Source organism: Dehalococcoidia bacterium (assembly GCA_021295915.1).
Taxonomy (GTDB): Bacteria; Chloroflexota; Dehalococcoidia; order Lucifugimonadales; family UBA1123; genus VXRN01.
Window position 1 is genome coordinate 1 of record JAGWBK010000010.1, and the last position, 57,671, is coordinate 57,671.

Sequence of the window (57,671 nt, forward strand, 5' to 3'; positions counted from 1 at the left end):
AATCGTCAGACAGATAACGAGTCAGACCGGCAAAAGTAGTTGGCGCTAAACCGGCAAGAATAGTTGACGTTGATCAGGTACCGGGCAGCGTTGGACAGCAGATTGATCATGACCTGGACTATGCGTCGCCTGTCTGCCATGACCGGAGGCAGGTCCGATGGAAGCTCAATCCGAAAGTCGTTGCCTCCGCCCGAAGTCCGAAATGTGCCTCTGGCTTCATCGATCAACACTGCTACTTCAGATGGAACTGGCGAGATCGACAGGCTTCCCGCTTCGATACGGGCTACATCGAGCAGGTCGGTAATCAGGCTGCTCATGCGGTCAGCCTCCTGCTCTATGATCCGGAAGAACAGATCAAGCTCGGCAGGATCGAGTGAGGCCCACGACCCTGCCAGGGTTGCTGCCGAGCCCTTGATGGAGCTAAGTGGGGCGCGCAACTCATGGCTAACTGTGCCGAGGAACTCAGCTTTTAGACGCTCCACTTCCTGCAGCGGGGTCATGTCCTGGAGTGTTACGACATATGACTCGACCTCGCCATCTTGCGAACGTATCGGGGTAGCGTTAACGAGAGTTGTGACACTCTCGCCGTCCGGCACGCTGATGACGATCTCTTCTGCCCGTACCATCTCAGCGTCCCTAAGCATCGTCGTCAGCGGCAACTCCTTAAAGGCATCATCTTCGCTGCCCGCACGCCGAATTGTCAGGATCCGGAGAACCTCTTCGGGAGTGAACTCGGGGGAGGCAAGCTTGGAGCTAATCCTTCTCGTCTCGCGATTAACGTAGGTTGGGATGCCCGTCTGAGACTCAAATACCAGCACACCGACTGGGACGGTGTCGACCAATGCTTCCAGATCGCTGCGGGCTCGCTGTTCGTCTCGGTAGAGTCGGGCGTTTTCTATTACAAGGGCCGACTGGGAGGCGAACATCACGATGGTCTCCTCGTCCTCAGAAGTAAACCCCTCGCCTGATGCCTTGTCGCCTAGGTAAATGACGCCGGTTAGGTTCCCCAAGTATGTGATAGGGGCAATCAGGAAGGGGAAGGGCGTACTCTACTGCACGGTCGACTGGAACACAGGCAAGCCCAGTTCCCTTATGAAGGTCTGGAAGTCCCGAACTCTCACGGCATGAGAGAGTCCACTAATTCGCTGGAAGAGCCTCTTGCCGTCCTCCATCTCCCACAACTGCGCTGCCTGTTCAGATGTCAATCCGGAAGCCAGGCAGTCCTGGACCTGCTGCTCTTCATCCAGGAGCAGAATAACGCCATAGACGGCTCCGGTCAGAGCGCAGGCGCTATCCAGGACACCCTGGAGGACTCGGTCAAGGTTGAGGCTTTCGTTGATCCGAAGGCTGGCCTCGCTAAGCCGCGAAAGGCGCTCTCTCAGCGCCTCGATTTCCACGTCACGTTCGTCGGCAATCGGCATTTTCCCACCTCATTGGACAAGGACTCAAAGGTCCCCCAAGGATTGGTACTATTGCGATTCCAGCGAGTCTCAGGCCAACTATACCACAAAAGACACTAAATTATACAGATTTCGTTACATTAACTCGCATTTCTTAAACGTTATTTATACGAAATCGGTGATAGCATTCTTCGCGTTGTGAGCCAACTCGTCACATCTACAAGCCCGATTGCATGAGTCGCCTGTGCGAAGGACTTCTTCACTCCTGACTTTCATGGTGGAGCCTTCGCACGCCCCTCGGAGGAACGTGCACGTTGCAGAGCCATCGTCCATTCAGCAGCAGTGAATCCTATGTAGTCCCCGATAACTTTCCTCTACGTTTAGAGCAGTTCAAAGAGGCATCTGGCCTTTCATGGGCGGAAATGAATCGCCGCGTTGGGACCCATCCACAGACCATGAGACGCTGGAGGAAGAGTCAGACGCACCCCAGCACTCGTCACATGTTTGCGCTCTTGGATCTCGCCGACAGTCTGGGACTGGCGTACCTGTTCACCGACTGATACGGTGGCCATTCAAGTTGGCAAGTTGGCTCGACTGTTGCTCACTCTCGAATTGTTTGCAGATATCTGTGGACGAGTTCAGAAATAGCGAAAATTTCTCGCTAAATTGCATTCACAATCTCGCGGCTTTATGATGCCTTCCAATTTCAACAATTGGGAGTAGTTTAGTGCCAACATTTGAAATAGTACCTCTGAATGAAGCCCAACTGGAGCTTACGCTTTCTGGCAAACGCGGCGTGGTTCTGCGCGAATACGTCGATATTCTGAGAAAACTTGAGCCTGGTCAAGCAGGCAAAGTGACGGCAAACGAAGGTGAAACTACGGCAGGAATTCGCAGAAGACTGGCAACCGCTGCGGGCCTGCTGGGCAAGACTTTGGAACTTAACCGGCAGGACAATGTCGTCTATTTCTGGGAAGAGGGCGACGGTGCAGCTCCGATTCGCAGGCGCAGGAGATCGAGTTCTGAGGCAAGTGAATAGCAAGAATAGAGTACAATTGCGTCTTACTATTAACATTTGTCTGGAGGAATTCCCTCAATGCGCGCTATCGATATGCACGTCCATGTACCCAGGCAGCCCGGCCTGCCGGACATGGTCATAGAAGAGAGCTTGAGAAGCTTTTTTGGACTTACTGACCCACCGCGCAAAGCCGAGGAATTGGCTGATAGGTACAGAGAGTGGGACATATTTGGAGTTGTGTTTTCAGTTGATGCACAGACTTCGACAGGTGATCAACCTGACACGAATGACTACGTTGCTGCACTTGTTAAGGGGCATCCAGAGCAGTTCGTGGGTTTTGCCACAGTAGATCCTTGGAAGGACCGTTGGGCAGTTAACGAGCTGGAGCGTGCAGTTAAGGAACTCGGGCTTAAGGGTCTCAAGCTCCATCCCATCCACCAGGCATTCTTCCCAGGCGACTCTCGCTTTTACCCGCTATACGAGAAGTGCGAAGAGCTAGGGGTGCCACTTCTGCTTCACTCTGGATTCGCCGCGGCGGGCGTAGGAATGCCCGGCGGCGGGGGTATGAAGCTCAAGTACGCTGCGCCAATCCCGCACGTCGACGACATCGCCGCAGACTTCCCCGGTCTGACGATCATAATGGCGCACCCTGCCTGGCCTTGGGTAGAGGAGCAGATTGCTGTCGCGCTTCACAAGCCGAACGTGTATCTCGATCTTTCAGGATGGGCACCGAGATACATCCCGCAAGCACTGATCGACGAAACAAACACCCGTCTTCAAGATAAGGTGCTGTTCGGTTCGGACTTCCCCTATCTGCCTCCAGACAGATGGCTCTCAGGCTTCGACCAGTTGGACATACGGGACGAAGTACGACGAAAGGTACTTCTTGACAACGCGAAGAAAGTACTCAACCTATAGGAATTGGCGTTAGGGGCCACGGAGTGGGCAGAGTTACCCTGACAGCAGTTCCGCCAGTATCGCCTTTTGTGCATGCAGTCGGTTTTCGGCTTGATGGAAGACTATTGACTGGGGATGGTCCAGCATATGGACGTCGATTTCCTCACCCCTGTGTGCCGGCATGTCGTGCATGAAGACTGCCGACTTGTCGGCTCGCTCCATGAGGTCGCCAGTCACACGATAGGTAGAGAACACTTCCCGCCTTTCATCGGCTTCCGCCTCGTCACCCATGCTGATCCATACGTCGGTATAGACGACGTCGGCTCCCTCGACTGCAGCCTCCGGCGACTCTGTCCACTGCAAAATGGTCTCAACCTCAGCAGAGCGCCGTTCCGCAATGCTCCAAGCGACCTCCGGAACTTTGTACTCCGGGGGAGAGGCAACGGTGAAATTGGCCCCGACTGACGCACAGGCTATTGCGAGACTAGAGGCAATGTTGTTCCCATCACCTACGTAGGCAACGTTCAATCCGGAGAGGTCACCCTTGTGCTCAGTCATGCTCAGCAGGTCGCCAACAGCCTGGCAGGGGTGGGCAAGGTCCGACAATGCATTCACGACAGGTATAGACGAGTATTCAGCAAGAATCTCCAGGTGTCGATGCGAAAACACCCTGGCAATTATCACGTCCACCAGTCTGTCGAGTACGCGCGCAACATCCTCTGCAGGCTCTCGCGTACCCATTCCCACGTCGGCGCCGCTCAAGTAGATGCAGGTACCACCCATCTGCTTGACGCCAACCTCGAAGCTAACTCTAGTCCTCAGCGAGGGCTTTTCGAATAAGAGCACGGCAACTTTTCCGTCCATTGCGCGAGGAGTCCCGCCCTCTTTCATCTCGCGAGCCTTGCGGACCATCTGCCCGACCTCTTCGGACTCCAAGTCTGCCAGCCAGAGAAAGTCCTTTCCTCTCATATGCATACCTCTCAGGTTGATGGGGGATTATAGCGCAGCCAACGAATTGGATACTAACCGAACGGCCTGAAACAGGCTTCAAAAGGACGCATTTTGCCTGTTCTACGCGCGGCGTAGGGCTTGTAGATATAGCTTGTCATCCTCGGAAAGATGATCTGGACCAAGTTGCTCCAATAGGTCGGGTCTGCGTTCATAGGTACGCCTGAGAGCTTCCCGTCGCTGCCATCGGGCTACTTCGGCGTGGTGGCCGGAGAGTAGAACTTCGGGGACGTCCATGCTCCGAAAACTTGCCGGCCTCGTGTACAACGGGTGTTGCAACAGCCCTGTAGTGAACGAGTCGTTGGCGGGGGACTCCGGCGACCCTACGACTCCGGGTACCAACCGTGACACTGCTTCGATCACGACCATCGCTGCAACCTCCCCACCAGCTAGAACGTAGTCTCCGATGCTCAGCTCATCGGTTGCCAGGTGCTGCCGCACTCGCTCGTCAAAACCCTCGTAACGTCCGCAGATAAGCAGGATGTCGTCCTGTTCCGCAAGTTCTTCGGCAGCCAACTGATTGAAGACTCTCCCCTGTGGTGTGAGCAGGATTACCGGTGCCGCATCACTGATGCCCTTGGACTCTCTGACCTTCTCTACCGCCTCGAACAGGGGCTCAGGTTTCATGACCATCCCAGGACCACCACTATATGGGTAGTCGTCAACTGTTGAATGGCGGTCGTGAGTAAAGTCCCTAATGTTGTGCAGCCCCACGGAGAGGATTTCCCGATCTATGGCGCGGGACAGTATGCCGTAGCTCAGAGCCCCTTCGAACATCTCGGGGAATAGGGTGAGGACGTGGAAACGCATCATGGAAGATTTATGGATCAGCGTGCGTACGCCATCCCCTGATCATTTCGAGTGCGTGAGGTATTGACGTTAAGGCGACTTCTAGGGTCTCGCGCACGCCGGTAGGACTGCCAGGTAGATTCACGATCAGGCAGCCGTTGCGAACGCCCACAACCCCGCGACTTAGCATCGCGAAGGGAGTGTTCTTTAACGTCTCCATGCGCATCGCCTCTGCTATTCCTGGTGCCTCGATGTCGATAACTTCTCGTGTCGCCTCTGGAGTGACATCCCTTGGGCCGAGTCCAGTTCCGCCGGTCGTAACCACCACATCCGCATCGGCTGAGTCGCACCATTCGCTTAGGCGTGCACTTATCTGGTCGACCTCGTCGGGAACAATGGTGCGGCGGACCTGCGAAAATCCAGCTTCAGTCATCAGCTCGACTATTACGTCGCCGCTCGAGTCTTCGCGCTCACCCTTGGAACCGGCGTCGCTGATTGTCAATACGGCGAATTTGAACGAATTCTCTGACATTTTCGGTACTCATTTCAAAGAACACTATAATAGTCCCCAATAGGCCTTGCGCATCCGTTGGAATCGATAGGAAACTGATCGTGTCACTTGAAGAGAGCCGTTCAATAGGTGCGGCGCTTCAAGTCTGAGAGTTACGAATCCGATGCTATGTTAACATGGTGGAGGATAAGGTTTCGTGCTCTCTTTAGGCGGGGCAGCGTGGAGAGGATGAGGCATTCCGGCGCGTGTAGTCTGTCCCGCGTAAATTGGCCGACTTAATTGCCGGTAAAACGGGTAGGGAACTAGCACACTCGCGGACACACCAATCCGCAGGACCAAAGTGACATGGCCGGTCTTGCAGCCGAAACGGATACTCCTTCGACCCACTTGCCAGTAATGGTGCCTGAGGTCATGATGGCTCTTCCTCCCACACCAGGAGGGTCATTCATTGACTGCAACCTTGGCGACGGTGGACACGCAGAAGCAATTCTCAGATCAATTCCCGGAGCCCAGCTCCTGGGTATCGACTTGGACCTTGATGCGCTCAAGAGAGCCAACGAACGACTGAGAATGTGGTCTGACAGACTTACTATTGTCCATGGGAACTTTGCCGAGGTCGCAGAAATTGGGGAAAAGAAATTCCCCAAAGGCTGCTCCGGCATTCTATTCGACTTGGGAGTTTCTTCGGCCCAGCTCGATACAGCAGAACGGGGCTTCAGCTTCAGGTTCGACGCTGAACTTGACATGAGATTCGACCCTGCCAGCGAGTTGACTGCGTATCACATTGTTAACAACTGGCCTCAGGTGCAGTTGGAGCAAATCATCAGCTCCCTCGGTGAAGAACCTCGGGCCCGAAGAGTGGCACGTGGGATAGTAGCCAATCGTCGGATTGAGAGCACCCTGGAACTGGCCGACATTGTTACGAAGTCACTTCACTGGCCCGTTGAAAGTCGAAACCACCCTGCCACACGCACCTTTCAGGCCCTGCGAATGGCGGTCAACTCTGAAATGAAGAACCTGGAAATGGGTCTCGCAGGGGCCGTCAAGGCATTGAGTCGAGGTGGAAGGCTCGCAGTAATCAGCTATCACTCGGTGGAAGATCGTTTAGTCAAGAACTTTCTTCGCGACGCTGCTTCCTCGTGCAAGTGCCCACCACTCTTGCCAGAGTGCCAGTGTGACAGCACCCCTATTCTCAGAGCGGTCAACACACGGGTGATAAAACCGAGTATCACTGAGGTTCGCAGCAATCCTCGCGCGCGAAGCGCCCGGATGCGCGTCGCACAGAAGATCTAGGGCAGGGGGAAGAGTGCTTATTTCCTGGTGGGGCGAGCACGTAATGCAAGTCAGTTGGGGAACTTTCTGGAGAACACGGCATGACGCAAGACCCTAATGTTTTGGTGGCGGTCGATGTGGGCACAACGAAAGTGTGCACCATCGTCGCTCGCCGGGTTGGCGACGAGCAGTTCCATGTGGTCTCTTTCAGCGTCGTTCCATCGCGTGGTCTCGCCAGGGGAGTCGTCACTGACATGCCCGACGCAGCTGAGGCGGTTCGCGCATGCATCCAAGACGCTGCACGACAGGCTGCTTTGACTGTCAGAACGGCATACGTTGGCGTTACTGGTTCGCATGTTTCATTCGACAGCCGTTCGGACCTGATCGGCTGGGCTGCGTCGAAAGGGGTAATCACGCGAGACGACCTTGACAGGGTCCCGTTCGCAGTCGCGAAAGCAGGAGCCAGGCCCGGCCGGCAGATAATTCATGCCCTCCCGAGAAACTACACTTTAGATGGTCAGAGCGGAATCAAGGACCCTCTCGGCATGCACACGCGTAAGCTCGAAGTTGAGAGTCACGTGGTGTCAGCTGAGGTATCCTTGGTACAGAGCCTGACAGGCGCCGTAGAGAGGTCGGGACTTGAGGTAGAGGCGCTGGTCCTCGAACCGGTCGCGAGTGCCGAGGCCGTCTTGACAGAACGCGAGCGTTACCAGGGAGTGGTCCTGGTTGATATTGGTGGTGGAACGTCGGACCTGATCGTCTTCGACAGAGGCGCCATTGAGTTAACTGCGATTCTTCCCGTGGGTGGATTCCAGTTCACGAACGACATCTGCGTCACCTATGGGACAGATTACGCGGCGGCCGAGGCAGCCAAGCTGGAGCATGGCCACACCGATACGTCAATCTTCGGTGCCGCCGATGAGATCATCCTGCCAGTACCTGGTCGTGTCAGGCAGCGCAGAGTAGCGCTACAAGAGCTTTCCCAACTCATGCGAGAGCGGGCAGTTGAGCTCGCAAGGATGATTCGATTGAAGATGACGGAGGCTGGAATACAGGATCCGGGCTCTGCTAATGTCGTACTTACTGGAGGTAGCTCCCAGCTGCCAGGAATCGACGATTTGTTCAAGCGCCAACTCACTCCGAAACTACGCATTGGCGGCGCCAATTCCAGCCTGGATGTACCTGAGGCTCTGCGAGCCCCCGAGTTCGCGACAAGCGTCGGGTTATTGCGCTGGGCGCTGAGGCAGCCGAGCGGCAAAGTGGGCGTGGAGGACGAACCAACTGAACGTAGGAATGAAGTTCCCGAGCGGACCTTCAGTTCAAGGCTACGCAAGTGGCTTTCACCAAGGTAATGACCATTAGCACACCAGATATGGGGGGAACAGAATGACATCCTTTCGGGGCGAGCAAGAGAATATTGCCCGCATTAAGGTTGTGGGTGTAGGCGGCGGTGGATCCAATGCTGTCTCGAGAATGTTCAGGGAGCGGATCCCAGGCGTTGACTACATGGTGGTCAACACCGACTCCCAGGCACTCGTCCGCAGTGACGTTCCGATGAAAGTCAGAATTGGCGATCAGCTCACTCAGGGTAAGGGTGTCGGAGGTATGCCTGAGCTTGGAGCCAAGTCTGCAGAGGAGAGCCGGGAAGACCTCTACGAGGTCATACGCGACTCCGATATGGTCTTCATTGCCGCTGGAATGGGTGGAGGCACCGGTACCGGCGCCGCTCCGACCCTCGCTCAGATAGCGAAGGAGACGGGCGCACTTACAGTCGCGGTCGTCACCAAGCCCTTCGAATTCGAGGGCCTGCGCCGGATGAAAGTGGCTGATGAAGGCATTGGAAGACTTGCAGATTACGTTGATACGCTGCTGGTGATTCCCAACGAGCGTCTTCACGTGATCGCCGAGGACGAGATTACTGCCGAGAACGCCTTTAAGATGGCAGACGACGTTCTCAGAATGGGCGTACAGTCAATCGCCGAACTCGTAACAGTTGCCGGCGACATCAACGTGGACTTTGCTGACGTCAACGCCATTATGCGGGACGCTGGTCCAGCGTGGATGTCCATCGGCTGGGGTATGGGCGAGCACCGTGCACGAGAGGCGGCTCAGCACGCCATAACCAACCCGCTGCTCGACGTCTCGATAGAAGGCGCTCGCGGCATCCTCTTCAACATCACCGGTGGCAGCGATCTCAAGCTGAACGAGCTGCATGAGGCGGCCGAAGTGATCAAGCGCGTGGTCGATCCCGACGCGAATATCATCTTCGGCATGGTCACCGATCTCAAGATGGAGAATGAGATCAAGCTAACGATCATCGCCACCGGGTTCCCGACTGAGAACACCATCGATGAACGCGAGGCACAGATAGATCGGATGCTGTCGGAAGCCTTGGAGAGCGGTGGCGAGCGCGATCTCGACCTCCCGCCATTCCTGCGAAGGTACTCGCGAGCACGCAACAGCGGACTCTAAACGACTCAACAGTAACTGCAATTGAGGCCGGGAGCATGCGGGCAGCGCTCCCGGCCTCTACTTTTTTGGGACCTGCTGACCATGAAGTCCGGCAATCCCCCCATTCTTGTTTCTACAAGATAGAACGGGAGGGATTCATGGCCCTGGTGGAGGGAACGGCCCGCGTGACCAGCTCCGCAGGCGCCATCACGCTCCGATTGCCTCTCCGTGTCGCGGTAAATCGGGCTTTTCGCACTGCCCTGCACTCCAGATAGCGGGTATCTTAATCGCCCTCAAAGTGTGGGAAAAGTCATTTGACAAACCCCACATATAGTGTAAACTTACACACCTAACCCAATAAGTTGTGGTTTTCTGTACTTTTCCTAGAATTGTATAAGAAAGAGAAAAGGCGATGCGCTGCCCCTATTGCGGCCATTCAGATTCCAGGGTGATTGATTCTCGTGATGCTGGCGACGGGATACGGCGCCGACGTGAATGCGTGGAATGCGAGAGGCGTTATACCACGTATGAATACATACAGATGCGATCAATCATGGTTGCCAAGAGAGATGGTCGCAGGGAGGAATTCCAGCGCGAAAAGCTCTTCTCCAGTTTGAGTAAGGCCTGTGCCAAAAGACCTCTGCCAGTCGGCAGCATAGATAAGCTCGTGGACGAAATCGAGCGACAACTCACGGAGTCTGGACGCGCCGAATTCTCTTCTCGCGCCATCGGGGAGGCAGTCATGACAAAGCTTGCTGAACTGGACCGTGTGGCGTGGGTCAGGTTCGCCAGTGTCTATAGGGACTTCAGAGATATTGAGTCCTTCAAAGAGGCGATCGATGCCCTGCTGGAACCTGAAACAACAGACTACAAGGATCATCCAGGCCAATTCAGCCTGATCGACGAGGATTCTATCCCACCCCTGCGAAACGGGCGACGCACGAGGCGTACCCAACGTCCAGTAGTTGGTTCCCAGTAGGGAACAGACGGCGACAAAAGCGAACTCTATCCCGCTTGCCTCAGAATAAATGTTCGTTCTATTATGTTCTTGTGAGCTACGCGTTACATCAGAATGAAATCCATATCCCACAGAGTCAATCCATAGAAATTCTTATCAGGAGACACGGCAATGTACGTGGACCAAGAGAAGAGCGGGTCAAAGCACGAAGAGCCTCGCGTGGATCTCGTCAGCGAAGTAGAGAGACTACTTGAAGGAGTGTCCGGCGAACTACGAAGCCGGATAGTCCAATCGCTCGCTGAGCAATCGAATTCCGAGACGCATGCACCAGCGGCGCAGGACGGGCTTGCACTTTCTGAGAATGCGCGCGTCATCCTCGAACAGCGCTACCTTCGGAAGGACGAGGATGGTAACCCGACCGAAACCGCCGCCGAGCTATTCCGACGGGTCGCGCTGGCCGTCTCTCAGGGCGAGAATGAGCCAGTGCAGACCATCTGGGAAAACAGGTTCTTTGACCTGCTCGCTTCTCTGAAGTTCCTGCCGAACTCACCAACGCTTGTTAACGCAGGTACGGGAAGAGGCTGCCTCTCTGCGTGTTTCGTGGTCACGCCAGAAGACAACATGGAATCGATCATGGACGTTGCGCACGACGCCGCAATGATCGAGAAGTGGGGAGGAGGAATCGGCTTTGGCTTCTCCAAGCTCCGTCCCCGCAACGACATGATTAAGACTACTCACGGCCACGCATGTGGACCAATCGCAGTCATGAAGTTGTACTCGTCGGTTGGCGCGACGTTGACACAGGGGGCCTTCAGGCTCGGCGCGCATATGGGACAGCTCCGTGACTCCCACCCAGATATTCGGGAGTTCATTACCTGCAAGGACGACGACGACACGCTGCAGAACTTCAACATCTCGGTGCAGATAACAGACGCATTCATGCAGGCAGTCAGAGATGACGCCGAGTGGGATCTAGTTAACCCCAGAGACGAGGGCAGTGGTCCCACTGATGTAGTAGTAGAGACCATCCGTGCCCGCGACCTGTGGGATGAGATTTCGCAGTCGGCCTGGAAGACTGGTGACCCCGGCGTGGTCTTCATGGACCGCGTCTGGGAAACGGCTCCGAATCCCCAGATGGGAAGGATCGAGACCTCCAATCCATGTGGTGAAGAGTTCCTGGAAAACTACGGCAACTGCTGTCTTGGCTCCATAAACCTGGACGGGCATGTGGTTGATGGACACTTCGACTGGAAGTTGCTAGAGGATACGGTCAGGACCTCCGTTCGATTCCTAGACGACGTCATCAATGTGAACACGTTCCCGCTTCCCAAGCTGCGGGAAGTCAATCTGGCCACCCGCCGGATTGGCCTTGGGGTGATGGGTTGGGCCGATGCCCTGGTCAGGATGAACATTCCATACGATTCACAGGAGGGGCTTGACCTCGCCGACGAACTGGGCGGCTTCATCCAAAAAATAGCCTGGGACGAGTCTGCTAATTTGGCGCGCGAGCGAGGACCTTTCCCCGAATACGAAAGGTCTGCGCTTAAGGACAGGGGTCTTCCTCCGGTTCGGAACTCCAGCATCGTTACAATTGCCCCGACTGGGACCATCAGCCGGCTCGCAGGCTGCTCGAGCGGGATAGAGCCCCACTTCGCCTTGGCCTGGTGGTCGAACGTACTCTGGAAGGACCATGAGGGTAGCAGCTCGAGGCTTCTCGATGCGCCCGTGTCGATTTCAGAATCACTCCGGGCAGAACTGGGTAGCGATGCCCGGGTCAGGCAGGTGCTGGAAGAGATCACCGATAACCCTGAAGGGGCAGAGAGTATCCTGAAGGAGCACGGGCTTAATCCGGCGATCTACCGGACGTCGATGGCGATTAGCCCTGAAGCTCACGTCCGGATGCAGGCTGCGTGGCAGAAACACGTCACCAACTCTGTATCCAAGACGATCAACCTGCCCAATAGCGCTACGATTGACGATGTGCGGGAGGCCTACGAGCTCGCATGGGAGACTGGGTGCAAGGCTGTAACCGTATATCGCGATGGATCGAAGTCGATGCAGGTACTGGAGACGAGGTCCGATTCCACGGATACAGGTGAGGCAATCGTCGAACAGGCAAGAATGCTGGTACCTAGAGAACGACCTACTTCCGTAGCTGGCGTGACCGATCGCGTCCGCACGGGCCACGGCAACATGTACGTCACAATAACCTTCGACGAAGAATCCAAGCCCTTTGAGGTCTTTACAACGCTCGGCAAGGCTGGCGGATGCGACTCCGCTAACCTCGAAGCCGTATCCCGGCTGGTGTCTCTTGCCCTGCGATCAGGGATTGATCCTGACCAAATTGTGGCGCACCTGCAGGGCATAACTTGCTGCCCTGCCTGGGACGGCGGGACTTTGATCCGTTCGGCGCCAGACGCCATGGCTCACACGCTGGTCAATCACATTCATGCCGGACACCGGGCCGTGGCAGGTCCGTCTGAGGAACAGCAGCCGACGGTCGTTCAACCGGGGCTGTTCCCATCTACTCGCCGGTCAAATGTACCTTCGAACGGAAATGGGCACTCACGGGCGCCCTCAGGAGCGCGCTGCCCCAAGTGTTCCGGCAGGCTAATCCCGCAGGAAGGATGTCTCAACTGTCTCGACTGCGGCTACAGCAAGTGCGAGTAACTTCCTGTCTCTGAAGTCCCCTCTACTGGCTGTAGAGGGGACAGCCTCCTCTCCTCTCCATTCCTGGTTAACATCATCCTCCGTCGGCGGCCAAGCAATGTATAATGCTTAAGGAATGCATTTCAGCCGCGGAGGCAATTCTTCATGAACCAGCGCCCCCTGGTCGCTATTACGATGGGCGACGCAGCAGGAATCGGAGCAGAGGTTACTGCCAAGGCACTTCAGGATCCCTGGGTCTATGAGAAGTGCAGGCCCTTCGTAGTTGGGAATGCGGGCTCTATGAATGCGGCCCTCGACCTGATTGGCAGCGGCGGGCGCGCTCGTGTCGTGCATGACCTGGAGGACGTTCTGGGGCAGCATGGAGAAGTCGACGTTCTGGATCTGGAGAACCTGGACTACGACAGCATCGAATATGGCGCCGTCTCTCCGGTCGCAGGTAAAGCCTCGGTCGAGTGGATCCTGAAGGCTGGTGAACTCGCTGCTTCTGGAAAGGTCGCTGCAATTACAACCGCCCCGATCAACAAAGTGGCGTGCAGCCTTGCAGGCCACAAAGACATTGGCCACATGGAGATCTTCCAGAGCCAGACGCAGGCGTCCAATGTTGCCACAATGCTGATGGCGGGGACTCTCCGCGTGGTGCATCTGACTACTCACCGATCGCTGAGAGTGGCTTGCGACTACGTAACTATCGACAACGTTCTGGGCAAGATCGAGTTGACGGACCAGTGCTTCAGGGAGTGGGGATTCGACAGTCCCCGCATTGGAGTCGCGGCCTTGAATCCACATGCCTCAGATGGCGGACTCATAGGCACGGAAGAGGCTGAGCAGATTGAGCCGGCTGTTGCGCAAGCCCAAGAGAAGGGCATCGACGCGACGGGCCCAATCCCGGCCGATACGGTTTTCAACCAGGCCATTGACGGTAAATACGACGCCGTCATCGCCATGTATCACGACCAGGGACACATCCCGATCAAGGTGCATGACTGGGCCAGGAGCGTGAGCGTTAACCTTGGCCTGCCGTTCGTTCGAACTTCGGTCGACCATGGTACGGCCTTTGACATCGCTGGTAAGGGCATTGCGGACGCCAAGAGCATGCTGGAGTCAATCCGAGTTGCAGTCTCACTTGCCAGCGACTCTATCCTTCCATAGGTCACCTTCCGCCTGACTCTCTTCCTAACTCAATTACACTAAGGACACTGACATGAAAATCGCATTTGTGGGCGGCGGAGTGATGGCCGAGGCGATCATAAGTGGAATCGTCGGAGCCGAGGTAGCGTCGCCCTCAGACATCTGTGTTGGGGAGCCAAGCGAGACTCGCCGCGGTCACCTGGAAGAGGCCTACTCCATTCAGACGACCCCGGACAATCTCGAAGCTATTAATGGCGCGAGTCTCACAGTACTCGCCATCAAGCCTCAGACTCTCCCCTACGTTTACCCTCAACTCAGGGACGGCCTGACCCAGGACAACACGGTGGTGTCTATCGTCGCCGGGGCGACCATGAGCAACCTCACTTCTGGCCTTGGTCATGCTCCTATCATCCGGGTAATGCCAAATACGCCGGCCCAAATCGGAGCTGGCATGACGATGTGGATTGCCTCGGACGCCGTTCCCAGAGAAACTGTGGAAACGGCCCGGTCTATAGTGCAGACCCTCGGCAAAGAGATATACACAAGCGACGAGAAGATGATTGACATGGCAACCGCCCTAAGTGCGAGCGGACCGGCCTACGTCTTCCTGTTTATCGAGTCGCTGATCGATGCCGGAGTGTACCTGGGGCTCTCTCGCGAGGTGTCATGGCAGCTTGCCATACAGACCATCCTGGGAAGTACCCAGCTAGTCCAGGACACAGGCATTCACCCAGCCGAACTCAAGGACATGGTCACGTCCCCAGGCGGTACGACCATAGAGGCGCTCAGAGCATTCGAAGAGGGAGGCTTTAGGGCGCTCGTCTTCAGTGCGGTAGACGCCGCCTATGAGAAGTCCAAGGCGCTCGGCGGCTAGCCCATGAACCAATTCCTGATCCAGTTTGTAAACATCCTCGTCCCAGTGCTGTATGTCTCGATACTGGCCAGGGTGATTGTGTCGTGGATCCCCATCAGCGAGGACAGCCCATTCGCACCAATCGTGAGGGCGATCTACCAGATTACTGAACCGATTCTTGGGCCGATTCGCCGCCTCATTCCCGGACTGGGGATGTTCGACCTCTCGCCCATGATCGCCATAATCCTGCTCATGGTGATCCAGAGGATATTGGTAGCCGCTCTGTAAGTGTGCTGACTTTCTGTTCTGGGCGATAAACCGCCCTATGCGTGCGCCAGTGCGCCTCCGTCTATGAAGAAGGTCTGGCCGGTAACAAATCCGCACGCGTCTGACGACAGGTAGACCAACAGAGAAGCGAGGTCGTTCGGATGCCCCTTGCGCCTGGAAGGCAGGTATCTTACCAGCAGCTCGCGCTGGTATTCCTCTGAGGGTTCGCTTGTCGACATCCATCCTGCGCCGATGCCGTTGACCCTGATGCCTTCTCGTCCCCATTCCAGAGCGAGCGACGTCGTGATCTGGTGAATCGCCCCCTGCGCTGCACAGGCCGCAACAGAGTTCCACAATCCACGCTGTGAGAGTGCGGTTCCAACATTAACTATCCGACCGCTGCGCTGCTTTAGCATGCGCCTTCCAACGGCCTGACACGTCAAGTACATGGACTTCACGTTGAAGTCCATCAGCATGGACCACTCGTTCTCGGTTACGTGCTCGAAGCGCTTTCCGAACTCGGCGCTCGCATTGTTCACCAGTATGTCCACACCACCAAGCTCGTCCTCTGCCCTGAAGACCATGGCCTCCACGCTGACTCTGTCTGTCAGGTCAGTAGTGATGGCAATTGCTGTGCCACCCTGGGATGTCACTGCATCTGCTGAGTCTGACATATCCGACCCGTCAGAACCGGCTACGGCAACTGAAGCACCAGCTTCGGCTAGCGCAGACGCCAGGAAGGGTGTCCACCCCCTACGGTCAGCAGTGATTATCGCTTTCTTTCCAGTCAGGTCCCACTCACTTGGGATACTCATTTTCCCCTCGAATTCTGTATAGAGTTATCAGACTCAGATGACCAGCGGGATCTCGGGTGCATGTCCCGTGGGTGCTGCACCGCCTGCGAGACCTCCCCCGTCTATGATGAACGATTCGCCATTCATGTAATCCGAAGCGCCGGATGCGAGGAAGACTGCAACGGCTCCCATCTCGTAGGGATGTCCCACTCGGCCAACAGGTATGAACTCACCCCTGGGCAGAGTAAGCCGCGACTCGTCTGTGCCTACAGTTGGTATGAAGCCAGGCACGATGCAGGTGCTCGTTATTCCGTATCTGCCCAGACTCGTTGCAAGCACACGAGTAAGATTAACGATTCCTCCCTTGCCGACGCAGTACATGTAGTTGTCCCTCCCGCCTCGGTATCCGAACCCGGAGGACACGTTGATGATCTTTCCGCCCCCACGCTCCACCATGTGCTTGGCGATTGCACGGGCACAATAGAACGCACTCGACATGTTGACATCGATGCCTACTTGCCAGTCGTCGTCAGTGATTTCCCAGATCGGGATCGCGCCCTGGCCCCGAACGATCCCAGCGTTATTCAGCAGCACATCTACTTTGCCAAGCTCGTCAATTGCTGAATCCATCAGTTTCTTGACCTGGGCGGTGTCGGTCACGTCTGCTGAGATCGCTACGGCCTTTCGACCAAGGGACCTCGCCTCCTCAGCGACTTCTTCAATAGGCCCGGGCCGGCGGGCTGCAATGACGATGTCGGCTCCTGCCCGGGCCATCGCCAGAGTCATTTCCCTGCCTAGTCCTGTGCCACCACCTGTGATGACAACCCCTTTGCCTTCAAGGCTGAGTTTCTCTGAGAGCATGGTCTGTCTCCGATCTATTCTCGTTTATGAGTGAGCCGAATTATACTTGCGTTGTAACTTCTCCCGCTATGGCACGGGCACGCGAGCCGTCACGTTGAAGCACGACGAGATTGCCATTCTCATCCACCGACTCTGCAAGACCCTCAATCGTCCTGTCCCGCCATCTGAGCTGGACCTGTTTGCCGATCGTCTCCAGGCTCTCAGCCCACAGTTTCGTGAGGGACTCTCCCGCGACGACCCGTCCGTACCAGTCTTCCAGATTGCGTAGGACTGTGAGGAGGACTTCGCTCCTGTCAAAAGTCCGGCCCGTGGCAGTTCGCAGGCTGGTGGCTGTCTCTGAGATCTCGGGATAGGCGGCTACGTCAAGATTGACATTTAGGCCGATCCCGACGAGTGCGTGCTCCAGCTTCCCACCTTCGAATTCAGTCTCGATGAGAATTCCACTTAACTTTCGCCCTCCAATACGTACATCGTTCGGCCACTTGACCGCGGTTGGCAGCCCCGTCGAGTGTGAGACGGTCCGGTGGATCGCAAGAGTTGCTGCCATGTTCATGTAGGTCAACTGCTCGGGAGCCGGACGAAGAAGTACGGTGAAATACAGGTTGAGGCCGGGAGGGGAGACCCACGTTCGATCGAACCGGCCACGACCGCGCCCCTGTTGTTCCGCTATGACCACAGTACCTTCGGGCTCGCCATTTCGGGCCATTGCCCTGGCTACGTCCATGGTGGAACCGGTTTCAATGTGGTAGCTGATGCGGTGGCCAATTGCAGAGTCAGCCATCGCAGCTTCTATTAGTTCGATATCCAGAAGCTCCACGATCTGTTAGCCGGTCGTCGGAATAAGCTCGACCAGCTTACTTCCCTCCACCCATGGCTCAATGTTCAGTCCCTGTCCCTGCCTGAACGCGGACTGGACAGCCAGGCGAGTAAAGACATCCCTTCGCTCGTCTTCACCAGTGATAGGACGAGCATTCACAGCAATGTCCGCCTTGACTTCATCCTTCAGATGCAGCGTTACGTCCCGGTTGGCGTAGAGGTTTGCGTACCAGCTTCGTGGCCCCGGGGAGGCAGCCAGATACAGCTGGCCCTCCATCAGGTGGCACCAGATCTCAATACGTCTGGGTTGTCCTGAACTTCGTCCAATGGTCGTAATGTCCACGACCATGTCTATGGAGAGGGCGTTCCTTACTGAGGGTTCCAAGTTCTGCAATATCAACCTCCACTGCAGGGGTTGGAGCGGTTCGACAGGGCTCAATCTTCTCACACAGGTTTCAGTGGTACAACTGAGTTGTCCCCGGCCGAGGGCTGTTGCGTTGAACTCGAACCAGCCCACTGCTACCATCTGACCGATTCGAATTGGTAAGCAGGAGGAAGTCGATGATCTACGAATATCGCGTGTACGAAGCAGCCCCAGGCAAGATGGAAGCCCTGAACGCTAGGTTCCGAAACCACACTCTTGGAATCTTTGAGCGTCACGGGATCAAGAACATCGGTTACTGGACATCGGCGGTTGGAGATTACTCGGACCGACTGATCTACATCATCGCTTTTGAAGACGAAGGCCATCGCGAGCGAGCTTGGGCTGCGTTCCGAGCTGACCCTGAATGGAACAAAGTACGTTCAGAGTCAGAAGTTGATGGTGCTCTGACCGCTAGGGTTTTCAACACGCTCCTAAGCCCAACTGACTACTCACCGCTACAGTAAATTGTCGCAGTACCATGTAGCTGTCGACATAGGCGGCACGTTCACTGACGTTGTCGTCCAGGACACAGATGCCGGCGAGCTCTGGACGGTCAAGACCCCGACGACACCGTCGGATTTCGCCGAAGGCTTTATGACCGGAGTTCGCCTGGGACTTTCTCAGGCGGACGCCGCGGCCGGCGAAGTGCTCAGGCTTTTCCATGGAGCGACGATCGCGACAAACGCCGTAATCGAGCGGCGACCCGCAACGGTCGGCCTTTTGACCACCAAGGGGTTCAAGTACGTCCTCGAAATCGGTCGGCATGACATCCCTCGTGGCAACAACATCTACGCATGGATGAAGCCCGAACGTCCGGTACCGCCGAATCGCATCTTCGAAGTCTCTGAGAGGCTGGACCGCACTGGCAGCGTACTGACCAGCCTGAGCGAAGATGATTGTCGGACAGCGGCAAAAGCCCTGCATGAATTGCAGGTTGAAGCGGTCGCGGTCTGCTTTCTCTACTCTTACGCCAATGACGCCCACGAGCAACGAGCCGCTGAAATCCTTCGCGAGGAGTTGGACGGTATTCCGATCTCCCTTTCGAGCGAAGTGCTTCCCCAGTTCCGCGAATTCGAGCGCACAATCGCCACAACGCTGAACGCCTATGTAATGCCGCAGGTGTCACGGTATCTGACAGGTCTTGAGTCGGCGGCCAATCGCGACGGCATGAACGCGCCCCTGTTCATCATGAAATCGAACGGCGGTGTGACAAGCGCAGACCTCGCCGCGCGGCAGGCTATCCATACCGTCCTGTCAGGGCCAGTTGCCGGCGTCATGGGGGCGACTCGGGTCTCAGACGATGCGGGCTACCCTGGCTTCATATCAGTTGATGTCGGCGGGACCAGTGCGGACATCTGCCTTGTAAGGGACGGTCGTCCAGATGTCACTGTGGAGCGCAGCATAGGCGGCTTGCCTTTACAGCTACCTATGCTGGACATCGCCACAATTGGCGCCGGAGGGGGCAGCATCGCCCGCGTCTCGGCAACTGGCGGACTCGCGGTCGGCCCTGAAAGCGCAGGTGCCGATCCAGGCCCTGCGTGCTACGGGCAGGGCGGCGCAGAGCCTACTGTCACCGACGCCCGATTGGTGTTAGGTCACCTGCCGCAGCACTTGCTGGGCGGAGAGATGCACATCGACCCGGAACTGGCGCGTGCTGCAATTCTGAGCAGAGTTGCTGAGCCCCTTGGTCTCACAATCGATGACGCGGCAGCAGGCATCGTCGAAGTCGCTGATAACAACATGGCAGGCGCGATGCGTACGGTGTCGGTTGGCAGAGGGCTTGACCCAAAGGACTTCGCGCTAGTCGCATTCGGAGGTGCGGGACCGCTCCATGCCTGTTCCCTGGCGTCGTTGCTGGGTATGGACACGATCGTCGTTCCGCCCACGCCTGGCGTGCTTTCGACATACGGACTGCTGTTCACCGACCTCCGCAATGACTACGTGCAGACGTATCTCCAATCGGGAGAGCCGTCCGTGGCGGATGTATCCTCAGCGTATTCTCAGCTTGAGTCACAGGCTGCCAACTGGCTCGACAGAGAGGGCGTTCCCTCACACGCACAGCAGGTTACCCGCTCCGCGGATCTGAGATATCAACACCAGGGATGGGAGATTACAGTTGACGTGCCAGATGGGGATGTCAGCCAGCAGACACTCGCGGACATGGTTACAAATTTCCACGGGCTTCACGAAAGGCTGTACACATACAATCTTCCGCACCAGACCGTGGAGCTCGTCAACCTGAGAGTTACAGCACTCGGCAGTCTGCCAAGACCGACCTCAGAACCGGTCACCGCGCAGACTGTATCAAGTCCGGCGCCGACCTCTCAGAGGAAAGCCAGGCTTTCCCGCCGAGAAGGTTACGTCGATGTCCCAGTCTACGGGCGGGACCAATTGGTCGCAGGTGTTCGGATCGAGGGTCCAGCGATAGTGGAACAGCGCGATACAACATCCCTGATAGCTGACGGCTACGTCTCGGTAACCGACGGCTATGGCAATCTGATTATTCGCCCTAAGGACAACTGAAACCCACCTGTGAGGAACAGCTAATGTCTGTCGATCCGATCACACTTGAGATAGTGCGCGGCGCCGTCAGTTCCATCATCCGACAGATGGAGGCCCTGATAGAGCGAACGGCGATGTCTCCGGTCATTAAAGAGAAGATGGACTACTTCGTGGGCGTCTATGACCTTGATGGCCGCGTCGTTGATGGGTTTCTTTCGACCTCAGGACCTCGCATAGTGGACCCTGTGCTTGAAGAGTATCCACTTGAAGACATGCGGCCCGGCGACCTCTACTGGTACAACGACCCGCACAGGTCGAAGGGTGCAATACAGCATACGGGCGACATGTGCTTCACGTCACCCGTCTTCCATGATGACCGTCCCGTCGGCTTTGCGGTCAGCTACGGTCACTTCTGGGACATCGGTGGGAGTGTCGCAGGCAGCCTCTCACCTCACGCCTCCGAGATCTTCCACGAGGGGATGCTGGTCCCTCCGATCAGGATAATGCGCAAAGGTGAGATCAACCGAGAGGCCTACGCGGTCATCCTGAATAACAGCAGGTTCCCAGAGATGCTTGAAGGCGACACCCGCGCGCTGATGGCAGCATGCCGGCTCGCTGAGGATCGCGTAGCGGAACTGATGGACCGCTACAACCAGGAGGTTATATTGGAGGCGTTCGATGAGATCGTGCAGCGCAGCATCGACGCTTACAGAGACTTCGCCCGCGAAGTAATTCCTGAGGGAGAGCACCACTTCTTCGATTACGTGGACCGCGATCCGGTGGACGATGATCCAAGGCTTGTCGACGTCAAGCTGCTTAACCAGGAGGGCCGACTTGTAGCCGACCTGACTGGCAGTGGTCCACAGGCAAGAGGCCCAGTCAACTTCATCACGAGTCCGGGTGCGTTCAACCTCATACTTGCGCGACATCTCAGCTACATGAATCCAGGCCTTCCACTCAACGAGGGTGCCGTGGCCTTTCTGGACGAGGTGCGAACCGAGCCCGGGACGATAACCTACCCGAGTTTTCCGGCCCCTGTCGGGCTCAGGAGTCACACGGTCATTCGACTCATGGACATTATGGGTGGCGTACTTGCTCAGGCTAACGAAGGGCAGGGCCCCGCTGCCTCGCCGATCTACGTCATATACAATCTCCGCACTGTTAATGACGACGGACAGTATCTCTACTTCAGTGAAGGCATCGGCTCCGGTCAAGGAGCGCGTCCGACAGGGGATGGCCTAAACGTCATCTACTTCCGGGACCAACGCAACTACCCGCTAGAGTTTGAAGAAGGCGAGTTCCCTCTCCGCGTCGAGCAGTACGCGATCAGGCCAGACTCCGGAGGGCCTGGCCTCTATCGCGGAGGGTTTGGCGTTATTCGAGACGTCCGCGTGCTTGTCGACTGTACTATGAGCACGCGTATGGACAACGTGAGGTTCCCCTGCTTTGGACTCAATGGCGGGCGTGCTGGACAGCCCGGCCGATTCGTCCTGAATCCCGGCACACCTGATGAGCGAGAGGTCTCGCCTGCAGGTGAGGGAATCCAGGTAAGGGCAGGCGACCTTCTGAGGGCTGAGACCGGTGGCGGTGGCGGTTGGGGACACCCCTTCGATCGCGACCCACGAGTTGTCGCGAACGACGTTCTTGGAGGCTTCGTAACGAGAGCAGCCGCCGAATCGAGCTACGGAGTAGTCCTGACTACCAGTATGGAACTCGACAGGGAACAAACCGAGGCGCTCAGGTCACGGAATCGGCCAGATATTGAGGACGTTGATAGGGGACACCACGCCGCCGAGTGGCTGGCCCGTATGGGAACAGCTTAAGGCTCCATAGTTTGAAGGGACTCCATGGGTGCTCTCCGATCTTTGTCCCTTACAAAAGCGCACCTGAGTTTGACACCAACGTCTTCGATTCTTACCATGGAATTGGTGTGACAAGTAGTCGGTTGCCTTATTCAATCACTGGTGGTCAAAGCTGCAGATGCAAGCTCAAACTACCATCCTTCCAGAAACTTCGGCGATCAAGTACGAGGTGCGCGAGTTCCGCGATGTTTCGTACAGAACCTATCGCGCCGAGTTAAGACTGCTTAGGCTCCAACTTCTCCTACTCCAGGAGTGGGCCGCCGAGCAGGGCCAACGAATTGCGATTGTTCTTGAGGGTCGTGACGCTGCCGGCAAGGGTTCAACTGCATCGGGAATTACCCACTACCTCAATCCGAAGTTCGTCACCGTTGTCGAGCAGGGTATACCGAGCGCTAAGCAGATGAGAAATTGGCTCGGGACGCACTACAGGCAGTTGCCAACCCCCGGTCAAATGACCATTTTTGACAGGTCCTGGTACTCTCGCGCGCTCATTCAGCCAGTCATGGGTTACTGCACTATGAGACAGTACAACTACTTTATGAATCGTGTAAACGATTGGGAGAGAGACGTCATCGACGAGGGCATTCATCTTCTTAAGATATATCTCTCTGTCTCCAGGGAAGCCCAGGACATGCGTTTCAGGCTGCGGGAGAACAGCGAACTCCAGTACTGGAAGTACTCGTCAACCGACCGCATGGCTGCTGAGCGTTGGCACATGATCACTTACTTCAAAGAGCGAATGTTTGCCGTCACCTCGACAGACTATGCCCCCTGGATAGTCATCGAGTCGGATAACAAACACCAGGCCAGACTTAACGTCTTTCACTACATACTTAGCCAGTTTGAATATGACGGCAAGAATCTCAGTCTCGAATCGATTCAACCCCAGGCCAATGGACACTACTTCACCGACATGATCGTGGACGGAGTCCTGTTCAAAGACATGGACCCTGATCAGGTGGAAGTCCTAGAACGGATACTGATGCATGAGTAATGGCGACATCCCGCAGATGGCCGCCGCCGGAGGGCTTGTCCTCTGCGGTGGCCACGCACTTTTAATCAGGAAGCACGGGCTGTGGGACATCCCCAAGGGCAAGGTCAAGAAGGAGGAACCTCACGAGCGCTGTGCGCGCAGGGAGATCTCCGAAGAGACCGGCATCCGTCGAAAGCGACTTAAGGTCCGGCAGTTCTTCTGTCGGACAAGTTACATCTCCTACTACTCTGGCAAGCCGTTTAATAAAACTGTCACCTGGTTCCTGTTGGACTACGATGGAAGCACCGCAGATTCCCTGGAGCCTGACCTTTCCGAAGACATAGACCTTTGCGAGTGGATACCCGTCGACGAGCTGGTCGAGAAACTTGATGCTGGTCGGCCTTACCTCCGGGCGGTCAGGAGGACAGTCGCCGAGTCGCTCCACCTGCTGAAGCAGGCACCAATGGATGAAAGGGTAGGCTTCGCCGCATCATGAAGATTACCAGTGTTCGAGCTATCCCCATGTCCGATCCGGTTCCAGAGGAGCGTCAGCATCGGACCGATCTCGGGACTAAGGTCAAGAGCGACGCCGTACTGATACTAGTTGATACGGACGACGGTCTAACCGGCATGGGCGCTTCTCTGGGGAGCCCCGAGACTGTCTCAGCCATAGTCGAGTACGATCTTGCTCCTGCGCTGCTTGGCGAAGACCCCATGTACTCGGAACTACTGTGGGAGAAGATGTACAACGGATCCCGGTGGAAGCCTGCGCTGGAGAGAGGCCACTCTCAGCCTTCGGAGGCGCGTCGAGGTGTCACCCTCGAAGCCATAGCAGGTGTAGATATCGCGATCTGGGACGTGAAAGCACAATCCCTCGGCGTGCCCGTCTATCATGCCCTGGGAGCCGCTCGTGACACCGTCCGCGGCTACGGCTCTGGTGGATGGGCCCCTGGAGACGAGGCCGAGCAGGAGATGGCCGGCTACGCCTCAAAGGGCTTTACCGCCGTCAAGATGCGCGTCGTCGGACGCGATTGCTTCTCAATTGAAAACACAGTTCGCAGGGTGGCTGCGGCACGCAGAGGCATCGGTAAGGATGTCGAACTAATGGTGGACGCGCACGGCTCGCTGGACGTATCCACCGCGATCAGGCTGGCCCGAGAGCTTGAGCCATACGACATTTCATGGTTCGAGGAGCCTATTTCACCGGACGACCATCCCGGACTGGCTGAAGTACGCCGTTCGACGGTGATACCGATTGCCACGGGGGAGCGCGAATTCACGAGGTTTGATTTCGAGGACCTCTTCAACCATCGCGCACTGGATATCGCCCAACCGGACGTGGCGAGAGCGGGTGGCTTGACCGAGATTAGACGCATCGGAGCAATGGCATCCGCCAAGGGAATCAGGCTGGCTCCACATGCCTGGGGCTCCGGCGTGCTGTTCGCGGCCAGTATGCACGTCGCGATGTCGGCGCCGAACTGCCACATCCTCGAGGTCAGCCAGGGCTACATGCCGATGATGAACGATCTCTTCAATGAGCCATACGACATCAGGGATGGCACGGTACACGCGCCGCAAGCACCCGGTCTGGGATTCACGCTCAGTGACGATGCATTGGAACGCTTTGAGTACGTCCCAGGTCCCGAGTTCGTCTTCTAGGCGTATTCTGAGTCACCTCGCGCCACTGCGCTTGAACACCTGGCTTTCATCATGCGCAATTGCGCGCGTGAGACATCCAGATTGAGGCGATTCCAACTACCACCTGTTCACGTTTTTCTCATCATGGCTATCATCGCCGAGGTGGCGACCATGACATTCTCCACGATGTCGGCCGTGTACCGGATCACCGAGGCTGGACTTAACCCACTTCAGCTCATCCTGGTCGGCACAGTGCTGGAATTGACCGTCCTTCTTGCTGATGTACCTACAGGAGTTCTAGCGGACGTCTATAGCCGGCGTCTGTCGATGATCGTTGGGTATGTCCTGATCGGCGTCGGCTACATCCTGGAAGGGTCGCTACCGATCTTCGCGTCGATCCTTGTGGCACAGGTAGTGTGGGGATTTGGATTTACGTTCGTCAGCGGCGCGTTCCAGGCTTGGCTGTCTGACGAACTCAAGGACGACTCGAAGACCGCCGCCGTTTTCGTCAAGGCTACCAAGTACGAGTCCTTTGGTGCCCTGGCGGGCATAGGCCTGAGCGCTGCTCTGGCGACTGTCTACGTGGGCTTTTCCCTCATAGCCGGAGGCGTGATCTTTATCGGACTTGGGTTGTTCGTCGCAGCTTCTATGACAGAGACTGGATTCACTCCCAGTTCGAACAGGGAACGACGTACCTGGGATTCGATGACGAATGTACTGAAGACCGGACTCCGTGCCGTATCCATGAGCCGTGTGCTGATGGCCCTGGTTGCTATTGAGATCTTCTTCGGAATGTCCAGTGAACCGTTCGACCGGCTGTGGGCAAAGCACACCCTGGAAATGTTCGACTTCCCAGCTATATTTGGCCTTGATCCGATAGTATGGTTTGGAGTAATACAGGCCGTCGCCGCGATCGCCGCGATCGTAGGTATTTCTGTCATGGAACGCCTCGTCCCGGTCGATCGTCCATGGGCTCCCCGTCTGGCCCTGTCTCTATTCAATGTGACCATGATTGGCGCCACGCTCACTTTCGCCCTTACTGGCACGTTCGGCATAGCTATCACCATGGTGGTGGTAGTCTACGTCCTGCACCGCGTAACCTGGCCCTTCGCAGCCGCATGGATCAATAGGAACTGTGAGTCGGAGTATCGAGCAACAGTGTTCTCGCTGCACGAGCAGGCCAACTCTTTTGGGCAGGTATTCTTCGGCCCCGGCATGGGACTGCTCGCCACTCTACGTGGACTGCGAGCAGCGTTGGTTGGTGTGTCGATTCTGCTGATTCCCCCCCAGCTGCTCTACCTTGTCAGAGAGCCTTCGGCAGGTGGCGAGCAGTAGCTCAAGAATTGGCCGTTGAATAGGTCTTTTTTGAGAACTGCAACAAGCCTTTTGAGGCTACACTCACTACATCCAACCGGATCAGGTCACACTTGCCTATCACCCTTATCTGAGGTAGAGTAACCCTTGAATTGAGGCGTCGTTTCAATGCCGATTCCTACTAGAGAACCGTCGCGCAGAACACTGTGACGCCCCTTGCCCACATTTAGGCTGTATCGCGGCCCAAGCACTCGACACACAGGAGGCCAGACGTGACCACACAGGCAGTGCTCGGCGAAAGCATCAAGCGTCGCGAAGACCCAAGACTGATCACTGGAAGAGGAACGTATGTTGACGATGTCCGTCTTGTCGGCATGGTCAACATGGTCCTTGTTCGCAGCCCACATGCCCATGCCAACATCAGGAGCGTCGACACTTCGGCGGCCGAGTCGGCTGATGGCGTAGTTGCTGTATTCACAGGAGCCCAGCTTCAAGAGGAGCTCGGTTCTCTGATTTGCGGCTGGGTAGTTCCGGACACCAACGAGACTCCCCATCCACCACTTGCATTCGACAAGGTGCGCTGTGTAGGCGACGCTGTAGCTGCCGTTGCGGCCACCAGCCCACAGGCAGCAACAGACGCGGCCGCGCTTGTGCAGGTCGACTACGAAGTTCTGGACGCCGTAGTAGACATGGAAGCCGCGGTACAGGACGGCGCTGCACAGGTGCACGAAGATGCTGCAAACAACATCGCCTTCGAGTGGGAAGTTGGCGGCGGTGACTTCGATGCAGCGGCGTCTTCAGCCGGAGTTCGTGTTACAGAGCGCATAATCAACCAGAGGCTTATACCAAACCCGATGGAGCCTCGGGGTGTCGTTGCCGACTACAACCCCGGCACTAACCAACTCACTGTGTGGACATCGACACAGATCCCACACCTCGTGCGGCTGTTACTTGCCCTGGTCACAGGTCACCCCGAACACCAGATTCGGGTGATCGCCCCTGACGTGGGTGGGGGCTTTGGCTGCAAACTGTACCTGTATGCCGAAGAGGTAATCGCCTCCATACTCGCCAGGAGGCTGGGACGTCCGGTCAAGTGGATCGAGGGCAGACAGGAGAACTACCTGGCTACGACCCACGGACGGGACCACGTTGGAGAGGTCGAGATCATAGGCGACTCTGATGGGAACATCACAGGCCTTCGTACCGAGCTTTACGCCAACATGGGCGCTTATCTCTCGACATTCGCCCCGGCGATTCCCACGTACCTGTTCGGACTGATGCTCGTCGGGCCCTACAGCATCGATAATATCCAGTGCAAAGTAACAGGTGTGTATACGACCACTACACCCGTCGACGCCTACCGAGGCGCCGGACGCCCGGAGGCAACTTACCTGGTCGAGCGCATGGTCGACCGCTATGCGGCGGAAACTGGCATGGATCCGGTAGAAGTCAGGCGCAAGAACCTGATTCCTCCGTTCGAAGATGGGCACGAGGTTGCCACGACCGTCGTCTACGATAGCGGAAACTACGAGGCTGGTCTTGACCGCGCGTTGGAACTGGTCGGATACGACGACTTCCGTGCAGAGCAGGCAGCAGCCAGAGACGCAGGCCGTTATCTCGGAATTGGCCTTTCAACCTATGTGGAGATATGCGGCATGGCCCCGTCCGCAGTGGCCTACACGCTCGGCGCCCGCGCTGGCGTGTGGGAGAGCGCACTGGTCCGTGTCCATCCCACCGGCAAGGTCACGGTGTTCACCGGTTCGTCAGGACACGGCCAGGGCCACGACACCACCTTCGCGCAGCTTGCGGCCGCGGAGCTGGGCGTCGAAGTGGAAGACGTGGAGGTCATACACGGCGACACGGACAAGGTACAGATGGGAACCGGCACGTTCGGTTCCCGCAGTGCGGTCTGCGGTGGCAACGCCATCCACATGAGCATTGAGAAGATCCAGGACAAGGCCAAGCGTATAGCTGCCAACCTGCTCGAGGCTTCCCCAGAGGACATCGTCGCTGAGAACGGCCAGTACTTCGTGCAGGGTGCGCCCGCTGAGGCAAAGACCTTCCAGGAGGTCGCGCTCGCAGCCTACTGGTATGAGAGCCTGCCCGAAGGGACCGAGCCAGGACTCGAGGCAGTCAGTATCTTCGACCCGCAGAACTTCACCTGGCCCTTCGGCACGCACATCGCGGTTGTCGAGGTCGATGGCGACACCGGCGAGGTCGAGCTCCAGAAGTACGTTGCCCTCGACGACGTCGGCAACGTCATCAACCCCATGATCGTAGAGGGCATGGTGCACGGTGGAGTGGTGCAGGGCGTAGGTCAGGCGCTGACCGAAGAGGCGGTGTATGACGAGTCCGGCCAGCTCATTACTGGCAGCATGATGGACTACGCTATCCCGACTGCCAATTCTGTTCCATCTATCATCACGGATCGCACGACAACCCCGTCGCCGACGAACCCGCTCGGCGTGAAGGGTGCGGGCGAGACCGGCACCATCGCCGCGTCACCTGCAGTGATGAACGCCGTGATCGACGCGCTGTCTCCTTTTGGAGTAACTCACATGAACATGCCCGCCAAGCCGGAGAAGGTCTGGCGAGCCATGCAGGGATAGACCAGATATCGACAGGCATATAGTAAGTTCTGAGACCGCCCCGACCTTAGTGTCGGGGCGGTGTTCTTGAGAGGCCCAAACTGAACGAGCCAGACCCAATCAGAGACATCGTCCGCGAGTTGGAGTCGCGCGACTACATCGCCGACCCTGCCATCGCAACGTCGATCTACATGGCCCAGGCGTTGGGACGTCCGCTGCTGATAGAAGGACGCGCAGGCGTCGGCAAGACCGAGATCGCGAACGTCATGTCCCAGCTCATGGATACGCGCCTCATCCGGCTTCAGTGCTATGAGGGTCTTGACGTCACTACCGCACTCTACGAGTGGAACTACCCCAAGCAGTTACTTTGGATCAGGCTCGACGAGGGAAGCGGTCGCTCATCGGAGCAGCGGGAAGAGCAGATTTTCAGTCGTGACTTTCTGCTGGAGAGGCCTCTACTCTCCGCGCTGACACAGCCTGACAAGCCACCAGTACTTCTCATCGACGAAGTCGACCGCGCCGACGAAGAGTTCGAAGCGTTCCTCCTTGAGGTGCTATCAGAGTTCCAGGTGACGATTCCCGAGATCGGAACGATCGCAGCCAAGCACCGCCCTCTTGTGATCCTTACCTCCAATCGCACCCGCGATCTCTCTGACGCTTTGCGCCGCCGCTGCCTTTACCTCTGGATCGACTACCCGGACCTTGAAAAAGAGCTGAGAATAGTTCGCCGTAAGGTGGACGGCATCTCGGAGAAACTCGCACGCCAGGTCTGCCAGTTCGTAGAGAACGCACGCGATTCCGGTCTCGACAAAGTTCCTGGAATCTCGGAGACGTTGGACTGGGCAAAAGCAATGGTCATCCTCCACTACGATCACCTTGACCAGGATGCTGTGAGGCAAACGCTCGGCGCCCTCGTCAAAGACGCCGACGATCTGGACAGATTCCGTGAAGAGGCCATCGTGAAGATCATGGCCCTGGTCGGCGATTAACCCTTCTCTCGTACACCTCGGGTTCAGCCGGCCCTAACTGCCGCTCCACGTTGTGTTGCGCCGCCCTTCGACCTGTAATACGCTTGACCGAACCTGTCGCATCAACCAGGAGGCGCAAATGAGCATCACACTTGAAGAGGCCCAGACGATGGTTGCGGCCGCGTTGGCAAAGGCCGAGGAACTCAACATCAAGATAAATGTAGCGGTCTGCGACGCAGGCGGCCGACTTGTCGCCTTTGCCAGAATGGATGGCGCGATCTGGGCTGGCGTATATGGCAGCCAGGGCAAGGCGGTTGCATCTGTTGCCTTCGGCAGACCCAGTGGCGAGATGCAGGAGCGGGCGGGAAGTCCGATAGTGACCGGTATTCGCGCCGCAGAAGGTGACCATATGATCGCCAGCCTTGGCGGAGTCCCACTCGTCAGGGATGGCGCTGCGGTCGGCGCGGTCGGTGTTGGTGGTGGTACCGGCGAGGAAGACGAAGAGTGCGCCCAGGCAGCCGTGGACTCAGTCTCCTGATCCCTCCATTTCACCAGTACACAAAACTCGGAGTATAACCATGCCTCAGATGACTGGAAAACGCGCCTTTATGGAGATGCTCCGCGCCGAGGGTGTGAAGTACATTTTCGGAAACCCGGGCACCAGCGAGGGCGCAATCCTGGATGCTCTGGAAGACTACCCGGACATCGAGTACATCCTCACGACGCAGGAAGGCGCTGCTATGGGTATGGCGGACGCCTACGCTCGTTCGACGCAGCAGCCCGCCTTCGTGAGCCTGCACATCGAGACTGGACTCGCCAACGGGATCAGCCTCCTTCACAACGCCAAAGAGGGCGGCACTCCAATGGTGGTCACCAGTGCAAACAAGGACATCCGCAAGCTGGCAGAGGGACGGACACAGCTCGACGAAATGACCCGGCTCTTCACTAAGTGGAGCGCGGAGGTTACACATCCTGAGCAGATTCCTTCGGTTATGAGACGCGCATTCACCGAAGCCAAAACGCCCCCGACTGGCCCCGTATACATAGGCTTCTCCGCGAACGCACTCGATGACGAGGGCGAGGTTGAGATCGTTCCTTCACCGCCTGGCTACTTTAAGATGGCCCCGGACGCAGAGGCAATATCGGATGCCAGCGAACTACTCTCAGGGGCGAGTAATCCAGTCATGATAGTGGGCGATAGACTCGCCCAGTCTGGGGGGATCGAGGAAGCTGTCCGAGTCGCCGAGCTTCTCGGCGCAAGAGTTTACTCCTCTGCCTACTCCGAGATGAACTTCCCGACTGACCACCCGCAGTTCATGGGACGTTCCGCGCCGATCTCGCCTGCGGGCAGGGAGTTGTTTGCCGACGCCGACGTGGTCCTCGCCGTTGGCACCAACGTCTTCAGCGGATTCTTCCACTTCCAGGGTCGTGCCCTCAGCCAGGACACCAAGCTCATCCACATGGACCAGGCAGCAAGGGAGATCGGCAAGAGCGAACCGACAGACATAGGTATCATCTCGGACCCCAAGGTAGGGCTTGCCCACCTCGCTGATGCATTGGATTCCGATCTGACCGGTGCGCACAGGGAAGCTGCCAAAGGCAGAGCTGCCAACCTGTCAGAAGCGAAAGTAGCCCAACAGGCGGCGACTGAAGCTCGTCTCAAGGAGCGATGGGACCTGAGTCCTATGTCCACAGAGCGCATGATGCACGAGGTAGCACAGGCGCTTCCTCCTGATACCCTGATTGCGGATGATTCCGTGACTACACGTGATTCAATCCACGCAGCTATCGCCTTTGACACGCCTGGCACCGTCTTCGGAGAGAGGGGCGGAGCACTGGGCTGGGGCATGGGTGGCACACTTGGACTCAAGTTGGCGAATCCAGACAGGCCCGTCGTAGGCATCATCGGCGACGGGAGTTCGATGATGACCGTCCAGGCGCTTTGGACGGCGGCCACATACAACATCCCGGTTGTATATATCATCTGCAACAATCGGGCTTACCGCATCTTGAAGCTCAACATGAACGTTTACAAGCGTGACATCCTTGGAGAGTCCGATCCTCAGAGCCAGTACCTGGCGATGGACTTTCCGATCCCGTTCAACATCGCCGGCATCGCTGAAGGCATGGGGATACCTGGTCGAAACATTACCGATCCTGAGGAGATCGGGCCGGCTATCGAAGAGGCTCTTAAGTCGGGCGGCCCAGCCGTTTTAGACATCTCAATAGATGGCTCTGTAGCTTGACCCACAATTGACAGACGACGTATAGTACGCGGCGAATCAGGAAGCCTCCATGACACGCAAATTGACTTCCTGCTCCGTTAACCCTGACGATGGAGGATTGACCCATGGCATACGGTTCCGGAGACTTCCAGTACGAGCTGGTTGAGGGTTGGGGAGACCTCCCCGACGGCTATGAGTGGCATCAGGTTGCAGGCGTTGCAGTGGATAGCAACGACAATGTTTATGCCTTCAATCGTAGCTCCCACCAGATGATGGTGTTCGATAGCGACGGGGCGTTTCTGAACACTTGGGACCAGACATTTGAGGGCCCCCACGGTATCCATATTGGCCCGGACAACTGTGTGTACCTTGCCGACCGAGATGCCCACGTAGTCTCAAAGTACTCTCTCGATGGTGAGCTGCTCCTGCGGCTTGGAACTGGTCGGCCCTCGGAGACTGGCTACACATCGAACTCTGAACCCGTTCCCAAGGCGGCGGGGCCATTCAACCTGCCAACGAGTATCGCAGTAACAGAAGAAGGTGAGATATTCATCTCGGACGGCTACGGCAATAGCCGGGTCCACAGGTACAACTCCACGGGTTCACTGGTCCTGTCCTGGGGCCTGCCCGGTAAGGTGAATCCTGGTGACTTCCACTTGCCGCACGGGATTGGACTCGACCACGATGGCTATGTCCTCGTGTGCGATCGCGAAAACGATCGCCTGCAGGTCTTTGACCAGGAGGGCGAGTTTGAGGAGATATTCACCGGATTCCGACAGCCAACTGACGTTCACGTCGGGCCAGATGGCGAGATATACGTCCCCGAGCTTCAGGGCAGGATGACCATCATCGACAACGGGGGCAACATTCTCGCCCAGTGGGGCGGAGACCGCACCCACGAGGCCGGTCTGTTCTGGGCACCACACGGCGTTGCCGTCGACTCCCGCGGCGACATCTACATAGGTGAAGTCCTGGAAGGGCAACGCCTGCAGAAGTTCGCCCGCCTCAGGTAGTTATGGAATCTGGACTATTCGCAATTGTCGGCATAGTCATTGGCTTGCTTGTCGGCGGACTGGTGACCTGGCTGGCAGTGCGATTACGTTCAGGAGATTCCAGCACACGACTGGAGCAGGAAGCTAGAGTTGCTTCCGAACTCAGAAATGAACGGGACTCACTTCGTCTGGAGAGAGACGAGGCGCACCGGCAACTTGCTGCCGCTCAAGCTAGTCTCAACTCTGTAGCAGCTCAGAACGAGTCGAATTCGACCGCCTTAGAACACGCAAGGGTTGCCTCCCAACAAGCTGGCGAGACTGTCGCATCTCTGCAGCAGCAACTTCGTGACGCCAACCGTCGCCTGGAAGAGCAGGGCGATATCGAAAAGACACTAGTCGACCAGTTCAAGGTACTGGCGACAGAGGTTATCGACAGCAACAACGAAAAGTTTCTCACTGCCGCCGACGAGAAGGTCGGCAACCTCGTCCAACAGGCGAAGAAGGACTTCTCCCTCAGTAAGGAAGCGGTCAACGACCTCGTTAAGCCTCTCTCGGAAGAGCTAAAGAGGATAGAAACTGCCAGGACCGACTCACAGGGCAGTCTTCGACAGCATTTAGAGACCCTCGCCAGCAGCAACAAGGCACTCGAACTGGAGACCCGTAACCTGACGACGGCACTGAAGCGTCCCGAAGTTCGTGGCAGTTGGGGCGAGATTCAACTCCGGCGGGTTGCCGAGCTCGCTGGAATGACCAACTACTGCGACTACGAGGAGCAGGTAAGCATCCAGTCAGGTGAAGGGAGCACGGAACGCCCCGATATGGTTGTCCGTATGCCCAGCAACAGGACAATCGTCGTCGATGCCAAGACCCCAATGGACGCCTATCTGAGGTCAATTGAGTCTGACACTGATGAGGACCGTGAGAGCCAGCTAGCCCGGCACGCCGAACAGGTAAAGGCCAGGGCAACTTCGCTATCACGAAAGGCCTATTGGGACGCCCTGGACCGCTCACCTGAATTCGTCGTGATGTTCCTCCCGGGTGAGTTCCTGCTTCAGCCTGCGCTGGAGCGTGATCCCGAGTTGTTCGATCGCTCGATGCAGCAGAGAGTCATAATCGCGACTCCCAACACTCTGATGGCCCTGCTGAAGACTGTAGAGATGGGCTGGAAAGAGGCACAACTAGCGGAACACGCTCTTGAGGTCCAGAAAATCGGCCAGGAGCTGCATGACCGCTTGGCCGTGTATGCGGGGCACGTCTCCAGAGTCGGCAGTTCGCTGCGTTCCGCTGTCAGCAGCTACAACAGCGCAGTTGGGTCTTTTGACAGTAGAGTCGCCGTGTCGGCGCGCCGGTTCAGGGAACTTGGCGTGCCGGCCACAGACGAAATACCAGAACTCGATCAGATAGACATCGATGTTCGAGAGATCACTGCTCGCCATTTGCCTGACGCGCAACTTGCGCTATCAGATGGCGATGCCGACGATCAATAGCCAACCAATGCAAGCAACGAGACTAAAGTAGGAGAACAATACATGAACGGAGACCAGGCAGTAGCAAAGATCCTCAAGAAAGAGGGCGTGGAGTGGATCGCTGCATTCCCCGCACAGACGCTTATCGATGCGTGTGCGAGGGAGGGCATCAGGCCGATTCTCTCCCGCCAGGAGCGCGCAGGCGTGAACATGGCCGACGGCTTCAGCCGAATCAAGAACGGCAAAACCATCGGCGTGTTCACCATGCAGACCGGACCAGGATCTGAGAACGCCTTCGGCGGTGTCGCACAGGCCTTCGCGGACTCGGTACCGATTCTCTGCCTGCCGGGAGGACAGCCGTTCGACCGGATGGACGTCCACCCGAACTTCGAGGCAGTCAAGAACTATGCCGGAATAACCAAGTGGATGGCGCTGGTCAACAGCGTCGGACGGATTCCCGAGCTGATGGGTATGGCCTTCAGCCAGCTTAAGCACGGCAGACTCGGACCCGTGCTGCTTGAGCTCCCACGCGACGTAATGATCCAGGAAATACCAGACGCCCTCGTGGACAACTACAAGCCCGTCAAGCCTCTGAAGTCCGGTGGTAGCCCTGAGGATGTCAGAGACCTTGTAACCGCGCTACTTGCCGCTGAGGCTCCCGTCATCAACGCCGGACAGGGCGTCATGTACGCCGAGGCGACAGATGAACTTGTCGAGTTCGCTGAGCTGACCAACATCCCGGTTATGACGACCCTGGCTGGTAAGAGCGGCTTCCCAGAAGACCACACGCTGGCTCTCGGTACAGGCGCATCGTCGGGCACCATGATGTGCCAGCACTTCCTGGAAAAGGCCGACTTCGTTCTTGGCATGGGCACCAGCTTCACGATATCCAACTTCAACGCCCCGATGCCCAGCGGTGTTACCCTTGGCCATTCGACAAACTGCGCTGAAGACGTCAACAAAGACTACCGCGCCGACTACGGTGCTGTAGGCGACGCAAAAGTGGTCCTCCGCCAGATGATCGAAGAGGTTAAGAGCCAGATTGGCGAGCACGGTCGTGGCGACGTTCACGGCGTTCGTGATGAGCTAGCTAGGGTCAAGGCCGAGTGGATGGCCGAGTGGTCGCCGTCTCTGAACTCGGACGAGGTCCCAATTAGCCCGTATCGTGTCTTTACTGAATTGATGAAGGCAGTCGACGCTCGGGAGACCATCATCACGCACGACTCAGGTTACCCTCGTGAGCAGATCGTTCCTTTCTGGCCGGCAGTCACGCCTAGAAACTACATCGGTTGGGGCAAGTCGACACAGCTCGGTTACGGTCTAGGTCTTGCTCTCGGCGCAAAGATGGCAGAACCGGACAAGCATGTCATAAACATCATGGGCGATGCGGCGTTCGGCATGGCAGGGCTGGATATCGAAACTGCTACCAGGTCAGAGCTACCCATCCTGACCGTGGTCCTGAACAACGGTGTCATGACTCATTACTACGACCACATGCCATTCGCCACCGAGCGCTGGAACAGCAATGCACTCGGCGGGGAATACGCAGAGGTTGCACGCGGTCTGGGCGCCTACGGCGAGAAGGTATCCGATCCTGCTGAGATCGCACCTGCGATACAGCGTGCGCTCGCCGCGAATCGGGAAGGGCAGCCAGCTCTCCTCGAGATGAAGTCCAAGGAAGAGGAGAACATCTCCCGCTACTGGCGCTAGGCTTAACGACCATCGAAAACTAAGGGGCGGTCCTCGTGGCCGCCCCTTTTGGTTTAGGCGTGATAAGCTTCGATTCTGAATCTCTTCTCAAAATCACTTTGAGGAACGCCAGACATGGCCCGTGTCGTCCGCAGGTTAAATTACGCCCACGTCATTCTCGCCGTGGGCTTCGCCGTCCTCTTCTTTGGCACTGGGACTCGCTATGTATTCGGCCTGGTTCTCGTACCTATGACGGAGGAGCTGGATCTGAGCAGATCTACCCACTCTTCGGCCCTTCTGGTTTTCATGCTTGTGTCCGCCGCTGCTATGCCATTCATTGGCAGGATGATCGATAGACACAGTATCAAGGCAGTCATGGCCGTTGGAGCAGTCCTCAGCGCCTCGGCTATCGCGCTCATGGGTGCAGTCAACTCCGCATGGCAACTCTTCGCCATATACGGTCTGCTCTATGCCGTGGGATTCGCAGCTACCTCCGTGGCGCCGGTTAGCGTGTTAATGAGCAGGTGGTTTCCCAACAACACAGGACTGGCTTCGAGCGCCGCCATTACCGGGAATGGCACAGGTCAACTGGTCATCATCGCGTTGCTCACTTCGTTCCTGTCCGACATCGGGTGGAGGCGGGCATACTTCATTCTAGGAATGGCCAATGCCGCAGTAGTCATCCCCTTGGTGCTGCTCTTCGTCCGATCAGGTCAGGCGCTGACTGCCGACAGACCTGACTCCGGAGTTGCTGACGAAGGGAGTTCGTCAATACGGGAAGTACTGAAGGCCCGTGACTTCTGGCTTGTGACGATCATGTACACCGTCTGCGGATACATAGTCGCTTTCGCCCAGGACAGGGGAGTGGGCGATTTCCTGTCAGGCAACATTCTGGCATTCATGGGGCTGGCTGCACTGATTGGAGTCCTGCTCTCGGGTGGCCTGGCCGACAAACATGGGGCGTGTCGACCAACGCTGCTGTGCTTCGCATTGAGGATCGGCCTGTTTGGATACATCGTCTTCATGCAGGACGCAGTCAGCATCGCCGCAGTCGCGCTCGTCTACGGATTTACTTTCACTATGACTGCCCCGCTCACAGTGGTGTTCGCGGGCAACATATTCGGGAGGGCCAGGCTCGGAAGCGTCAGTGGACTGATAAACATGGTCCACCAGGTCGCTGGTGGTCTCGGAGCGCTGGTAGGGGCCCTGATATTCGACGCAACTGGCAGCTACACTGGCGCATTCGTTCTTATGTTCGCGTTCTCAGTGCTTGCAGCAGTCTCCACTGCGATGATCAGGGAGAGGCCGTACACTGGGTCCCTTAGAGCGGTCCCGGCGTGCTGAAGTCGGTCACCTTGAACCCAGCCTCCTCTACTTGCCTCGCCAAACGGCCAAATCTAATCAGCGGGTAGTCGCTGCCGAGCAGCACCTTTTCAGTCCCTACTAGTGCTGAGACTGTCTCGTAAACGCTGGCGTCATATAGGAACGGAGACGCCGCAGTGTCGAACCACACATTTCGGAGTGCCACTTGGACTTCCGGCATAAGTGCATAAAAGGGAAGGCCACCACCCCAGTGAGCGCAGACGATCTTTACGTTCGGATAAGCGCGGGCATTCTCGATGAACCGCATCAGCACATCTGGTGTTGTCCGACCCTTGCCTTGATACTGGTGTCCAACCGGCTCCGATGAGTGAGTCGTGACGGCAAAGCTGTGCTCGTTGGCCACTTCCAGGATTGGCCGCATTGTGTCGGCGTCGCCAAGGTCAAAGCCCTGGGTGTCCGGATGCAGCTCACCCAGACCTCTGAGTCCCAGTAGAGCGCAGCGTTCCAACTCACGTGCTGCATTGACTCCCCAGTATGGGTTGACCGATCCAAACCCGATGAGGCGGGTAGGGTGCGATCTTACGGCCTCAGCAATGTAGTCGTTGCACCGGCGAGCAAGGTCGATGTCAGTCCATCCGTACCCCATGACCACAGACCGGTCGACGCCGTCCTCGTCCATCGCCGCGATCAGGTCTTCAGCAGTCGCCAATCTCGCCCTGGGATCTGAGAATAACTCGCGAAATGTGGCGTCCCGGTTCGTCCATGGCTGACGCTCATGTATCAGCCACGGTGGAACGATGTGGGTGTGGAAGTCGGTGACCAACGCTACTGCGCCGTCATGCCTCCGTCTATGACCAACTCGGAACCCGTCATGTATGACGACTCATCCGATGCCAGGAAGAGGATACCCCGTGCGATCTCCATTGCGTCACCCATCCTGCCCATCGGGATGCGCTCTAGCATGAAGTTAAGCCGCCCCTCTTCTTCTGCACCCGGTCGCGTCATCGGGGTTAGCATGAATCCCGGATGGACCGAGTTCACCCTGATCCCGTCCCTGGCAAGCTGAATCGCGGCCGACTTGGTGAAGATACGGGATGCTCCCTTAGCTGCGTGGTACGCCGTGGACCCAATGCTGCCGACGATGCCGTAGATGGATGAGATGTTGATGATCGATCCCCCACCCGCGGCCCGCATGTGAGGAATAGCGTGCTTGGTGCCCAGGAAGACGCCCTTGCCGTGAACGTCCATCTGTCCCTGCCATATTTCCTCAGTGGTCTCTTCCACAGTTGGACGGCCACCCGTCCCGGCATTGTTTACGAGGATATTGAGGCTGCCATAGGCAGAGACGGTCGCCTCTATTGCCTCCTGCCACTCGCTCTCGTCAGTGACGTCAAGGCGTCTGAACATCACGTCGTGACCGGCATCGCGCAGTTGGGCGACAGTTCGTTCCCCAGACTCTACGTCGATGTCAGTCAGCATGACCTTGGCGCCCTCTTCGGCGAACAGCCACGCCGACGCGCCGCCGAAGCCCATGAGCTCGCCCTTCACACCATGAGCGGCACCAGTGATAAGCGCGACCCTGTTCTCAAGCCTCATTCCGTTCACCTCCAGTAAGACGGCTGGGGCCGATTATATCAGTTGTCCAGCCACACAGGACGTGCTAGAGTCCGGCCATGCAGGCCTCTCCCGTTGTCGAAGTAAATGAACTCTCCTTCAGCTACGGCACGAACCAGGTCTTAAACGGCCTGTCACTGTCAGTGAAGGAGGGTGAGATCTTTGGCGTGCTTGGCGCCAATGGCTCTGGCAAGACAACCCTCATGCGAATAATGGTCGGCCTTCTCAGTCGAGACGGCGGCACACTCGAAGTCTATGGTGAGTCTCCCTCTCCCCAGCAGGCAGGCCAAGTCGGTTACATGCCCCAGCTCAACGCGCTCTACCAGGAGCTCTCAGTAAGGGAAAACGTCGACTTCTTCGCACGTATGTATGGCATGTCGGACCGCGGCTCCCGTGCACAGTCCGTGGCGGACGCGATAGAACTTGTGGGCCTCACTTCCCAGATTGGAGAGCCAGTCCTGAAACTCAGCGGCGGCATGCGCCAGCGCGTCAGCCTGGCAATCACTTTGGTCCACAGGCCGTCGTTGCTGCTTCTGGACGAACCAACCGTTGGGCTAGATCCAGACCTCAGGGTTATGTTCTGGGAACACTTCAGAAGAATGGCTGAGTCAGGCACCACGATAATCATATCCAGCCATACGATGGACGATGCTGCACACTGCGACCGCCTCGCGTTTCTCAGAGACGGTAGAGTCATCGCTCTTGATACGCCTTCGGCACTGAGGGCGGCAAGCGGACGGCCAGATGATTCCCTGGAGGATGCGTTCATACACTTCCTTCGGATGTCGGACGACTGATGTCCACCGACCGCGTCCTTGCCATAACCGAACGGATCATCCGCCAGATCCTGCGTGACAGACGCTCAATCGGACTGCTGATAATCGGACCGCTTATCGTTATGTCCCTGGTCGGCTTCAGCCTGTACGACCAGCGAACTATACTCGACCGTGTTGCCCCCGGACTGCTTGCCGTCTTCGCTCTCTTCTTTACGTTCATACTGACCGGCGTTGGATTCCTGAGAGAACGGGCACAGGGAACACTCGAACGCCTCCAGACCACCCTGGTCGGCAGCTTCGACATCATGCTCGGATACATGCTGGGCTTCCTGATCTTCGCCATTGTGCAGACCATCGTAATATTCACGTTCACGGTCTTCGCACTACGAATAGACTACAGCGGCAGCCTGTGGGAGATCGGAGTCGTCCTATTCCTTGTAGTGACCGTTGCCGTCAGTTTGGGCATCTTCATATCCAGCTTTGCCAGCAACGAATTCCAGGTCGTCCAGTTCATCCCGATAGTTCTCGCGCCCCAGATTTTCCTGTCCGGCGTCATCATCCCTGTCGACCAGATGCCGCAGCTCTTCGAGTGGCTGTCTCTTGTGCTGCCCCTTACCTACGCTGTCGAGGCACTGCGCGAGATCATGCTGCGCGGGACTGACCTTGCTGCGCTGTGGGGAAATCTGGTCGCTCTTGCCGTCTTCTCATTGGCGCTCCTTGCCGCTGCGGTAGCAACGCTGAGGCGCTAGGCTTTAGCATAGATGCGAACGAAGACACTGCTCCGGCTCGCCTTGATCGTGACAGTCGGGGCGGCACTTGGAGTCCTGGTGCGCCAGATGTCCATCCTCGACCGAATCATGGTGTACTTCCCCGAGCGCGCCATCTCGGCAACCCCTGCCGAAGTCGGCCTCGAGTACAGCGATGTCTACCTGACAACAAGTGATGGCGTCCGAATTCACGGCTGGCACGTGCCGGGTGAGTCCAGAACGACACTGCTGTGGCTGCATGGAAACGCCGGGAACATCGGCAATAGGGTGGACAACATCGCAGTCCTCAATCGGTTTACTGGCCTAAGTGTGATGATCATCGACTACAGGGGTTACGGGCTAAGCCAGGGCAGTCCGTCGGAGAGGGGACTCTACCTCGATGCAGAGGCCGCCCTCGAGTACCTAACTTCGGAAATCGGGCTCGATCCCGAGCAGGATATCGTGCTCTTCGGACGCTCACTCGGAGTTGGCGTGGCGTCGGAGATGGCCACACGGCACCCCGTCAGATGCGTGATACTAGAATCCGGGTTTACTTCGGTCATGGGAATGGCAAAGGCAACACATCCCGACTGGCTCGTGTACGCACTCACTCCCCTAATGGACGCAAGGTACGACACCCTGTCCAAGATGGGCCTCATAAAATCGCCTGTAATGATAGTCCACGGGGAACAGGACGGAATCGTCCCATTTGGAATGGCCCATGAACTATACGAGGCTGCAAGCGAACCAAAGCGTCTGTACGCTGTTTGGGGAGCTATGCACAACGACGTCTACAAACGAGGCGGCAGAGCCTACTACCAGGCCTTGAATGAATTCATCGCAGGTCCGGCTCCCGAGTAGACTCTTTCACCTGGGACATCAGACTGGTCACTAACTGCTACCAACTGGTAGCATCCAGCCAGTTAGTACCTGCCCAGACCAGAAGTCGGAGGACCACCATGGATTTCGGATTCGGCGTTCCCAGCCGCGGCCCCTTAGCCTCTCTTGAGAACATAGTAGCTCTCGCCCAGAAGGGAGAGGATCTGGGCTTTGACATAATCACTGTCAGCGACCACATCGTCGTACCCAACGACATTGATTCGATCTACCCATACAGCGAGACTGGAGAGTTCACAAGCTCTCAGTCCGGCGAGTACATGGAGCAGCTCACGACTGTCGCATATCTCGCAGGATTGACCTCCAGGATCAAGCTACTGACCTCCGTGATGGTTCTGCCACATCGCAGTCCCGTACTCACGGCCAAGATGCTTGCGACAATCGACGTACTTTCCGAGGGCCGGCTGATAGTCGGCTGCGGAGTTGGGTGGATGGAGGAAGAGTTCGACGCTATTGGTGCACCTCCATACGCTGAGCGCGGGGCGGTGGGTAACGAGTACCTGAGAATCTTCAAGGAGCTCTGGACCAGTGACGATCCGTCATACGAAGGCGACTACGCAAGCTTCTCCAACATCGCATTCGCCCCTAAGCCCGTCCAGCAGCCACATCCCCCTCTCTGGATCGGCGGCGAGAGCCCGCCTGCGCTGCGTCGCGCCGGTCAGCTTGGGGATGCCTGGTACCCCATTTGCAGCAACCCGAATTTCCCTGTCGGCACCCTGGAGCAGTTCGCAGACTACAAGGCGCGAGTCCTCCGTAATGCCGAGCGGGCAGGGCGCGATCCCTTGGAACTGGACTTCGCCTATAGCGTCAACTGGTACGACGACACCCAGGAGCAGACCGCCGATGGCGAGCGCCGTATCTTGACTGGCTCCCCTACCCAGATCGCGGCCGACATTGATGCCCTGGAAGAACTCGGAGTCAATCACCTCATGCTCGGATTCCAGGGGGCCAATCTGGATGAGACATTTGATCAGCTCACCCGGTTCACAGACGACATCCGACCCCTAACTGCCAACAGCTAATTTCTGGAGGAGATATGAAAGCTGTCTACATGACCGAGCACGGGGACACTGATGTCCTCCAGTATGGCGACATGCCTGAGCCTGAGATCGGACCAAATGAAGTCAAGGTGCGAGTCCATGCCGCATCGCTTAACCGGCTCGATGTCTACACCAGAGCCGGGGTCCGGGGAACTCGCATTCGTAACTTCGACAGCCCACACATTCTCGGCGGCGATGCCGCCGGAGAAATTGCTGAAATTGGCAGCCAGGTACGAGGCAGAGAAATCGGGCAGAGGGTCCTGGTCAATCCTCGCATGACCTGCAATCAGTGCCGGTGGTGCTCCTCTGGAGAGGATGAGTTTTGCGAAAACTCCGGCATGCTGGGTTCGTCTCGCAGGGGAAGCTACGCCGAATATGTGGCCGTCCCTGCTACCAGTGCCGTGCCCATTCCCGACGGAATCTCCTTCAAGGAGGCAGCCACACTCCCCACTGTCTACCTGCCCTGCTGGTCCATACTCGTGCGTAGAGGCGCTCTGAAGTCGTGGGAGACTGCGCTAATTCTCTCAGCATCGGCGGGCGTAGGAACTGCCGGAATCCAGGTTGCGAAGAACGTGATTGGGGCCACGGTCGTCACTACCACCAGCACCGAAGAGAAGGCGGCCCAGGCGTCGGAATTGGGAGCCGATCACGTCATCAACTACTCGAATGAGGACATTGCCGAGCGTGTGCGTGAGATTACCGGAGGGCGTGGCGTCGACGTAGTTCTGGACCATGTGGGAGCAGAGTTCTGGCCCGCTGCAACCCGTTCACTGGCCATGGGTGGACGTTATGGCATCTGCGGTGTGACGACCGGATACCGAGCGGAGCTCCAAATGGGGGCGATGTTCACCCGATACCAGACGGTTTTCGGTGTGTTCATGGGACGCAAAGAAGACATGCGTCAGATCGTTCAGATGGCTGGCAGGGGGACGATACGCGGAATCATCCACCAGACATTCCCGCTGGAAGAGGCCGCCAGGGCTCACGAAGCTATGGAAGGCCTGAACTTCTTCGGCAAGCTCGTGCTGACTATGTGATGAGAGTAAAGGGTCCGGCCATCTGACCGCACCCTTTGTGTTTAACCTAGTCTACTGCGCCCTTCGGCCAGGGTGGCTGAGGGCTCTTGATCTCACCGATATACGTCCTGCCTCCGAACAACGACACGAAGCTATCGAAGACCTCCACTGCCTCGCCTTCAGGCGGAATGAACGTCTTCATGTAGGCGGTGTGTCCGTTCTCGAACAGGAACGTCGGCGTACCGAAGATGGCGTTCTCCTGCGTGGTGGCTTCCTCGTGGTCTGCCGCCACTGTTGCAAGCACGTCGGGATCGTCGAGGTCCTTCTTGAACTGCTCGACGTCAAGACCAGCATGCTCAGCCAAGGCGATCAGCGGCTCGTCCTCATTTAGCGGCATTCGGTCGCCTGCGTGCCTGGCAGTCAGCAGGGCGAGATGGAATTTATCAAAAGCCTCGGGGTTACCCTGCCTCTTGGCTGCCTCTCCAGCAACCGAGGCCAAGAGTGCCCGTGCTTCTCGAACATCCATCTGTTCCCAGACCTTCCAGTCTGCGTCATTCCTGCTGTTGATCTGCTCTAGCGAGAAGTGCCGCCAGTTGATCTGCAGATTGTCTCCGTACTCCTGCTTGACCTGATCCAGCCACACGGCTGCATTGTAGACCCACGGTCAAGCGTAGTCGTACCACACATCCACTTTGACTTGGTCTGTCATTTTCCGCCTCCAATTGTGCTTACCATCTGGACCGCCCCGCGAGGCACATCCTATTTGGCGGCATTGTATCACTCTTGTACTAAACGCGCAGTCCAGACCCGGATTCAGGCTTGCCGCGCCGCGAGCGGTTAGACGACAATGTCTCCTGGGCAGTTGCTCACGGGACAGCTCAGGAGGGACACCGCTTGATTAAGAACTTCTCAGTGCTCTATGTCGGAAACATCGACCTGGAGGACGTCGGAGCAGACGGCACTCCTGCCGACCAGCGACGCTATACGAACGACAGGCTAATGGAGAGCCTGGATACGGCCTCGCAGGTTGCAGGGTTGATGGACGACCTTGGATTTCACACCCTGTGGATGGCGGAACACCACTTTCAGCGCGAAGGCTACGAGTGTATCCCAAACATCATCCTGCTGGGCACACATCTCGCCTCGCGCACCAGGACGCTCAAATTCGGCTGCGCCTTCAACATCGTGCCGATGTGGCATCCGCTGAGGCTGGCTGAGGACTATGCGATGGCGGACATACTGACCGACGGGCGAATCGTATTCGGCGTTGGCCGCGGCTATCACAGCCGTGAGGTAGAGACTTTCGGGGCTCCTGTCATCGACAACGACGCAAACCGCGCCTACTTTGAAGAACAGATGGAAGTGCTGTTCAAGGCGTTCAACGAGGATTCATTCACGCATCAGGGTGAGCACTTCACTATCCCGCCAGAGGTCGAATATCGAGGCTACGATCTCAAGGACGTGACTCTGGTTCCTCGGCCAAAGCACCTGCCTGTCGAGATGTGGCAGCCGATAGTCAGCGGGCGGACTATCGATTTCATCGCCAGGAACAGAATCAATGGAGTCGTCGGACTAACCGGTGAGACCCTCGTAAAGGGCATCTTCGAGCAGTACCAGGACGCCAATGCTAGGCATGGCCGGGAACTCGAGCTTGGAGAGAATCTTGCTCTCGAGTTTGGCTTCTACATTGCCGATAATCAGGAAGAGGCAATGAACAAGCTCAGGCCCTATCACGACGAACGCTATAAGTGGTTCGCGCCATTCGGATTCGTTCGCTACGCGGACGAACACGGCAGGGTCTGGGGAACTCCAGGCGCTCCGGCTCGCACTCCGTTCATAGAAGATGGCGTGGAACAGAAGGCATGGATATGTGGCCCTCCAGAAGACTTCGTCGGCTTCCTACGGGACTTGGAGAACAAGTACCCCGGGCTGGAGCACGTCATCCTGCACTGGGCAGAGGGGATGCCACGCGCTGAGTTCATGGAACAGCTCCAACTGTTTGCCTCCGAAGTTATGCCCGCTTTCAGAAGTTAGGAATTCACCGGTTGGACTTGGAGCACAGACTGAATACCCAGTGGACTGACGCTGCTGAGGACTGGATCCAGCAAGACCAGTCCGTGCGCACAGGGATGCTGGACTCATGGATGCTGAAGGCACTGGGAGATTTATCCAACGCGCGCGTGGTTGACATAGGTTGCGGTGAGGGCCGCTTCTCACGGCTGCTGGCCGGACTCGGTGCGAGTGTAACCGGAGTCGACCTCACTGAACCGTTCATCGAAAGGGCCAGGAGCCTCGCCGTCGGCAATGACACCTACGTTCTAGGCGACGCTGAGAACCTAGAAGGCATTGCATCGAACAGCTACGATCTTGCTGTTCTATACATAGTTCTTGTTGATCTGTTGGACTATAAGGCGGCCATTGAGGCTGCAAACCGGGTACTCAAACCGGGGGGCAAACTCGTTATCTGCAACGTCCATCCCATGCGGACCTCAGTGCCTTACGGATGGATAATCCAGGGAGGACGTAAGCTCTTTTACGCCCTCGACAATTACACCGACGAGGGGCCTCGGGAATTCGACTGGTGGGGGAAGAACTTCATCAACATGCATCGTACATTGTCCAGCTACATGTCAGCTTTTCTGGAAGCTGGCTTCGTTCTGGAACAACTGGACGAACCAGTTCCCTCTGAGGAGCAACTCGCCGAGAATCCTGGTTTTGACGACGAGTACCGTGCTCCCAACTTCATCATTTACGTACTGAGAAAACCAGGAACCTAACCCATCAGATTGATAGTTATGGATAGGTTACGCACATTAGGAGTCTGAGCATTGAAGATAGGAGCGCACGTTTCAACTGCGGGAGGACTGCACACCGCTTTCGGTCGCGCCGATGAAATGGGTGCAGAGACCATTCAGATCTTCGCGTCCTCCCCAAGGGCATGGAAGTTTCGAGACCTCAAGCCGGAAGTCGTGCAGCAGTTCCACGAAGCCTCAGGCGAAACCGGGATTGCCCCAGTCTTTATCCACGGCAGCTATCTGGTCAACATAGCAGGCACGCCGGAATTAATTGAGAAGTCAGTAGAATGCCTGATCAGAAATATGGAGGTGGCGGCCGAGATTGGCGCCACAGGCGTCGTATTTCATGCTGGCAGTCACAAGGGTAGGGGATTCGACGCTGTAATCGGGGCAGCCGCCTCAGCACTGACTGAAGTGCTGGAGGCTAGCCCACCCGGCCCACTCCTTCTGGTGGAAAACAGCGCCGGCATGGGAGCGCACTTGGGAGCCTCGTTCGAAGAACTGGGCGAGATGATCTCGGCAGTTGGGAGCGATCGCTTCAAGGTGTGCCTGGATACTGAGCACTGCTTCGCCGCAGGCTACGACATAGCCAACCCCGACGTGATTGATGCCGCCATGGAAGAGTTCGACAACTGCATCGGTCTCGATCGACTGGTGGTTGTTCACGCCAACGACGCCAAAGTGGAGATGGGTTCTGGAGTGGACCGGCACGATAACATCGGCGAAGGACACATAGGCATCGAAGGCTTCGAGGTCATCATGGGCCATGAGGCGTTCAGCGACGTGCCGTTCATCCTCGAAGTTCCTGGCCCTGACAAGAAGGGGCCGGACAAGGACAATGTAGACAGGCTGAAGGATATCCGAAGTCGTCTGCAGTCCGGCGCCTGAATTGGTCCAATAAAGGATGCCTGATTCAGAAGGAGGCTGGGGTTCTGCGATTCTGGACGGAGGCCTTCTGGGAGGAGGTAACCTCAGGGCAGCAGTTCTAGGCGCCAACGACGGTCTCGTATCCAACTTCAGCCTCGTAATGGGCGTTGCTGGCGGGTCCGGCGACCCAACGATCGTACTCCTCGCCGGTATCGCGGGGCTGCTCGCGGGAGCGTTCTCGATGGCAGCCGGCGAGTGGATATCAGTAAGCAGCCAGGCCGACGTCTACAGGAATCTCATCCGGAGAGCCTTTGCGGCCTTTCAAGATGCTCCTACCAGGCACGAACGCGCTCTTGTTGACATCTATCGGTCCAAGGGACTGACTCAGGATGAAGCCCTGGTCGTGGCTCGTCGTATCAAGGCCGACCCTGACGTGGCCCTCGAGACTATGGCCCGCGAGGAATTGGGACTCGACCCCAATTCGCTCGGGTCTCCGACTGGTGCCGCTGCGAGCTCGTTCGTGGCATTCTCCATCGGGGCGATCATTCCGATTGTTCCTTACCTATTGGAACTCGGGTCGATGACGCTTCCTTTGAGTACGTTGCTGAGCGCTGTCGCTCTCCTGATTGTCGGCGCGCTAGTGGCGGCCGGTTCGGGACGGAACATCGCCTGGGGCGGTATGCGAATGCTCATAGCGGGAGGAGCCGCCGCCGCAGTCACCTATGGGGTTGGGTCGTTGATAGGGATCGCACTGGTCGGTTGAGTACTGCCACTATCCATGCCCGGCAAATGCTGGGAGCGACGTAGATGGTCCTTCCGAGCGTCCTATTTGGGCTCGCCTTTGCCACAGGCATCGGTGTCGCCGACGTCATATCTGCTGGGCTGACCCGCACGCTGGGGGTACTGCGCACGGTCTTCCTGCTGCAGGCGTTCGGAGTCGTGGGGATGCTCGTGTTCGCTCTGTTCACGAGTCAGCTTGAGTCCATCAGCGCGAACGATCTCCTTCTGATGGCTGGGCTCACCGTACTCGTCGTGTTCTTCTACCTGGGATTCTACAAAGCCCTTCAGCTTGGCCCTATCGCACTTGTGGGGCCAATAGTGGCTGCTCACAGCCCCGTAGTCGTTGTGCTGGCTGTGATATTCCTCGGAGAAAGAATCAGCGAGTGGCAGATCGCGGCAATTGTAGCGGTTGTCTTCGGGGTGGTGATGGCATCCGTTGACGTCCCGGCGCTGAGGTCTGGTCGGAAGGTAGTCGGGCTTGGCGTCGGCCTCGCAATCGGGGTCAGCATTGCAGCCGGCTTCTGGCAGTTCGCCATTGCCGCGGTCTCGAAGGAGATGGGATGGTTCGCTCCCGTCTTCCTCACGAGGGTGTTTATGGTATGTATTCTGATACCGGTCGTGGTCATCAGACGGGAACAGCCGTGGGTCGGGCTGAACAGGAAGCTTGCAGCAGCAATCATTGTGGTGGCAGCACTTGAAACGCTCTCGCTTCTGGCATTCACACGTGGATCTGAAATCGGAATCGTCTCGATTGTTGCTGCTGCGTCCACGGCCTACCCGGTGATCCCGATCATCGGAGGGATCGTCCTGTTCAAAGAGCGCCTAAGCCCTATACAGTTCGGTGGACTGTTCGTAGTGTCACTGGGGCTGCTGGGCTTGACCCTGCTACCATAGGTGCGCATTTGAAGTTACAGGAGGACAACGGAATGGGATTGAACGACAACGTTTGCATCATCACAGGTGGTGGTAGCGGGATCGGCCGGGCCACCGGACTCATGATGGCCGAGGAAGGCGCAGTCGTGGTTGCGGTCGGACGCACCGCGTCTAAGGTCGAGGCTGTCCGAGACGAGATAGCAGCGGCTGGTGGTGTAGCCGAAGCCTACGGAGTTGATGTCGGCGACAATGACGCCGTGGCGTCGATGGTCAACGAGGTCCTCGGCAAATATGGCAAGGTGGACGTGCTAGTCAACAACGCAGGCCATAGCTCGCCGCGCAGGATGCTTCTGACAACAACCCCGGACGATCTTCGAAGCGTGTACGACAGCAATCTCGTTGGATCGGTATTCTGCACTCAGGCCGTCGTGCCTTCCATGGTCGACGCCGGTGAGGGAACGATCATAAATGTCTCTTCGATGGCTGGAGTAAGCGCAAGCCCCCTGGCGGGTATGAGCTACAGCGCAGCCAAGGCTGCCGTTATCAACTTCACCGCCTTCATAAATGCCGAGTACCGTAACACGGGCATCCGTGCCAGTGTTGTCATTCCGGGAGAGGTGGATACGCCGATTCTGGACGGCCGTCCGGTCGTTCCAGACTCCGATGCCCGCTCCTCGATGGTCACGGCAGAGGACACCGCGGAGGCGATTACGCTGATTGCGCGCCTTCCTCAGCGAGCGGCGATACCTGAGCTAATTATTCGGCCCACGTGGCTCAGGGACACCAGCGGCGAGGTCAACATCGCCTGATCGGCAGAGTTCTGCGCTGCTAGACCAGCGCTTCTTTGCCAACCAAGGCTTCTGCCGCCTCGCGATCATCGGCTGAGAGTGCGACCGTAGCATAATCCCCGTGCCTGTCCAGGATGTGCAGGCTCTGGATGTTCACGCCGGCGTTCTTGAACCTTTCAGCTATTTTGGCCAGAGCTCCGGGCTCGTCCCTTAGTCGGACAACGAGTATGTCGTCTATCACGGCACGGAAGCCTGCGGCCGTGAGGGCGCTGAGTGCGGCGTCGTTATCCTCTGTAGTCATGATGACAAGGCCGGTCTCGCCCGTGTTCTCGGTGTTGATTGTCAGGATGTTTACGCTAGCGTCGGCCAGTGCCGCAGTTATGTCTGCGATCACTCCGACCTCGCTTTTCGCCATGATAATTATTCGGTCCAACCTGATTCCTCCAGTTGTCTAGCTGTTAAGCACTTCATCAAACAGCGCGTCTATCGATTCACGAGTGACATTGGGCATCGTGATGATGTGCGCTATGTCCTCGTAGGGCGCGATCTGCCATTTCCGGATCACCTCTGCGGATGGCCGAGGGAAAACGACAGTCACCGAGTTCTTGTTCCTCCACGCGGGGATGCCAACCTCATTGAATCTCTGCACCGCATACTCGGCTTGCTGGAGACTGTTCGTGACAATCTCCTTGAAGCCATACAGACCGTGGCGTTGGAATGCGTACCAGATCAACAATGGAGCGAACGCACTCCGCGATCCTGTGAGAGTCGTATCCAGGACCCCCACGTATTCTATCGACCTTGCGATACGAGACACGTATTCCTTGCGTGTAAGTGCGACGCCGCAAGGCAGGGGAGATCCGATCATCTTGTGGCCGCTGACGGCGACGCTATCGAAGCCCCTGTCGAAGCCGTATGGCTGAGGTTCTTCTACGAACGGCAGGATCATACCGCTGAGCGCAGGATCCGCGTGGATGTAGGAGTTGGACACTGCCAGGTCGTCCAGTATGTCTCTCACCTTGTCTACGTCGTCTATCGCGCCCTTCATGGTCGTTCCAATGTTGGCCATCATTATGACGGGGACATCCCGATTTATCCTGACTGTTTCGTAAAGGTCGGCGTAGTCTATTTGCCCGTTCGGCTGGCTCTTGATCATGATGTTGCGAGCCTTCAAGAGTCGCAGGATCTTCACCACGCTGTAGTGCGTATCCTGGGAGAAGTACACTACGCCGTCGGGATAGGTCTCGCGCCCCATGTACAGGCCGTACATGTTTCCCTCAGTGCCACCGGAAGTAACGTAGCCCCAGGCATCGTCGCGAGGAAGCCGCATCATATCGGCGAAGGTACCGACAACTTCCCGCTCGATCTCATGAGTGTTGCTGGCGAAGTTGCTGTCGTGAAAAGGGTCGCCCACGTTGTTGGCAGAGTACTTGAGGAAAGGCAACAGGTCTGAGTAGTCATAGTCAAGATTGACCGGATACCCCATCGCCGTCTGGCTCTTGACCTCGAAGTCTTCTAGAAGCGTCGCCAGACGTTCCTGAGCCTCCAGGCTGATTCCATCCAGTGAATCAGCAGACATCGGGCTCACAGTTTCATCCGTGCCTTCTGTCTCCGTCATCGTTTAATCCTCCGAAAAACTCACACAAAGGACGTGCTTAACTTTGATGATAGCCGAAGGCCATACGAGTCGAGCTCTACGTCGACATCGACAAGGTAGTGAAGTATGAAATTCGGCGTGATGAGGTAGTCGACAGTGGAGCGATTGGATACAGCTAGATTACTAGCTCAGCCCCAATTGTTCAGCCACGCCGTATTCATTCGCCAGGTCTCGCAGGCGTTCCCAGGTCGCATCCTCTACGAAAATGCCTTCAGCAAGGAGTTGCTGTTCGCGTTTGTGCTCGAGTTCACCGGGATAGAAGACCTCTGTGAAACCGGCTGCCGGCTCAGAGCTCTTCAGGTAACGCGCAAACTCAGTTACCTCGGCCTTGAACTCCTCGGTGTCCCTGAACGCCCCGACGTCGAATACGGCCATGAAGCATCCATCGTTGTGACGACCTGACGGGTCGTGCCCGAAGCCGAGCCCCGTAAGGATTCCCGACAGGATCTCCACCATCACGGACAGCCCGTAACCCTTGTGACCTTCTGGTCCGCCCAGTGGCAGCACAGCTCCACCGTTGCGTAGGTCGTTGGGATCGGTTGATGGGTTACCGTCTTTGTTGAGGAGCCAACCCTCCGGCACAGACGACCCTCTGGCAACGGCCACTCCGAGCTTGCCGGCCGCGACAGCGCTGGTCGCCATGTCGATGAACATAGTGCCTTCGAGATTCGATGGCATCGCAATGCAGATCGGGTTGGTGCCGAGACGTGGCTCTCTCCCGCCGAACGGTACGACCGACTTCGATGAGCGCCCGGAGTCGGCCGTCATCATTCCGATCATGCCCTGCTTTGCAGCCATGATTGGGTAGTCTGCAACTCGTCCGACGTGGCTTTGCCTGAATACCGTCGCGGCTGCCACACCACCCTGTCGCGCCTTTTCGATAGTCATCTCCATGAGGCGCTCTGACACGAAGTACCCGAATCCCCAGTGGCCATCGACCACGGTTGTGGTTGGGGTGTCCTTGAGGATATCGAAGTCCGCTCCGGGGACTATATGCCCTCTCTTGACCCTGTCGATGTACGTTGGTATCTGGATAATCCCATGAGAGTCGTGACCCGCAAGGTTCGCGCCGACCGAGTGGCGGGATATGATCTCGGCTTCCTCTTCACTCGCCCCGCTGCCCTTGAGCAGTTCGGCCGCTATGGTTGTCAATCGGTCAGCATCGACTGTCGGCATATTCTTTCTCCCTAGAGCCTGTAGAATCGCGTGGCGTTGCCGCCAAGGAAATTGCTTCGCTCTTTGATGGTAAAAGGACCAATGGCCCGTATTGTTGCATCAAACATTCGTTGATGTGAAGAAGCCTGGAGACAGACCGGCCAGTCGCTTCCAAACATCAATCTGTCCGTAGCGAACTGCTCTCTTACATGTTCGACGTATGGTCTGTCCGACGTCGATCGCGAGACTAGAACCAGTCGATGTCGAACGCTTCTTCCATGGATGCCCACCATTCGCCTTTGGCAGCACCCTCCACCTGCACCTGGAATCCGCGCATCAACTCGTCCCACTCGCGCGCTCTGGGAGAAGCGTCCGTGTACGCTTGGAAGTCTCTGGAGGGTTCGAACTTGTCCTCTGTCTCGATGTACATGAACATCCGCGTGCCCTTGAGGAAGATCTTCATCTTCAGGATGCCGACCGACCTCAGTCCCTCGATCACCTCGGGCCACACCTCCCGATGGTACCGCTTGTACTCGGCGTTAACGTCGGGATCGTCGCGAAGATCCAGTGTCATTGCGAACGACTTCAAGTGCTGCTCCGTATCACGTCAATGACGGTGTCGGTGCCTCCGATGGAATCAGGCCTTCAGACTTGAGGTCTGACCAGAGAGATGCTGGGATCTCGAACCCCGCCATCTCAACGTTCTCTTCAACCTCAGCGGGTGTTCGAGGGCCAGGAATCGTCGCGGCTATTGCGGGATGAGCAAGCCCAAACTGGAGAGCCGCCGCCTTTAGCGGGACGCCATGGCTGTCGCATACAGCCTTGATCTGCCTTGCAGTTTCCAGCACTTCCGGCGGCGTCCGCTGGTAGAAATACGTCGTATCCGGCCCCAGCTCAGATGCCAGCACCCCACTGTTGTATGGGCCGCCAAGGATCACACTGATCTGCTTCGACTCGCACAAGGGCAGGAACTCGTCCAACCCGGAGTGGTCCAGCAGAGTGTACCTCCCGGCGAGCAGGAAGCAGTCGAAATCGCCTTCGCGTGCAAACCGCGCAGGCATCTCCCACTGGTTCATACCAGCGCCGATTGCCCCAACGACACCCTGGGAGCGTAGCTCCGCGAGCGCCGGAAACGCCTCGCCAATAGCCTGTTCCCAGTGGTCGTCTGGATCGTGTAACAGCGCAATATCAAGTCGTTCAAGCCCAAGACGGTTAAGGCTTTCCTCAACGGAGCGCAAAACGCCGTCCCTGCTGAAGTCAAAGACTACATCGTACGGAGGAACCTCGACGTAGATGTCGTCCTCGCCTGTAGCCTCGTCGTTGGGATCGAGCACTCTACCAACTTTCGAGGACAGCACATAGCTGTCTCGATCGAATCCAACCAGGCCCTCTCCATAGAATCGCTCGCTCTTGCCGCGACCATACAGAGGCGCCGTATCGAAGAAACGGATGCCTAGCTCATAACCACGTCTGACTGAGTCGACTGCGGCCTGTGCGCCGACGGGGGTGAATAGACCGCCCATCGGAGCGCCACCGAGTCCTAAACAGGTGACCTTGAGGTCCGTCGTTCCGACCTGTCTGAGTTCGAGAGTGTCCACAGTTACACCAATGGGTAGCGATTACTCCCGAGGAGCCTGGCGAGGCGCCGGGTTAACCATGTCCATACCCAGCGTGCCGGGGAACATCGCCGCTATTTCTTCAACAGACCAGCGTCCACTCTTGTGCAGAGTGCGTGCAGGCTCTGGGTTGTTCATGAGCGAGATCTCGCCGCCTGTCACGTGGAAGAGGTATCCGTTGACGTCCTTGGCCTCGTCCGAAGCGAGCCACGTCACGAACGGGGCGATGTCTTCAGGCTCACGCCTGAGTTCGAGTGCCCTGGGGCCGGACGCGCCCTGAATGCCTGAGGAGGCCCTGATCGCTCGCGCCGAGTCCGGCACAGTAGCGGTCATCCGAGAATTCGCCCCTGGGGATATTCCGTTTACCCTGGCACCGTAGCGGCCCATGTCCCGCGCAATGGCTCGTGTGAACCCGGCAATGCCATCCTTGGCAGCACCGTAGTTCGACTGCCCGGAGTTGCCGTACAATCCTGACGTGGACGAAAAGGTGATAATGCACCCACTTCGCTGCTGTCTGAACAGAATGCACGCAAACTTCGAAACAGTGAATGTACCCTTCATATGGACGGCGATCACGTCGTCCCACTCCTGTTCGGTCATGTTGAACACCATGCGGTCCCTCAGGATCCCAGCTGGCGTTACGACTATGTCGAGCTTGCCGAAGCTGTCGAGGGCTGTCTTGACGATGTTCTCTCCGCCCTCCATGGTGGCTACTGAGTCGTAGTTCGCCACGGCTTCGCCGCCTGCGTCCTTGATTTCAGTTACCACTTCGTCGGCGGGCGCAGCAGAAGTGCCTGTACCATCAACGGCTCCGCCGATGTCGTTCACAACCACCTTGGCGCCCTCTGCTCCAAAGAGCTTGGCTATTCCAGCTCCGATGCCTCGCCCCGATCCGGTGACGATGGCCACTTTGCCTTCAAGTAGATTTCCCATTGCTTGGTCTCCCGTCTTGTTGCGATGTCAAAATCTCAGCGAGTCTATCCTTGGTCGCCCTCTACTGCCGCGGCGGTTGCGGAGGGGATGGGTTCGGAAGACCGCGCGTGATCTGCTGCGGTACGAGCTCCACAAGCTGGTCCAAGGTCCACTGATCGTCCTGGAAGATCGTGCGTACGCGCCTTGGCAGTGAAAGCAGTGTGATCGTGCCCCCGTAAACAAGGAACGTCTGCCCATTGACGTTGTCGGCGAAGTCACTCGCTAGGTAGCTTACGAACGGCGCAATGTCGTCTGGGTCCATCGGGCCCTGAGGTGTAGGGGCGTCACGTCCCTCGTCTCGACCTGAACGCATCTCCCTCGCAACGTCGGGCACAGTCGCCGTCATTCGAGAAGAAGCTCTTGGGCAGATTGAGTTTGCGGTGACGCCGTAGCGTCCGAGGTCTCGCGCGACTACCTTGGTGAATCCGGCGATGCCCGACTTTGCAGCGGCGTAATTGCCCTGCCCGGTGTTTCCGAACAGGCCAGACTCAGATGCGAAGGTTATGATTCGACCGGAGCGCTGCTGCCTGAACAGAATAGACGCGAATTTGACGACCGTGAACGTCCCCTTCAGGTGGACGTCAATCACGTCGTCCCACTCGTCCTCGGTCATGTTGAAGATCATCCTGTCGCGCAGGATTCCAGCGACGGTAACGACGATGTCCAACTGTCCATAGTTGTCCAGCGCGCTTTGAACGATGGCCTCTCCACCTTCCATGGTGGCTACGGACTCGTAGTTGGCGACAGCCTCGCCGCCATTGGCCTTGATCTCGGCGACGACCTCGTCAGCGGGGCTGCTTGAAGCCCCCGAACCATCAACGGCACCGCCGAGGTCGTTCACGATCACCTTGGCGCCCTCGGCCGCCATCGTAAGCGCAATCCCTCGTCCGATACCGCGGCCAGCGCCTGTGACGATGGCCACCTTGTCAGTCAAAGTATTCGGCATGAATTCCTCCCGTTTTCAGCACGCCCGCGAATCTCTGCCGCGGGCCGAGTTTCTACGTGTTCGACCTAGGCTCTGCCTAGTGTCGAGGCGTGCACAGTGTACAGGAATTCAACGCCTCGATAAACCGTATAGCTACGAGCCAGGCAAGCCGGTCACATGCTCGATGGCCCGGATACCAAGCAGCCTGACATCATCAGGTGGCACCTCAGGGGGCCGTTTTCCGTCGGCGAGTGGGCGCAGGTCCGCCAGTTCGTCCTTTGACACCCATCGCCAACCCTCAGCCAATTCTGGAGAATCCGTAGTCGGGCGACAGAAGTAGATCATGTCGATGTGCTTGTGAAAACCATCCACCGGGTCGTGAATGTCCTCAACCATGATCGTGTACGGCGGCAGAACCTGCTCCGGGTAGTTCAGATTCAACTCAGGGGACGTAGGAACCACTTCAACCTCGATTCCGGTCTCCTCAAGTACCTCCCGCAGTACTGCCTGAACAGGATCCTCGTTTTCCTTGATGTGTCCCCCGGGTGGCAGCCACGCCTCGACCTTGCGGTGCCAGTGCAGTGCGGTACACTCTTTGCGTACAACGAAGCCCGTGGCGGTGAAGTGCCTGATCAGGTCTCCACCTGCCATCAGGAGTCCGAGCCCACGTTCTGTTCAACGGTGTGGACTTCAACTCTGCTCCTGCGCCTTCTCCACACCCTGACAATTAACCACAAGACTCCGCCAATGACCGCCCAGAGCGGCGAGAAGATCACAAGCCAGATGAGTGCAACCAACGCTCCCTGAGCAAGCTCTGAAAGCCCTCTGACGGCGCTTTTGAGGCTGCCGGCGAAGTCATACCCTCCGACCACGAAGCCGAGATGTTCTCTCACCACAACTTCCACTATGCGCGTCGCCTCAATTTCCCCGACCTCGCTCTCAGCGGTGATAGTCAGTCGGGCGATGTAGGGCTGCGGGCGATAGTCGCTATACACATGAGTCGCAAAGGCTCGAGTCGTGCCTTCTGGAAGCTCTCCCTCTTCGGGTGGCAGGCCATCACCAAAGTCCCATTCATATCTGACATCGGTCAGCCCCTGCGGCCTCGTGAATGAGCCCGAGAAGGGCACTTCGGTGTTCTGCTCAACCTCCATCCAGTCTCCCGCAAATACCTCAATCACAGGTACCTCGGACACAGAGACTGTAATCGTGTCCTTCCCCTCTACAATTCCCCCTTCACCCGTACCCGTGATCGTCACCTGCGCGATGAATGGCGAACCGATAGTGCTGCCGTACACGTGGTTTACGGTCGCGGTTGTAAGCTCACCGGGCGTCTGAGTAGGGGCCGTCCTGTAGATGGTCTGAGGTTCTGTTGCATCTCCGAAGTCCCAGGTGATGGTGTAGTCCTCAATGCCTTCTGGTGGGCTGAATGTCGCCCTGAACTTGACTGATTCGTGGACTGCAACGGTCTGGTCAGATCCACTGTCAACTGTGACCTCA

Annotated in this window: 57 protein-coding genes (1 of these 57 running past the window's edge); 36 read left to right on the plus strand and 21 right to left on the minus strand. The window is 57.3% G+C overall.

What is annotated here, in order from left to right:
* Nucleotides 1-5: 5 nt before the first annotated feature.
* Nucleotides 6-926: a PAS domain-containing protein gene (locus J4G14_04525; protein MCE2457059.1), complete on the minus strand. Its 921-nt coding sequence runs from the start codon at nt 924-926 to the stop codon at nt 6-8.
* Nucleotides 927-1,049: 123 nt separating this feature from the next.
* A complete protein-coding gene (locus J4G14_04530) occupies nt 1,050-1,421 on the minus strand; it encodes a hypothetical protein (protein ID MCE2457060.1) in 372 nt (123 codons plus the stop codon).
* A gap of 706 nt (nt 1,422-2,127) precedes the next feature.
* On the opposite strand from J4G14_04530, the gene J4G14_04535 reads away from it, so the two are divergent.
* Both J4G14_04535 and J4G14_04540 read left to right on the plus strand, forming a co-directional pair.
* A complete protein-coding gene (locus J4G14_04535) occupies nt 2,128-2,439 on the plus strand; it encodes a hypothetical protein (GenBank protein ID MCE2457061.1) in 312 nt (103 codons plus the stop codon).
* Nucleotides 2,440-2,496: 57 nt separating this feature from the next.
* Nucleotides 2,497-3,336, plus strand: a complete 840-nt coding sequence (locus J4G14_04540; GenBank protein ID MCE2457062.1) for an amidohydrolase — start codon at nt 2,497-2,499, stop codon at nt 3,334-3,336.
* 33 nt (nt 3,337-3,369) lie between these two features.
* On the opposite strand, the gene argF is transcribed toward J4G14_04540, so the two are convergent.
* The 3 genes from argF to J4G14_04555 form a co-directional block, all read right to left on the minus strand.
* Entirely contained in the window at nt 3,370-4,284 is a 915-nt protein-coding gene (argF, locus tag J4G14_04545) for an ornithine carbamoyltransferase (GenBank protein MCE2457063.1), read from the minus strand.
* Between the two features lie 102 nt (nt 4,285-4,386).
* The gene (gene trmD / locus J4G14_04550; protein MCE2457064.1) at nt 4,387-5,133 is read right to left on the minus strand and encodes a tRNA (guanosine(37)-N1)-methyltransferase TrmD; all 747 of its coding nucleotides are present in this window, start codon (nt 5,131-5,133) and stop codon (nt 4,387-4,389) included.
* 10 nt (nt 5,134-5,143) lie between these two features.
* Nucleotides 5,144-5,644, minus strand: a complete 501-nt coding sequence (locus tag J4G14_04555; GenBank protein MCE2457065.1) for a MogA/MoaB family molybdenum cofactor biosynthesis protein — start codon at nt 5,642-5,644, stop codon at nt 5,144-5,146.
* A 324-nt stretch (nt 5,645-5,968) separates the two neighbouring features.
* Here J4G14_04555 and rsmH point away from each other — a divergent pair, with 324 nt between their 5' ends.
* The 8 genes from rsmH to J4G14_04595 all read left to right on the plus strand — a co-directional run bounded on the left by rsmH (nt 5,969) and on the right by J4G14_04595 (nt 15,243).
* Nucleotides 5,969-6,916, plus strand: a complete 948-nt coding sequence (gene rsmH, locus J4G14_04560; GenBank protein MCE2457066.1) for a 16S rRNA (cytosine(1402)-N(4))-methyltransferase RsmH — start codon at nt 5,969-5,971, stop codon at nt 6,914-6,916.
* Nucleotides 6,917-6,996: 80 nt separating this feature from the next.
* Complete coding sequence (ftsA, locus tag J4G14_04565) at nt 6,997-8,247, plus strand: cell division protein FtsA (protein MCE2457067.1); 1,251 nt, start codon at nt 6,997-6,999, stop codon at nt 8,245-8,247.
* A gap of 34 nt (nt 8,248-8,281) precedes the next feature.
* Nucleotides 8,282-9,367, plus strand: coding sequence for a cell division protein FtsZ (gene ftsZ / locus J4G14_04570; GenBank protein ID MCE2457068.1), 1,086 nt, complete (start codon nt 8,282-8,284; stop codon nt 9,365-9,367).
* 391 nt (nt 9,368-9,758) lie between these two features.
* Complete coding sequence (nrdR, locus tag J4G14_04575) at nt 9,759-10,325, plus strand: transcriptional regulator NrdR (protein ID MCE2457069.1); 567 nt, start codon at nt 9,759-9,761, stop codon at nt 10,323-10,325.
* Between the two features lie 150 nt (nt 10,326-10,475).
* Nucleotides 10,476-12,974, plus strand: coding sequence for an adenosylcobalamin-dependent ribonucleoside-diphosphate reductase (locus J4G14_04580; protein MCE2457070.1), 2,499 nt, complete (start codon nt 10,476-10,478; stop codon nt 12,972-12,974).
* Between the two features lie 144 nt (nt 12,975-13,118).
* Nucleotides 13,119-14,123 (plus strand): 4-hydroxythreonine-4-phosphate dehydrogenase PdxA, encoded by a 1,005-nt coding sequence (gene pdxA, locus J4G14_04585; protein MCE2457071.1) that lies wholly within the window; start codon nt 13,119-13,121, stop codon nt 14,121-14,123.
* A 52-nt stretch (nt 14,124-14,175) separates the two neighbouring features.
* A complete protein-coding gene (gene proC / locus J4G14_04590; GenBank protein MCE2457072.1) occupies nt 14,176-14,976 on the plus strand; it encodes a pyrroline-5-carboxylate reductase in 801 nt (266 codons plus the stop codon).
* Nucleotides 14,977-14,979: 3 nt separating this feature from the next.
* Entirely contained in the window at nt 14,980-15,243 is a 264-nt protein-coding gene (locus J4G14_04595; GenBank protein ID MCE2457073.1) for a YggT family protein, read from the plus strand.
* A 35-nt stretch (nt 15,244-15,278) separates the two neighbouring features.
* Here the strand turns inward: J4G14_04595 and J4G14_04600 are convergent, their stop codons facing one another.
* From J4G14_04600 to J4G14_04615, 4 genes are read right to left on the minus strand one after another with little or no spacing between them, the layout of a single operon-like run.
* Complete coding sequence (locus tag J4G14_04600; protein ID MCE2457074.1) at nt 15,279-16,037, minus strand: SDR family oxidoreductase; 759 nt, start codon at nt 16,035-16,037, stop codon at nt 15,279-15,281.
* A gap of 33 nt (nt 16,038-16,070) precedes the next feature.
* On the minus strand, nt 16,071-16,877 hold the full coding sequence (locus J4G14_04605; protein MCE2457075.1) for an SDR family oxidoreductase: 807 nt from the start codon (nt 16,875-16,877) through the stop codon (nt 16,071-16,073).
* Nucleotides 16,878-16,917: 40 nt separating this feature from the next.
* Nucleotides 16,918-17,694: a biotin--[acetyl-CoA-carboxylase] ligase gene (locus J4G14_04610; protein ID MCE2457076.1), complete on the minus strand. Its 777-nt coding sequence runs from the start codon at nt 17,692-17,694 to the stop codon at nt 16,918-16,920.
* Between the two features lie 6 nt (nt 17,695-17,700).
* Nucleotides 17,701-18,087: a nitroreductase family deazaflavin-dependent oxidoreductase gene (locus J4G14_04615; protein ID MCE2457077.1), complete on the minus strand. Its 387-nt coding sequence runs from the start codon at nt 18,085-18,087 to the stop codon at nt 17,701-17,703.
* A 167-nt stretch (nt 18,088-18,254) separates the two neighbouring features.
* On the opposite strand from J4G14_04615, the gene J4G14_04620 reads away from it, so the two are divergent.
* The 15 genes from J4G14_04620 to J4G14_04690 all read left to right on the plus strand — a co-directional run bounded on the left by J4G14_04620 (nt 18,255) and on the right by J4G14_04690 (nt 37,678).
* A complete protein-coding gene (locus J4G14_04620) occupies nt 18,255-18,581 on the plus strand; it encodes an NIPSNAP family protein (protein MCE2457078.1) in 327 nt (108 codons plus the stop codon).
* Between the two features lies 1 nt (nt 18,582).
* Nucleotides 18,583-20,640: a hydantoinase/oxoprolinase family protein gene (locus tag J4G14_04625; GenBank protein ID MCE2457079.1), complete on the plus strand. Its 2,058-nt coding sequence runs from the start codon at nt 18,583-18,585 to the stop codon at nt 20,638-20,640.
* A gap of 23 nt (nt 20,641-20,663) precedes the next feature.
* Entirely contained in the window at nt 20,664-22,442 is a 1,779-nt protein-coding gene (locus J4G14_04630; protein MCE2457080.1) for a hydantoinase B/oxoprolinase family protein, read from the plus strand.
* Between the two features lie 157 nt (nt 22,443-22,599).
* Complete coding sequence (locus tag J4G14_04635) at nt 22,600-23,475, plus strand: polyphosphate kinase (protein MCE2457081.1); 876 nt, start codon at nt 22,600-22,602, stop codon at nt 23,473-23,475.
* Nucleotides 23,468-23,950, plus strand: coding sequence for an NUDIX domain-containing protein (locus tag J4G14_04640; GenBank protein ID MCE2457082.1), 483 nt, complete (start codon nt 23,468-23,470; stop codon nt 23,948-23,950). Before J4G14_04635 ends, J4G14_04640 begins: the two co-directional genes overlap by 8 nt.
* Entirely contained in the window at nt 23,947-25,113 is a 1,167-nt protein-coding gene (locus J4G14_04645) for a mandelate racemase/muconate lactonizing enzyme family protein (protein ID MCE2457083.1), read from the plus strand. The genes J4G14_04640 and J4G14_04645 overlap by 4 nt, the downstream gene beginning before the upstream one ends.
* Nucleotides 25,114-25,263: 150 nt before the next feature.
* Complete coding sequence (locus tag J4G14_04650; protein ID MCE2457084.1) at nt 25,264-26,427, plus strand: MFS transporter; 1,164 nt, start codon at nt 25,264-25,266, stop codon at nt 26,425-26,427.
* A gap of 251 nt (nt 26,428-26,678) precedes the next feature.
* Nucleotides 26,679-29,015, plus strand: a complete 2,337-nt coding sequence (locus tag J4G14_04655) for a molybdopterin-dependent oxidoreductase (GenBank protein ID MCE2457085.1) — start codon at nt 26,679-26,681, stop codon at nt 29,013-29,015.
* Nucleotides 29,016-29,185: 170 nt separating this feature from the next.
* Nucleotides 29,186-29,983 (plus strand): MoxR family ATPase, encoded by a 798-nt coding sequence (locus J4G14_04660; GenBank protein MCE2457086.1) that lies wholly within the window; start codon nt 29,186-29,188, stop codon nt 29,981-29,983.
* Between the two features lie 118 nt (nt 29,984-30,101).
* The gene (locus J4G14_04665) at nt 30,102-30,500 is read left to right on the plus strand and encodes a heme-binding protein (GenBank protein MCE2457087.1); all 399 of its coding nucleotides are present in this window, start codon (nt 30,102-30,104) and stop codon (nt 30,498-30,500) included.
* A gap of 40 nt (nt 30,501-30,540) precedes the next feature.
* On the plus strand, nt 30,541-32,208 hold the full coding sequence (locus J4G14_04670) for a thiamine pyrophosphate-binding protein (protein ID MCE2457088.1): 1,668 nt from the start codon (nt 30,541-30,543) through the stop codon (nt 32,206-32,208).
* 104 nt (nt 32,209-32,312) lie between these two features.
* Entirely contained in the window at nt 32,313-33,200 is an 888-nt protein-coding gene (locus tag J4G14_04675; protein ID MCE2457089.1) for a hypothetical protein, read from the plus strand.
* A gap of 2 nt (nt 33,201-33,202) precedes the next feature.
* The gene (rmuC, locus tag J4G14_04680; protein ID MCE2457090.1) at nt 33,203-34,666 is read left to right on the plus strand and encodes a DNA recombination protein RmuC; all 1,464 of its coding nucleotides are present in this window, start codon (nt 33,203-33,205) and stop codon (nt 34,664-34,666) included.
* A 42-nt stretch (nt 34,667-34,708) separates the two neighbouring features.
* Complete coding sequence (locus J4G14_04685) at nt 34,709-36,355, plus strand: thiamine pyrophosphate-requiring protein (GenBank protein ID MCE2457091.1); 1,647 nt, start codon at nt 34,709-34,711, stop codon at nt 36,353-36,355.
* Nucleotides 36,356-36,469: 114 nt separating this feature from the next.
* Nucleotides 36,470-37,678, plus strand: a complete 1,209-nt coding sequence (locus tag J4G14_04690) for an MFS transporter (GenBank protein MCE2457092.1) — start codon at nt 36,470-36,472, stop codon at nt 37,676-37,678.
* On the opposite strand, the gene J4G14_04695 is transcribed toward J4G14_04690, so the two are convergent.
* Entirely contained in the window at nt 37,656-38,480 is an 825-nt protein-coding gene (locus J4G14_04695; GenBank protein ID MCE2457093.1) for an amidohydrolase family protein, read from the minus strand. The two genes, J4G14_04690 and J4G14_04695, sit on opposite strands and share 23 nt — an antisense overlap.
* Nucleotides 38,481-38,482: 2 nt before the next feature.
* Nucleotides 38,483-39,253 carry a glucose 1-dehydrogenase gene (locus J4G14_04700; GenBank protein MCE2457094.1) on the minus strand — a complete coding sequence of 257 codons (771 nt, stop codon included), beginning with the start codon at nt 39,251-39,253 and terminating at the stop codon, nt 38,483-38,485.
* A gap of 77 nt (nt 39,254-39,330) precedes the next feature.
* Between J4G14_04700 and J4G14_04705 the strand changes: the two genes are divergently transcribed.
* The 5 genes from J4G14_04705 (at nt 39,331) to J4G14_04725 (ending at nt 43,767) form a co-directional block, all read left to right on the plus strand.
* On the plus strand, nt 39,331-40,068 hold the full coding sequence (locus J4G14_04705) for an ABC transporter ATP-binding protein (GenBank protein ID MCE2457095.1): 738 nt from the start codon (nt 39,331-39,333) through the stop codon (nt 40,066-40,068).
* Complete coding sequence (locus J4G14_04710) at nt 40,068-40,796, plus strand: ABC transporter permease (GenBank protein ID MCE2457096.1); 729 nt, start codon at nt 40,068-40,070, stop codon at nt 40,794-40,796. The genes J4G14_04705 and J4G14_04710 overlap by 1 nt, the downstream gene beginning before the upstream one ends.
* Nucleotides 40,797-40,808: 12 nt before the next feature.
* The gene (locus J4G14_04715) at nt 40,809-41,654 is read left to right on the plus strand and encodes an alpha/beta hydrolase (protein MCE2457097.1); all 846 of its coding nucleotides are present in this window, start codon (nt 40,809-40,811) and stop codon (nt 41,652-41,654) included.
* Between the two features lie 98 nt (nt 41,655-41,752).
* Complete coding sequence (locus tag J4G14_04720; protein ID MCE2457098.1) at nt 41,753-42,712, plus strand: LLM class F420-dependent oxidoreductase; 960 nt, start codon at nt 41,753-41,755, stop codon at nt 42,710-42,712.
* Between the two features lie 14 nt (nt 42,713-42,726).
* Entirely contained in the window at nt 42,727-43,767 is a 1,041-nt protein-coding gene (locus J4G14_04725; GenBank protein MCE2457099.1) for a zinc-binding dehydrogenase, read from the plus strand.
* Nucleotides 43,768-43,813: 46 nt separating this feature from the next.
* On the opposite strand, the gene J4G14_04730 is transcribed toward J4G14_04725, so the two are convergent.
* The gene (locus J4G14_04730) at nt 43,814-44,389 is read right to left on the minus strand and encodes a DsbA family protein (GenBank protein ID MCE2457100.1); all 576 of its coding nucleotides are present in this window, start codon (nt 44,387-44,389) and stop codon (nt 43,814-43,816) included.
* A gap of 251 nt (nt 44,390-44,640) precedes the next feature.
* Here J4G14_04730 and J4G14_04735 point away from each other — a divergent pair, with 251 nt between their 5' ends.
* The 6 genes from J4G14_04735 to J4G14_04760 are packed head-to-tail and all read left to right on the plus strand — an operon-like array spanning nt 44,641 to nt 49,870.
* On the plus strand, nt 44,641-45,780 hold the full coding sequence (locus tag J4G14_04735) for an LLM class flavin-dependent oxidoreductase (protein MCE2457101.1): 1,140 nt from the start codon (nt 44,641-44,643) through the stop codon (nt 45,778-45,780).
* Nucleotides 45,781-45,797: 17 nt separating this feature from the next.
* Nucleotides 45,798-46,523: a class I SAM-dependent methyltransferase gene (locus J4G14_04740; protein ID MCE2457102.1), complete on the plus strand. Its 726-nt coding sequence runs from the start codon at nt 45,798-45,800 to the stop codon at nt 46,521-46,523.
* Between the two features lie 51 nt (nt 46,524-46,574).
* Entirely contained in the window at nt 46,575-47,429 is an 855-nt protein-coding gene (locus J4G14_04745) for a deoxyribonuclease IV (GenBank protein ID MCE2457103.1), read from the plus strand.
* Between the two features lie 16 nt (nt 47,430-47,445).
* Nucleotides 47,446-48,171 (plus strand): VIT1/CCC1 transporter family protein, encoded by a 726-nt coding sequence (locus J4G14_04750; protein MCE2457104.1) that lies wholly within the window; start codon nt 47,446-47,448, stop codon nt 48,169-48,171.
* Between the two features lie 44 nt (nt 48,172-48,215).
* Nucleotides 48,216-49,082: a DMT family transporter gene (locus tag J4G14_04755; GenBank protein ID MCE2457105.1), complete on the plus strand. Its 867-nt coding sequence runs from the start codon at nt 48,216-48,218 to the stop codon at nt 49,080-49,082.
* 32 nt (nt 49,083-49,114) lie between these two features.
* Nucleotides 49,115-49,870 carry an SDR family NAD(P)-dependent oxidoreductase gene (locus J4G14_04760; protein ID MCE2457106.1) on the plus strand — a complete coding sequence of 252 codons (756 nt, stop codon included), beginning with the start codon at nt 49,115-49,117 and terminating at the stop codon, nt 49,868-49,870.
* 19 nt (nt 49,871-49,889) lie between these two features.
* On the opposite strand, the gene J4G14_04765 is transcribed toward J4G14_04760, so the two are convergent.
* From J4G14_04765 to J4G14_04805, 9 genes are all read right to left on the minus strand, one after another.
* Nucleotides 49,890-50,282: an ACT domain-containing protein gene (locus J4G14_04765; GenBank protein MCE2457107.1), complete on the minus strand. Its 393-nt coding sequence runs from the start codon at nt 50,280-50,282 to the stop codon at nt 49,890-49,892.
* An 18-nt stretch (nt 50,283-50,300) separates the two neighbouring features.
* Nucleotides 50,301-51,428, minus strand: a complete 1,128-nt coding sequence (locus J4G14_04770; GenBank protein ID MCE2457108.1) for a histidine decarboxylase — start codon at nt 51,426-51,428, stop codon at nt 50,301-50,303.
* A gap of 201 nt (nt 51,429-51,629) precedes the next feature.
* Complete coding sequence (locus J4G14_04775; GenBank protein ID MCE2457109.1) at nt 51,630-52,682, minus strand: Ldh family oxidoreductase; 1,053 nt, start codon at nt 52,680-52,682, stop codon at nt 51,630-51,632.
* Nucleotides 52,683-52,693: 11 nt separating this feature from the next.
* A complete protein-coding gene (locus J4G14_04780; GenBank protein MCE2457110.1) occupies nt 52,694-53,170 on the minus strand; it encodes an amidohydrolase family protein in 477 nt (158 codons plus the stop codon).
* 93 nt (nt 53,171-53,263) lie between these two features.
* On the minus strand, nt 53,264-54,184 hold the full coding sequence (locus tag J4G14_04785; protein ID MCE2457111.1) for an aldo/keto reductase: 921 nt from the start codon (nt 54,182-54,184) through the stop codon (nt 53,264-53,266).
* Nucleotides 54,185-54,280: 96 nt separating this feature from the next.
* Nucleotides 54,281-55,210 (minus strand): SDR family oxidoreductase, encoded by a 930-nt coding sequence (locus J4G14_04790; protein ID MCE2457112.1) that lies wholly within the window; start codon nt 55,208-55,210, stop codon nt 54,281-54,283.
* A gap of 61 nt (nt 55,211-55,271) precedes the next feature.
* On the minus strand, nt 55,272-56,195 hold the full coding sequence (locus tag J4G14_04795; GenBank protein ID MCE2457113.1) for an SDR family oxidoreductase: 924 nt from the start codon (nt 56,193-56,195) through the stop codon (nt 55,272-55,274).
* A gap of 132 nt (nt 56,196-56,327) precedes the next feature.
* The gene (locus J4G14_04800) at nt 56,328-56,825 is read right to left on the minus strand and encodes an NUDIX domain-containing protein (GenBank protein ID MCE2457114.1); all 498 of its coding nucleotides are present in this window, start codon (nt 56,823-56,825) and stop codon (nt 56,328-56,330) included.
* Nucleotides 56,825-57,671: the 3' portion of a DUF4349 domain-containing protein gene (locus J4G14_04805; GenBank protein ID MCE2457115.1), read on the minus strand. It continues 644 nt past the right edge of the window; 847 of the gene's 1,491 nt are visible here — the last part of the coding sequence; the start codon falls outside the window, past its right edge; it ends in the stop codon at nt 56,825-56,827. The genes J4G14_04800 and J4G14_04805 overlap by 1 nt, the downstream gene beginning before the upstream one ends.

What these genes read in the sequence shown, in the direction of transcription:
- J4G14_04525 (MCE2457059.1), bottom strand. Translation starts at nt 926, where the DNA reads ATGTTCGCCTCCCAGTCGGCCCTTGTAATAGAAAACGCCCGACTCTAC.
- J4G14_04530 (MCE2457060.1), bottom strand. Translation starts at nt 1,421, where the DNA reads ATGCCGATTGCCGACGAACGTGACGTGGAAATCGAGGCGCTGAGAGAG.
- J4G14_04540 (MCE2457062.1), top strand. Translation starts at nt 2,497, where the DNA reads ATGCGCGCTATCGATATGCACGTCCATGTACCCAGGCAGCCCGGCCTG.
- argF (MCE2457063.1), bottom strand. Translation starts at nt 4,284, where the DNA reads ATGAGAGGAAAGGACTTTCTCTGGCTGGCAGACTTGGAGTCCGAAGAG.
- trmD (MCE2457064.1), bottom strand. Translation starts at nt 5,133, where the DNA reads ATGCGTTTCCACGTCCTCACCCTATTCCCCGAGATGTTCGAAGGGGCT.
- J4G14_04555 (MCE2457065.1), bottom strand. Translation starts at nt 5,644, where the DNA reads ATGTCAGAGAATTCGTTCAAATTCGCCGTATTGACAATCAGCGACGCC.
- rsmH (MCE2457066.1), top strand. Translation starts at nt 5,969, where the DNA reads ATGGCCGGTCTTGCAGCCGAAACGGATACTCCTTCGACCCACTTGCCA.
- ftsA (MCE2457067.1), top strand. Translation starts at nt 6,997, where the DNA reads ATGACGCAAGACCCTAATGTTTTGGTGGCGGTCGATGTGGGCACAACG.
- ftsZ (MCE2457068.1), top strand. Translation starts at nt 8,282, where the DNA reads ATGACATCCTTTCGGGGCGAGCAAGAGAATATTGCCCGCATTAAGGTT.
- nrdR (MCE2457069.1), top strand. Translation starts at nt 9,759, where the DNA reads ATGCGCTGCCCCTATTGCGGCCATTCAGATTCCAGGGTGATTGATTCT.
- J4G14_04580 (MCE2457070.1), top strand. Translation starts at nt 10,476, where the DNA reads ATGTACGTGGACCAAGAGAAGAGCGGGTCAAAGCACGAAGAGCCTCGC.
- pdxA (MCE2457071.1), top strand. Translation starts at nt 13,119, where the DNA reads ATGAACCAGCGCCCCCTGGTCGCTATTACGATGGGCGACGCAGCAGGA.
- proC (MCE2457072.1), top strand. Translation starts at nt 14,176, where the DNA reads ATGAAAATCGCATTTGTGGGCGGCGGAGTGATGGCCGAGGCGATCATA.
- J4G14_04595 (MCE2457073.1), top strand. Translation starts at nt 14,980, where the DNA reads ATGAACCAATTCCTGATCCAGTTTGTAAACATCCTCGTCCCAGTGCTG.
- J4G14_04600 (MCE2457074.1), bottom strand. Translation starts at nt 16,037, where the DNA reads ATGAGTATCCCAAGTGAGTGGGACCTGACTGGAAAGAAAGCGATAATC.
- J4G14_04605 (MCE2457075.1), bottom strand. Translation starts at nt 16,877, where the DNA reads ATGCTCTCAGAGAAACTCAGCCTTGAAGGCAAAGGGGTTGTCATCACA.
- J4G14_04620 (MCE2457078.1), top strand. Translation starts at nt 18,255, where the DNA reads ATGATCTACGAATATCGCGTGTACGAAGCAGCCCCAGGCAAGATGGAA.
- J4G14_04630 (MCE2457080.1), top strand. Translation starts at nt 20,664, where the DNA reads ATGTCTGTCGATCCGATCACACTTGAGATAGTGCGCGGCGCCGTCAGT.
- J4G14_04635 (MCE2457081.1), top strand. Translation starts at nt 22,600, where the DNA reads ATGCAAGCTCAAACTACCATCCTTCCAGAAACTTCGGCGATCAAGTAC.
- J4G14_04640 (MCE2457082.1), top strand. Translation starts at nt 23,468, where the DNA reads ATGAGTAATGGCGACATCCCGCAGATGGCCGCCGCCGGAGGGCTTGTC.
- J4G14_04645 (MCE2457083.1), top strand. Translation starts at nt 23,947, where the DNA reads ATGAAGATTACCAGTGTTCGAGCTATCCCCATGTCCGATCCGGTTCCA.
- J4G14_04650 (MCE2457084.1), top strand. Translation starts at nt 25,264, where the DNA reads ATGACATTCTCCACGATGTCGGCCGTGTACCGGATCACCGAGGCTGGA.
- J4G14_04660 (MCE2457086.1), top strand. Translation starts at nt 29,186, where the DNA reads ATGGCCCAGGCGTTGGGACGTCCGCTGCTGATAGAAGGACGCGCAGGC.
- J4G14_04665 (MCE2457087.1), top strand. Translation starts at nt 30,102, where the DNA reads ATGAGCATCACACTTGAAGAGGCCCAGACGATGGTTGCGGCCGCGTTG.
- J4G14_04670 (MCE2457088.1), top strand. Translation starts at nt 30,541, where the DNA reads ATGCCTCAGATGACTGGAAAACGCGCCTTTATGGAGATGCTCCGCGCC.
- J4G14_04675 (MCE2457089.1), top strand. Translation starts at nt 32,313, where the DNA reads ATGGCATACGGTTCCGGAGACTTCCAGTACGAGCTGGTTGAGGGTTGG.
- rmuC (MCE2457090.1), top strand. Translation starts at nt 33,203, where the DNA reads ATGGAATCTGGACTATTCGCAATTGTCGGCATAGTCATTGGCTTGCTT.
- J4G14_04685 (MCE2457091.1), top strand. Translation starts at nt 34,709, where the DNA reads ATGAACGGAGACCAGGCAGTAGCAAAGATCCTCAAGAAAGAGGGCGTG.
- J4G14_04690 (MCE2457092.1), top strand. Translation starts at nt 36,470, where the DNA reads ATGGCCCGTGTCGTCCGCAGGTTAAATTACGCCCACGTCATTCTCGCC.
- J4G14_04700 (MCE2457094.1), bottom strand. Translation starts at nt 39,253, where the DNA reads ATGAGGCTTGAGAACAGGGTCGCGCTTATCACTGGTGCCGCTCATGGT.
- J4G14_04705 (MCE2457095.1), top strand. Translation starts at nt 39,331, where the DNA reads ATGCAGGCCTCTCCCGTTGTCGAAGTAAATGAACTCTCCTTCAGCTAC.
- J4G14_04710 (MCE2457096.1), top strand. Translation starts at nt 40,068, where the DNA reads ATGTCCACCGACCGCGTCCTTGCCATAACCGAACGGATCATCCGCCAG.
- J4G14_04715 (MCE2457097.1), top strand. Translation starts at nt 40,809, where the DNA reads ATGCGAACGAAGACACTGCTCCGGCTCGCCTTGATCGTGACAGTCGGG.
- J4G14_04720 (MCE2457098.1), top strand. Translation starts at nt 41,753, where the DNA reads ATGGATTTCGGATTCGGCGTTCCCAGCCGCGGCCCCTTAGCCTCTCTT.
- J4G14_04725 (MCE2457099.1), top strand. Translation starts at nt 42,727, where the DNA reads ATGAAAGCTGTCTACATGACCGAGCACGGGGACACTGATGTCCTCCAG.
- J4G14_04750 (MCE2457104.1), top strand. Translation starts at nt 47,446, where the DNA reads ATGCCTGATTCAGAAGGAGGCTGGGGTTCTGCGATTCTGGACGGAGGC.
- J4G14_04755 (MCE2457105.1), top strand. Translation starts at nt 48,216, where the DNA reads ATGGTCCTTCCGAGCGTCCTATTTGGGCTCGCCTTTGCCACAGGCATC.
- J4G14_04760 (MCE2457106.1), top strand. Translation starts at nt 49,115, where the DNA reads ATGGGATTGAACGACAACGTTTGCATCATCACAGGTGGTGGTAGCGGG.
- J4G14_04770 (MCE2457108.1), bottom strand. Translation starts at nt 51,428, where the DNA reads ATGTCTGCTGATTCACTGGATGGAATCAGCCTGGAGGCTCAGGAACGT.
- J4G14_04775 (MCE2457109.1), bottom strand. Translation starts at nt 52,682, where the DNA reads ATGCCGACAGTCGATGCTGACCGATTGACAACCATAGCGGCCGAACTG.
- J4G14_04785 (MCE2457111.1), bottom strand. Translation starts at nt 54,184, where the DNA reads ATGGGCGGTCTATTCACCCCCGTCGGCGCACAGGCCGCAGTCGACTCA.
- J4G14_04790 (MCE2457112.1), bottom strand. Translation starts at nt 55,210, where the DNA reads ATGGGAAATCTACTTGAAGGCAAAGTGGCCATCGTCACCGGATCGGGG.
- J4G14_04795 (MCE2457113.1), bottom strand. Translation starts at nt 56,195, where the DNA reads ATGCCGAATACTTTGACTGACAAGGTGGCCATCGTCACAGGCGCTGGC.
- J4G14_04800 (MCE2457114.1), bottom strand. Translation starts at nt 56,825, where the DNA reads ATGGCAGGTGGAGACCTGATCAGGCACTTCACCGCCACGGGCTTCGTT.